The 57671-nt window shown below is 37.3% G+C and carries 64 protein-coding genes (2 of these 64 cut by a window edge); 61 read left to right on the top strand and 3 right to left on the bottom strand.

Features of this window, described 5'->3' with window-relative positions; all coding sequences use genetic code 11:
* The 40 genes from hprK to ACQV2X_RS01100 all read left to right on the top strand — a co-directional run.
* Positions 1-908, top strand: the 3' portion of a protein-coding gene (gene hprK / locus ACQV2X_RS01295; protein WP_428873183.1) for an HPr(Ser) kinase/phosphatase. 34 nt of this gene lie to the left of the window's left edge; the window shows 908 of its 942 coding nt (coding positions 35-942); the start codon falls outside the window, past its left edge; the stop codon is at positions 906-908.
* Entirely contained in the window at positions 901-1734 is an 834-nt protein-coding gene (lgt, locus tag ACQV2X_RS01290) for a prolipoprotein diacylglyceryl transferase (protein ID WP_428875177.1), read from the top strand. The genes hprK and lgt overlap by 8 nt, the downstream gene beginning before the upstream one ends.
* Positions 1735-1744: 10 nt before the next feature.
* A complete protein-coding gene (locus ACQV2X_RS01285; RefSeq protein ID WP_428873185.1) occupies positions 1745-2797 on the top strand; it encodes an NAD(P)H-dependent glycerol-3-phosphate dehydrogenase in 1053 nt (350 codons plus the stop codon).
* 1 nt (position 2798) lies between these two features.
* Positions 2799-3743 (top strand): thioredoxin-disulfide reductase, encoded by a 945-nt coding sequence (gene trxB, locus ACQV2X_RS01280; protein WP_428873186.1) that lies wholly within the window; start codon positions 2799-2801, stop codon positions 3741-3743.
* 141 nt (positions 3744-3884) lie between these two features.
* Positions 3885-5603, top strand: a complete 1719-nt coding sequence (locus tag ACQV2X_RS01275) for a phospho-sugar mutase (RefSeq protein WP_428873187.1) — start codon at positions 3885-3887, stop codon at positions 5601-5603.
* Between the two features lie 142 nt (positions 5604-5745).
* On the top strand, positions 5746-6672 hold the full coding sequence (gene rapZ, locus ACQV2X_RS01270) for an RNase adapter RapZ (protein WP_428873188.1): 927 nt from the start codon (positions 5746-5748) through the stop codon (positions 6670-6672).
* Positions 6644-7678 carry a gluconeogenesis factor YvcK family protein gene (locus ACQV2X_RS01265; protein ID WP_428873189.1) on the top strand — a complete coding sequence of 345 codons (1035 nt, stop codon included), beginning with the start codon at positions 6644-6646 and terminating at the stop codon, positions 7676-7678. Before rapZ ends, ACQV2X_RS01265 begins: the two co-directional genes overlap by 29 nt.
* 32 nt (positions 7679-7710) lie before the next feature.
* Positions 7711-8631 (top strand): DNA-binding protein WhiA, encoded by a 921-nt coding sequence (gene whiA / locus ACQV2X_RS01260; RefSeq protein WP_428873190.1) that lies wholly within the window; start codon positions 7711-7713, stop codon positions 8629-8631.
* Between the two features lie 72 nt (positions 8632-8703).
* On the top strand, positions 8704-9120 hold the full coding sequence (locus tag ACQV2X_RS01255; protein WP_428873191.1) for a single-stranded DNA-binding protein: 417 nt from the start codon (positions 8704-8706) through the stop codon (positions 9118-9120).
* 185 nt (positions 9121-9305) lie between these two features.
* The gene (locus tag ACQV2X_RS01250; protein ID WP_428873193.1) at positions 9306-10016 is read left to right on the top strand and encodes a response regulator transcription factor; all 711 of its coding nucleotides are present in this window, start codon (positions 9306-9308) and stop codon (positions 10014-10016) included.
* Positions 10017-10018: 2 nt separating this feature from the next.
* Positions 10019-11431 carry an ATP-binding protein gene (locus ACQV2X_RS01245; protein ID WP_428873194.1) on the top strand — a complete coding sequence of 471 codons (1413 nt, stop codon included), beginning with the start codon at positions 10019-10021 and terminating at the stop codon, positions 11429-11431.
* A 61-nt stretch (positions 11432-11492) separates the two neighbouring features.
* Entirely contained in the window at positions 11493-12581 is a 1089-nt protein-coding gene (locus tag ACQV2X_RS01240; RefSeq protein ID WP_428873195.1) for a hypothetical protein, read from the top strand.
* A 128-nt stretch (positions 12582-12709) separates the two neighbouring features.
* A complete protein-coding gene (locus tag ACQV2X_RS01235) occupies positions 12710-13396 on the top strand; it encodes an NAD(P)H-dependent oxidoreductase (protein WP_428873197.1) in 687 nt (228 codons plus the stop codon).
* A 10-nt stretch (positions 13397-13406) separates the two neighbouring features.
* Positions 13407-13586 (top strand): hypothetical protein, encoded by a 180-nt coding sequence (locus tag ACQV2X_RS01230; RefSeq protein ID WP_428873198.1) that lies wholly within the window; start codon positions 13407-13409, stop codon positions 13584-13586.
* Between the two features lie 65 nt (positions 13587-13651).
* Entirely contained in the window at positions 13652-14920 is a 1269-nt protein-coding gene (tyrS, locus tag ACQV2X_RS01225; protein WP_428873200.1) for a tyrosine--tRNA ligase, read from the top strand.
* Between the two features lie 194 nt (positions 14921-15114).
* Entirely contained in the window at positions 15115-16539 is a 1425-nt protein-coding gene (locus ACQV2X_RS01220) for an NlpC/P60 family protein (RefSeq protein WP_428873201.1), read from the top strand.
* A 119-nt stretch (positions 16540-16658) separates the two neighbouring features.
* On the top strand, positions 16659-18695 hold the full coding sequence (gene metG / locus ACQV2X_RS01215; protein WP_428873202.1) for a methionine--tRNA ligase: 2037 nt from the start codon (positions 16659-16661) through the stop codon (positions 18693-18695).
* 109 nt (positions 18696-18804) lie between these two features.
* Positions 18805-19590: a TatD family hydrolase gene (locus tag ACQV2X_RS01210; protein WP_428873203.1), complete on the top strand. Its 786-nt coding sequence runs from the start codon at positions 18805-18807 to the stop codon at positions 19588-19590.
* On the top strand, positions 19590-20165 hold the full coding sequence (gene rnmV / locus ACQV2X_RS01205; protein ID WP_428873205.1) for a ribonuclease M5: 576 nt from the start codon (positions 19590-19592) through the stop codon (positions 20163-20165). The genes ACQV2X_RS01210 and rnmV overlap by 1 nt, the downstream gene beginning before the upstream one ends.
* Positions 20166-20214: 49 nt before the next feature.
* A complete protein-coding gene (gene rsmA / locus ACQV2X_RS01200; protein ID WP_428873343.1) occupies positions 20215-21042 on the top strand; it encodes a 16S rRNA (adenine(1518)-N(6)/adenine(1519)-N(6))-dimethyltransferase RsmA in 828 nt (275 codons plus the stop codon).
* 126 nt (positions 21043-21168) lie between these two features.
* Positions 21169-21396: a Veg family protein gene (locus ACQV2X_RS01195; protein WP_428873206.1), complete on the top strand. Its 228-nt coding sequence runs from the start codon at positions 21169-21171 to the stop codon at positions 21394-21396.
* Positions 21397-21502: 106 nt separating this feature from the next.
* Positions 21503-22069: an aminoacyl-tRNA hydrolase gene (pth, locus tag ACQV2X_RS01190; RefSeq protein WP_428873208.1), complete on the top strand. Its 567-nt coding sequence runs from the start codon at positions 21503-21505 to the stop codon at positions 22067-22069.
* 60 nt (positions 22070-22129) lie between these two features.
* Positions 22130-25696 carry a transcription-repair coupling factor gene (mfd, locus tag ACQV2X_RS01185; RefSeq protein ID WP_428873209.1) on the top strand — a complete coding sequence of 1189 codons (3567 nt, stop codon included), beginning with the start codon at positions 22130-22132 and terminating at the stop codon, positions 25694-25696.
* A 16-nt stretch (positions 25697-25712) separates the two neighbouring features.
* A complete protein-coding gene (locus ACQV2X_RS01180; RefSeq protein ID WP_428873211.1) occupies positions 25713-25976 on the top strand; it encodes an RNA-binding S4 domain-containing protein in 264 nt (87 codons plus the stop codon).
* 62 nt (positions 25977-26038) lie between these two features.
* Entirely contained in the window at positions 26039-26422 is a 384-nt protein-coding gene (locus ACQV2X_RS01175) for an FtsB family cell division protein (protein ID WP_428873212.1), read from the top strand.
* Positions 26423-26458: 36 nt separating this feature from the next.
* Entirely contained in the window at positions 26459-26983 is a 525-nt protein-coding gene (locus tag ACQV2X_RS01170; RefSeq protein ID WP_428873213.1) for a S1 domain-containing RNA-binding protein, read from the top strand.
* Between the two features lie 82 nt (positions 26984-27065).
* On the top strand, positions 27066-28523 hold the full coding sequence (gene tilS, locus ACQV2X_RS01165; RefSeq protein WP_428873214.1) for a tRNA lysidine(34) synthetase TilS: 1458 nt from the start codon (positions 27066-27068) through the stop codon (positions 28521-28523).
* 69 nt (positions 28524-28592) lie between these two features.
* Positions 28593-29135, top strand: a complete 543-nt coding sequence (gene hpt, locus ACQV2X_RS01160) for a hypoxanthine phosphoribosyltransferase (RefSeq protein ID WP_428873216.1) — start codon at positions 28593-28595, stop codon at positions 29133-29135.
* An 82-nt stretch (positions 29136-29217) separates the two neighbouring features.
* The gene (gene ftsH / locus ACQV2X_RS01155; protein ID WP_428873218.1) at positions 29218-31272 is read left to right on the top strand and encodes an ATP-dependent zinc metalloprotease FtsH; all 2055 of its coding nucleotides are present in this window, start codon (positions 29218-29220) and stop codon (positions 31270-31272) included.
* A 64-nt stretch (positions 31273-31336) separates the two neighbouring features.
* Positions 31337-32212: an Hsp33 family molecular chaperone HslO gene (gene hslO / locus ACQV2X_RS01150; RefSeq protein ID WP_428873219.1), complete on the top strand. Its 876-nt coding sequence runs from the start codon at positions 31337-31339 to the stop codon at positions 32210-32212.
* A gap of 85 nt (positions 32213-32297) precedes the next feature.
* Entirely contained in the window at positions 32298-33809 is a 1512-nt protein-coding gene (gene lysS, locus ACQV2X_RS01145; protein ID WP_428873220.1) for a lysine--tRNA ligase, read from the top strand.
* A 111-nt stretch (positions 33810-33920) separates the two neighbouring features.
* On the top strand, positions 33921-34496 hold the full coding sequence (locus ACQV2X_RS01140) for a TMEM175 family protein (protein WP_428873222.1): 576 nt from the start codon (positions 33921-33923) through the stop codon (positions 34494-34496).
* A gap of 111 nt (positions 34497-34607) precedes the next feature.
* Positions 34608-34901 carry a GNAT family N-acetyltransferase gene (locus tag ACQV2X_RS01135; RefSeq protein ID WP_428873224.1) on the top strand — a complete coding sequence of 98 codons (294 nt, stop codon included), beginning with the start codon at positions 34608-34610 and terminating at the stop codon, positions 34899-34901.
* A gap of 199 nt (positions 34902-35100) precedes the next feature.
* Positions 35101-36192 carry a hypothetical protein gene (locus tag ACQV2X_RS01130; RefSeq protein ID WP_428894179.1) on the top strand — a complete coding sequence of 364 codons (1092 nt, stop codon included), beginning with the start codon at positions 35101-35103 and terminating at the stop codon, positions 36190-36192.
* A 356-nt stretch (positions 36193-36548) separates the two neighbouring features.
* Positions 36549-36929, top strand: coding sequence for a hypothetical protein (locus ACQV2X_RS01125; protein WP_428894178.1), 381 nt, complete (start codon positions 36549-36551; stop codon positions 36927-36929).
* A 391-nt stretch (positions 36930-37320) separates the two neighbouring features.
* The gene (rpsL, locus tag ACQV2X_RS01120; protein ID WP_258436774.1) at positions 37321-37734 is read left to right on the top strand and encodes a 30S ribosomal protein S12; all 414 of its coding nucleotides are present in this window, start codon (positions 37321-37323) and stop codon (positions 37732-37734) included.
* Positions 37735-37772: 38 nt separating this feature from the next.
* Positions 37773-38243: a 30S ribosomal protein S7 gene (rpsG, locus tag ACQV2X_RS01115; protein WP_090289529.1), complete on the top strand. Its 471-nt coding sequence runs from the start codon at positions 37773-37775 to the stop codon at positions 38241-38243.
* A 79-nt stretch (positions 38244-38322) separates the two neighbouring features.
* Positions 38323-40413: an elongation factor G gene (gene fusA, locus ACQV2X_RS01110; protein WP_428873229.1), complete on the top strand. Its 2091-nt coding sequence runs from the start codon at positions 38323-38325 to the stop codon at positions 40411-40413.
* 141 nt (positions 40414-40554) lie between these two features.
* Positions 40555-41742, top strand: coding sequence for an elongation factor Tu (gene tuf / locus ACQV2X_RS01105; RefSeq protein WP_428873231.1), 1188 nt, complete (start codon positions 40555-40557; stop codon positions 41740-41742).
* 122 nt (positions 41743-41864) lie between these two features.
* Positions 41865-43079, top strand: coding sequence for a mechanosensitive ion channel (locus ACQV2X_RS01100; protein WP_428875349.1), 1215 nt, complete (start codon positions 41865-41867; stop codon positions 43077-43079).
* A 70-nt stretch (positions 43080-43149) separates the two neighbouring features.
* On the opposite strand, the gene ACQV2X_RS01095 is transcribed toward ACQV2X_RS01100, so the two are convergent.
* From ACQV2X_RS01095 to ppdK, 3 genes are read right to left on the bottom strand one after another with little or no spacing between them, the layout of a single operon-like run.
* Positions 43150-43971, bottom strand: coding sequence for a pyruvate, water dikinase regulatory protein (locus tag ACQV2X_RS01095; RefSeq protein WP_428875347.1), 822 nt, complete (start codon positions 43969-43971; stop codon positions 43150-43152).
* A gap of 1 nt (position 43972) precedes the next feature.
* Positions 43973-44587: a helix-turn-helix transcriptional regulator gene (locus ACQV2X_RS01090; protein WP_258436781.1), complete on the bottom strand. Its 615-nt coding sequence runs from the start codon at positions 44585-44587 to the stop codon at positions 43973-43975.
* 22 nt (positions 44588-44609) lie between these two features.
* On the bottom strand, positions 44610-47228 hold the full coding sequence (gene ppdK, locus ACQV2X_RS01085) for a pyruvate, phosphate dikinase (protein WP_428894177.1): 2619 nt from the start codon (positions 47226-47228) through the stop codon (positions 44610-44612).
* Between the two features lie 262 nt (positions 47229-47490).
* On the opposite strand from ppdK, the gene nox reads away from it, so the two are divergent.
* From nox to rpmD, 21 genes are all read left to right on the top strand, one after another.
* A complete protein-coding gene (gene nox, locus ACQV2X_RS01080; RefSeq protein ID WP_428894176.1) occupies positions 47491-48834 on the top strand; it encodes a H2O-forming NADH oxidase in 1344 nt (447 codons plus the stop codon).
* Positions 48835-49174: 340 nt separating this feature from the next.
* Positions 49175-49483 carry a 30S ribosomal protein S10 gene (gene rpsJ, locus ACQV2X_RS01075; protein WP_428873238.1) on the top strand — a complete coding sequence of 103 codons (309 nt, stop codon included), beginning with the start codon at positions 49175-49177 and terminating at the stop codon, positions 49481-49483.
* A gap of 25 nt (positions 49484-49508) precedes the next feature.
* Entirely contained in the window at positions 49509-50144 is a 636-nt protein-coding gene (gene rplC, locus ACQV2X_RS01070; RefSeq protein ID WP_428873239.1) for a 50S ribosomal protein L3, read from the top strand.
* A gap of 25 nt (positions 50145-50169) precedes the next feature.
* Entirely contained in the window at positions 50170-50793 is a 624-nt protein-coding gene (gene rplD, locus ACQV2X_RS01065) for a 50S ribosomal protein L4 (RefSeq protein ID WP_428875087.1), read from the top strand.
* Positions 50793-51089 (top strand): 50S ribosomal protein L23, encoded by a 297-nt coding sequence (locus tag ACQV2X_RS01060; RefSeq protein ID WP_090289517.1) that lies wholly within the window; start codon positions 50793-50795, stop codon positions 51087-51089. Before rplD ends, ACQV2X_RS01060 begins: the two co-directional genes overlap by 1 nt.
* A gap of 33 nt (positions 51090-51122) precedes the next feature.
* Positions 51123-51953, top strand: coding sequence for a 50S ribosomal protein L2 (gene rplB / locus ACQV2X_RS01055; protein WP_428873242.1), 831 nt, complete (start codon positions 51123-51125; stop codon positions 51951-51953).
* Positions 51954-51984: 31 nt separating this feature from the next.
* The gene (gene rpsS, locus ACQV2X_RS01050) at positions 51985-52266 is read left to right on the top strand and encodes a 30S ribosomal protein S19 (RefSeq protein ID WP_090289515.1); all 282 of its coding nucleotides are present in this window, start codon (positions 51985-51987) and stop codon (positions 52264-52266) included.
* 18 nt (positions 52267-52284) lie between these two features.
* A complete protein-coding gene (rplV, locus tag ACQV2X_RS01045) occupies positions 52285-52641 on the top strand; it encodes a 50S ribosomal protein L22 (protein WP_428873243.1) in 357 nt (118 codons plus the stop codon).
* Positions 52642-52644: 3 nt separating this feature from the next.
* Positions 52645-53301, top strand: coding sequence for a 30S ribosomal protein S3 (gene rpsC, locus ACQV2X_RS01040; RefSeq protein WP_428875089.1), 657 nt, complete (start codon positions 52645-52647; stop codon positions 53299-53301).
* 2 nt (positions 53302-53303) lie between these two features.
* On the top strand, positions 53304-53738 hold the full coding sequence (rplP, locus tag ACQV2X_RS01035; RefSeq protein ID WP_258436790.1) for a 50S ribosomal protein L16: 435 nt from the start codon (positions 53304-53306) through the stop codon (positions 53736-53738).
* Positions 53728-53922 (top strand): 50S ribosomal protein L29, encoded by a 195-nt coding sequence (gene rpmC / locus ACQV2X_RS01030; RefSeq protein WP_090289511.1) that lies wholly within the window; start codon positions 53728-53730, stop codon positions 53920-53922. The genes rplP and rpmC overlap by 11 nt, the downstream gene beginning before the upstream one ends.
* Before the next feature lie 25 nt (positions 53923-53947).
* The gene (rpsQ, locus tag ACQV2X_RS01025; protein ID WP_428873246.1) at positions 53948-54211 is read left to right on the top strand and encodes a 30S ribosomal protein S17; all 264 of its coding nucleotides are present in this window, start codon (positions 53948-53950) and stop codon (positions 54209-54211) included.
* A 31-nt stretch (positions 54212-54242) separates the two neighbouring features.
* Entirely contained in the window at positions 54243-54611 is a 369-nt protein-coding gene (rplN, locus tag ACQV2X_RS01020; RefSeq protein ID WP_090289509.1) for a 50S ribosomal protein L14, read from the top strand.
* A gap of 26 nt (positions 54612-54637) precedes the next feature.
* Positions 54638-54943: a 50S ribosomal protein L24 gene (rplX, locus tag ACQV2X_RS01015; RefSeq protein WP_428873248.1), complete on the top strand. Its 306-nt coding sequence runs from the start codon at positions 54638-54640 to the stop codon at positions 54941-54943.
* A 20-nt stretch (positions 54944-54963) separates the two neighbouring features.
* Positions 54964-55506: a 50S ribosomal protein L5 gene (rplE, locus tag ACQV2X_RS01010; protein WP_428873250.1), complete on the top strand. Its 543-nt coding sequence runs from the start codon at positions 54964-54966 to the stop codon at positions 55504-55506.
* A 14-nt stretch (positions 55507-55520) separates the two neighbouring features.
* The gene (locus ACQV2X_RS01005) at positions 55521-55706 is read left to right on the top strand and encodes a type Z 30S ribosomal protein S14 (RefSeq protein ID WP_428873252.1); all 186 of its coding nucleotides are present in this window, start codon (positions 55521-55523) and stop codon (positions 55704-55706) included.
* 34 nt (positions 55707-55740) lie between these two features.
* A complete protein-coding gene (gene rpsH / locus ACQV2X_RS01000; RefSeq protein WP_428873254.1) occupies positions 55741-56139 on the top strand; it encodes a 30S ribosomal protein S8 in 399 nt (132 codons plus the stop codon).
* Positions 56140-56170: 31 nt separating this feature from the next.
* Positions 56171-56707, top strand: a complete 537-nt coding sequence (gene rplF, locus ACQV2X_RS00995; protein ID WP_428875090.1) for a 50S ribosomal protein L6 — start codon at positions 56171-56173, stop codon at positions 56705-56707.
* A gap of 51 nt (positions 56708-56758) precedes the next feature.
* Positions 56759-57115 carry a 50S ribosomal protein L18 gene (rplR, locus tag ACQV2X_RS00990; RefSeq protein ID WP_428873258.1) on the top strand — a complete coding sequence of 119 codons (357 nt, stop codon included), beginning with the start codon at positions 56759-56761 and terminating at the stop codon, positions 57113-57115.
* A gap of 20 nt (positions 57116-57135) precedes the next feature.
* On the top strand, positions 57136-57639 hold the full coding sequence (gene rpsE, locus ACQV2X_RS00985) for a 30S ribosomal protein S5 (protein WP_428873259.1): 504 nt from the start codon (positions 57136-57138) through the stop codon (positions 57637-57639).
* A gap of 11 nt (positions 57640-57650) precedes the next feature.
* Positions 57651-57671, top strand: the start of a protein-coding gene (gene rpmD, locus ACQV2X_RS00980; RefSeq protein ID WP_428873260.1) for a 50S ribosomal protein L30. The gene runs 159 nt beyond the window's last position; the window shows 21 of its 180 coding nt (coding positions 1-21); the start codon lies at positions 57651-57653; the stop codon falls past the right edge of the window.

Below are 57671 nucleotides of genomic sequence, written 5' to 3'. Positions count from 1 at the left end.
AAACTTTAGATGTGGAGATTGTCTATGGTCATGAACATGTCGATAAGAAAATTGTTTCCAGTGAAGTTTCAAGACCAGGACTTATTCTGGCAGACTTCAAAGAATTCTATCCGAGTGATCGGATTCAATTAATCGGTCGAACAGAAACAGCTTATTTAGATACCTTGACTAGCCAAGAACGTATTGAGAAATTCCGCTCTATCTGTCGTGAAGATACGCCTGCTATTGTAGTCGCTCGAAAAATATCTATACCTTCAGAACTTATTTTAATAGCTAAAGAACGTCAGGTGCCACTACTTTCAGCTCGTTCTCGTACTAGCCGGGTCTTGGCAAATCTAACCAATTATTTAGAAGGACAATTAGCAGAGCGTTTTTCAAAGCATGGAGTCTTTCTTGAAGTATTTGGGATGGGAGTCTTGTTAACAGGCACCTCTGGAGTCGGCAAATCAGAAACCGCTTTAGAGTTGATTCAAAGGGGTCACCGTCTAGTAGCCGATGACCGAGTAGAATTTTTTATGGTGGATGAGCTAACCCTAATTGGTGAAGCGCCGGAAATTCTACAAAACTTATTAGAAATTCGTGGCTTGGGAATTGTTGATGTAATGAGTCTTTATGGAGTCTCGGCCATTGTACGTTCTAAAAAGTTAGAATTAATTATCGAGATGGTATTAGATGATGGACAAATTGAATATGATCGTTTAGGGTCTGGTCAACAATACGACCGGATTTTTGATGTTCAAATCCCAAGAACGAGAATACCGGTAAAAACAGGACGGAACTTAGCAGCTATTATTGAAGCAGCCGCTATGAATTTCAGAGCCAACAGTATGGGCTTTGATGCTACAGATGCCTTTAATGCTAAATTAGATGCTTTGATCATGTCTAATCGTGAGGTGACTAATGATTAATTCTTTCGGCTCAATTTTTATGAAGATAGATCGCATCGCCTTTCATATTGGAAGTTGGCCTGTCTATTGGTATGGGCTAATCATTGGTTTCGGAATGTTATTGGCCTATTTCTTATATATAAGGGAAGTTAAACGTAAAGGGGCCGATCCAGATAAGGCCTTTGATCGCCTTTTTTGGGCAATTATCATCGGTTTTATAGGGGCTAGAATTTATTATGTAGCCTTTTCTTGGCAGTCCTATCAAGATAATTTGTTGAGTGTTTTTGCTATTTGGAACGGTGGTATTGCAATCTATGGCGGAATTATTGCGGGCTTTCTAACCTTAATATATTTTATTCGTAAAGATAATTTAAATGCAGCATTAGAAATGGATATGGCAGCACCTGCCTTGATGTTGGCACAAATTGTTGGGCGGTGGGGTAATTTTATTAACCAGGAGGCTTACGGAGGGATTGTGAGTCGCTCCTATTTAGAAAATTTAAGATTACCTACTTTTATCATTGATCAAATGGAAGTCCAAGGGCAATATCGTCAACCCACCTTCTTATTTGAGTCTTTATGGAACTTTATCGGTCTTGTTTTAATTATGACGATAAGAAGGAAGCGTTTCTTAAAAGAAGGAGAAGTCGCAAGCTTTTATGCAGTTTGGTACGGTATAGGTAGAGCTTGGATTGAAGGTTTACGAACAGATAGTCTTTATTGGGGACCTTTTAGAGTCTCACAAGTTTTTTCGTTAATTATCGTTGTAAGTGCTATTTCAATTATGATTTATCGAAGAGTCCACTTGACACTTCCCTTCTATAAGGAATCAGATATTGCAAGATAAGGAGAAAAAAATGAACATTACAATTCTAGGATCAGGTTCGTGGGGGTCTGCTCTAGCAAAAGTCTTATCAGACAATCAACATAGTGTTACTATTTGGAGCATTGATCCTCAGGTGGTTGATGAGATTAATCAACAACATACCAACTCGCATTTTCTTAAAGAATTTGAGCTGAATGAGACTGTTAAAGCAACGCTTGATTTAGTACAAGCCTTAAAGAAAGCAGAAGTCTTGCTTTTTGCAGTACCCACCCAAGCAATTCGTAAGGTTTCTAAAGAAGTAAATAAACTTTTAGTCAAAATGGAGCGACCTCCTTTAATTATTCATGTGTCTAAAGGACTTGAACAAAAAAGTCACTTGCGTATTTCTCAAGTGCTTCAAGAAGAGCTGACCACAGATCTTTACAGAGCTTTAGTCGTCTTATCCGGTCCTAGCCATGCGGAAGAGGTCGCACGCGAAGATCTTACATCCGTTACCGCGGCCAGTGAATCGCTAGAAGCTGCTGAAACTGTTCAAGAGCTCTTTATGAATAATTATTTCCGTGTATACACTAACACGGATGTGATAGGGGTTGAATTAGGCGCTGCCTTGAAAAACATTATTGCTTTAGGCGCAGGAATTCTTAATGGTTTAAACTACGGGGACAATGCTAAGGCCGGTTTAATTACACGGGGCTTGGCTGAAATATCGCGTTTGGGTATACGCTTAGGGGCAGACCCGCTAACTTTTCTTGGTTTAAGTGGAGTTGGAGACCTCATTGTAACTTGTACCAGCATTCATTCACGTAATTGGCAAGCTGGTAATTTGTTGGCTAAAGGCTTAACCGTTGAAGAAGTGACAGAAGAAGTCCAGATGGTGGTTGAGGGTATTTTTACTTGCCTGGCAGCTTATGAGTTGGCACAAGAATATCAAGTCGATATGCCAATTACTAATGGCCTCTATCAAGTTCTTTATCAAGGAGCGGATGTTAAAGAAGTGGTTAGTCAATTAATGAATCGCTCTGGCAAACAAGAAGCCTCTTTAGCCCAACACAATGAAGTGATCACCTCAGAGAAAGGAAGATAAGATGGAAGATACGATTGAAAAGACAATGATTAATGTCGATGTTGTGATAGTAGGCGCTGGCCCTGGAGGAATGACGGCAGCCCTATACGCTTCACGTGCCAATTTAAAAACAATTATTCTTGAGAAGGGTCTACCAGGAGGAGAAGTTAATAATACGGCTGATGTAGAGAACTATCCAGGTTTTTCTAAAATAGCCGGTCCAGAATTAGCTCATAAATTTTTTGAATCTGCTATGGAGTTTGGCGCGCAGCATTCAATGGAAACGGTGGTTGGAATTGACTTACATGACCAAGTAAAACATGTCATTACCAGCAAGAACATCTATGTAGCACCTGTTGTCATTATTGCTACTGGATCTCAGCATAGAAAGTTAGATATTCCAGGGGAAAATCTTTTAAGTGGTAAAGGAGTTTCTTATTGTGCTGTTTGTGATGGCTTCTTTTTCCGTAACCGCCACTTAGTGGTTGTAGGAGGGGGAGATTCGGCTGTCGAAGAAGGAATTTACCTCACTCAGTTTGCTGATAAAGTAACCATTGTTCACCGTCGAGACAGTCTTAGAGCTCAACAGATATTACAAGAGCGTGCTTTCAAAAATGATAAAATTGACTTCATTTGGGATACGACTGTTGAAGAAGTTATAGGTGATCAATCCGTAGAAGGCGTGTTCTTACGAAATAGAAAAACCGGCGAACGCTACACATATCCTTGTGAGGGAGTCTTTATCTACATTGGCTTAGTGCCGAACTCTTCGTTGGTTAGCCATCTAGATATTACGGATGAAGAAGGATGGATTATCACCAACGAAAAAATGGAAACGCGGATTCCGGGCATTTTTGCTGTAGGAGATGTTCGCCAAACACATTTACGTCAAATTGCCACGTCTGTTGGCGACGGGAGTCATGCAGGCCATATGGCTTACCAATATATTCAAACCTTAGCAGACTAATTTTTATAATTAATCAGACTTAGCTATTTTTAAAGGTAAGTCTTTTTAAGAAATAACTAAAAACGTGGGAGATTAGTCAAATTTCTACTATTTTATCCCAATCATGATATAATAAATAACAATGAGAAAGGTGGCGAGAATATGCCTTGGCGTGAATTATATAAAAAATGGAAAAACAAAGAAAATCTTGACCAAGCGGTCAAGAAATCTCTAGAAGAACAAGCTGGCGATGAAACAAAAGATGCTTTTAATAATGTTTTAAGCTTTGGTACGGCAGGGATGCGCGGTATTATAGGAGCGGGCCCGAACCGAATGAATATTTATACAGTTAGACAAGCAACAGAAGGTTTAGCCATGTTAATCAATGAAGCAGGTCAAGAAGCAAAAGAGCGTGGTGTTGTTATTGCCTATGATTCGAGACACTATTCCCCCGAGTTTTCAATGGAAGCCGCTTTAGTCTTAGGTAAGCACGGAATTAAGGTTTATTTATATGAAAGCCTACGTCCAACACCTACCTTGTCCTTCGCTGTGCGTTATTTACATGCTTATGCGGGTATCATGGTAACGGCTAGTCACAATCCGGCAGAATATAATGGTTATAAGGTCTATGGTGAAGATGGCGGTCAAATGCCACCAGAAGATGCGGATAAGTTAACTCGGTTTGTACGGTCCATTGAAGATCCACTAGTCATTGAAGTAGGAAATAAGACGGAATTGTTAGGGTCAGGTAAAGTTGAAATTATTGGTGATCGTGTGGATCAAGCTTATCTAGCTGAGATTGCTAAAGTAACGATTGATTCTAATCTAATTGCTGAGATGGCAGAAGAAGTAAAAATTGTTTTTACTCCACTACACGGTACGGGAATGTATCTAGGGATGCAGGCTTTAGAACAAGCAGGGTTTTCTAACATCCATGTTGTTGAAGAGCAAGCAGAACCAGATGGAGGTTTTCCAACTCTTAAATCCCCTAATCCTGAATCGCCTGAATCATTTGACTTGGCTGAACAAATTGGGCGAAATATTGAAGCTGATATTCTTTTAGCAACAGATCCGGATGCTGATCGTTTAGGTGCGATGATTCGTACTCAAGAAGGAAATTATCAATTGCTATCAGGAAACCAAATCGCCTGCTTAATGTTGAACTATATGTTAAAAGCATACCAAGCCAAAGATCAATTACCTGAAAATGGTGTAATCATAAAATCGATTGTTTCAACAGATCTAGCAGAAGAAATTGCTAAAGCCTATAAGGTTGAGACGGTAGATGTTTTAACAGGTTTTAAATTTATTGCAGAAAAAATTAAACAGTACGAAGAATCAAAAGCGCACACCTTCATTATGGGCTTTGAGGAAAGTTTTGGCTATTTATTGAAGAGCTTTACACGTGATAAAGATGCTATTCAAGCCTTAGTAATGTTGGCTGAAATTACAGCCTTTTATAAAAAACAAAACAAAACCCTCGCACAAGCGCTAATGTCAATTTATGAAGAATATGGTTATTATAAAGAAAAAACTTTATCCATCTCTTTTACATCACTTGATGGAAAGCAAGAAATGGAAGCGTTAATGAATGAAACGCGGGCTAATCGCTTGACGGAGGTAGCTGGTATTCCTGTTGCCGAAGCCTACGATTATTTAAATAGTAATTTGATTTATGCAGATGGTAAACAATCCAGTCTTTCATATCCTAAATCCAATGTTTTAAAATATAAATTGAAAGACGGATCATGGATTGCCTTAAGACCAAGTGGCACAGAGCCAAAAATAAAATTATATATGGGCGCTAAAGCTAAAAGTGAACAGGCTGCAAATGACAAAATAGTGAGTTTAGAGGCCTTTTTGAATCAATTGATTAAGTAAGTTAAATCTCTGCTGAAATCTTTTTCTTTTTAAGAAAGTGGATTTCAGCAGCTTTTTTAGCTAAAAGATTCATAGATAGAGTAGAAATTAATTTGTGATATAATAGAGAGTAATAAATATTCACCAAGAAAAGAGGGAGACCATGTCAAATTTGGAATTAGTCATTATCACTGGGATGAGTGGTGCAGGCAAAACCGTTGCTGTTCAAAGTTTTGAAGACCTTGGATATTACTGCATCGATAATATGCCGCCAAGTCTTTTGCCAACCTTTTGGCAATTGATGCGAGAATCAGGTAAAATCACTAAAATCGCTATGGTAATTGATTTAAGAACACGGGAGTTTTTTGATGAGTTATCGGATATAATCGGTACGATGGATAATAATCAAGATGTTACTTCAAGAATTCTCTTTTTAGAAGCCAATGACCAAGAATTGGTTTCTCGTTATAAGGAGTCACGTAGACATCATCCATTATCACAAGCAAATGAAGTCTCAACATTGAGTGCGATTGCTAAAGAAAAAGAGTTATTACGCGATTTAAGAACGCGTGCTCAAATGATTGTAGACACTTCTGAAATGAAACCCAGACAACTAAGAGCTTATATTATGGAACATTTTGCTGAAAAGGAGCAAGTTACCTTTAGAATAGATGTAGTCTCTTTTGGTTTTAAGTATGGTCTTCCAATAGATGCAGATGTTGTCATGGATGTGCGTTTTTTACCTAACCCTTATTATATTCAAGATTTAAGAGGATTAACTGGAGTGGATAATGCGGTTTATGATTATGTTATGAGTCAACCGGAAAGTCAAATTTTTTATAATAAGCTAATCGACTTATTAAATTATTGTGTTCCTGGCTATAAACGCGAAGGCAAAAGTAGGGCTGTGATAGCGATTGGTTGTACAGGGGGGCAACACCGTTCAGTGGCCCTAGCTGAAAGAATTGGCGAACATTTTACTCGCATGAATTATTGTACAAATGTTAATCACCGTGATATGGCAAAAAACCAAAACCAAGTATTAAAGAAGGTTGCTAGAAATGAATCAGATGCGTCAAGCTCGTTATAAAGTTGCGGTAATCGGTGGGGGAACCGGCTTGCCTGTAATTTTAAGAGGGCTAAAGAAATTAGATGCCAACATTACAGCAATCGTTACTGTTGCCGACGACGGAGGGTCATCTGGCGTTATTCGTGATTATATTAACGTTGTTCCACCGGGAGATATCCGTAACTGTATGTCAGCTCTTTCCGAAGCAGACCCAGTCTTACTTGAACTCTTTCAATATCGCTTTAACACGGATGATGATTTTTTAGCAGGCCATGCCATTGGAAATCTTTTGATTGCCGCTTTAAAGGAAATGAAAGGCTCACTGTCGGAAGCCATTGATATCTTATCGCAATTTATGAATATTAATGGTCAAATCCTACCAGCAGCTCCTGAACCATTAATTTTGCAAGCTTTATTTGAAGACGGAACGATTGCTGTTGGCGAGTCGAAAATAGCTCACCATCGTAAACGCATTCAAGAAGTTAATGTAATGACTATTGAAGGAAAACCTGCCGTTAAGGCTTCTTCAAGGGTTGTGGAAGCAATCATGGAAGCAGACTTAATTGTATTAGGTCCAGGCAGTTTGTATACTTCTATTTTGCCCAATTTAATGATTGATGAGATTGGACAAGCGATATCAAAAACCAATGCTCAGGTAGTTTATATTTGTAATATTATGACTCAATTAGGAGAAACAGAAAACTTTACGGATGCAGATCATATTGAAGTATTACATAATCATTTGGGAGTTCGATTTGTCGATACCGTTTTGGTTAATACTACAGAAGTTCCCAAAGAATATATTATCAATCAACCAAACAAAGAGTATCTGCTTCAAGTAAAACACGATTTCAATGGTTTGCGTCGTTTAGGATGTCGGGTTATATCTAGTGAGTTTTTAAGTATGAAAGAAGGCGGCGCTTATCATGATACGGATAAGGTTGTTGAAGAATTAGGGCACTTATTGAATAGTGTGCGTTTGCTTGATAAAAATAGTTCTGATTCAAATAAGCACTCAGTTTTATAAATGGACTAAATGTTGGTTAAGGAGAGAGTAGGATGACATTTGCAGCAGAAGTAAAAAAAGAATGTACATTATTAGAAGTTCACAAAGAGCATGCCAAAGCAGAATTAGCGGCATTGATCCGCATGAATGGTGCGGTTTCTATTTATCAACAAAAGCTAATTTTAAATGTACAAAGTGAAAATGCTGCAATCGCAAGAAGGTTATATACCTTACTCAAGGACTACTTTGATGCTGAAAGCGAACTGATTGTTCGGCGCAAAATGAAATTAAAAAAGAACAATGTCTATATTGTGCGCTGTCGTTATCATGTACAAGAAATTTTAGAAGATTTAGAAATTTTTGATCAATTAAGCCTCATCTCAAGAGTGGCTCCCGAAATAATGCAAAACGACCCAAAGAAGCGCTCTTATTTGCGAGGAGCCTTTTTAGCGGGAGGCTCGGTGAATAATCCGGAGTCAAACTCTTATCATTTAGAAATATACTCGAGTTATGAGGATCATAATGAAGATCTTTGTAAAATGATGAATGATTTTCATTTAAATGCAAAAACAATTGCTCGTAGAAACGGATATATCACCTACTTAAAAGAGGCAGAGAAAATCGCTGACTTTTTAGTAATTATTGGAGCCAATCGAGCAGTCTTAAAATTTGAAGATGTGCGGATTGTTAGGGATATGAGGAATTCAGTTAATCGCTTAGTTAATTGTGAAAACGCTAATCTTAATAAAGTAATTGATGCTTCGCAAAAACAAATTGCAGCTATTAAACGAATTGAAGCCAAAAAAGGATTGTCCTCTTTACCGGAAAAATTAGAAGAAATGGCACGTTTTCGTATTGAAAATCCAGATATGAGCTTAAGAGAGTTGGGAGAGCAAATTCCTAACGGACCTATTTCGAAATCGGGAGTTAATCATCGGTTGAGAAAAATTGTTGAATTGGCCGAAAAAATCTAAATAATATATTTGCTTAGCACTTTTAAACTTCTTTTTTGGTATTTAATATTAACACCATTAAGGAGGAATTATATGAATCAAGTAACTTTTGTTGGTAGATTATGTCGAGACATACAGTTAAAAGAGGTTGGCGATTCAGCGGCTGTTACTAATAATGTCATTGCAATCAAACGTCCTTTTCGCGATCGTAATGGTGAATCAGTGACTGACTTTATTCCTTTCGTCGCTTGGAACGGTTTGGCAAAATTGATTCACAAGTATGCATGCAAGGGGCAACGCATTGCTTTATCAGGAATGATGCAAAGTCGCAGCTATCTCAACGCTGAAAAAGAAGAAATTTATGTTATTGAATGTAATGCCAGCGAAATTACTCTCTTGGATAAGCCGAAATCTAAGGCGGTTTCTAATCAAGAGATGGAGATGAAGGCGGAAGATATGCAGGTGTCCCAAGAAACGATTCAGCAAGTGTTAAATGATATTTCAAATTGATTAGCTGTTTTAAAAAAGTTGCCGAGCAAATACTTGCTCGGTTTTTTGTTTTTATAAAATAATAAGCCCAAAAACTATAATTGTTATATACTACCTTGGACTGAGTGGAGAAGACCTAGTGTCTCTTATAATAAGATTTGTGTATAATAGAAAAAACAGTAGGTTCTTAAAAAGGGGGAAGCCAAATGAAAATATTAATGATTGAGGATAATGAATCCGTTTGTGAAATGATGGGGATGTTCTTTGAAAAAGAAAATTTTGAAGCAAGCTTTCATGGTGATGGAAAAGAAGGATTTGAAGCCTATCGGACGCAACCTAACATTTGGGACATTGTTATTCTGGATTTAAATCTACCTTCTATGGATGGAATGACCATTTGTCGCAAAATTAGACAGATTTCTAAAGAGACGCCTATTATTATGCTAACTGCTCAAGATTCTGAAAGCGACCAAGTGATTGGTTTAGAAATGGGCGCGGATGATTATGTAACCAAACCCTTCAGTCCCTTGACGTTATTAGCGAGGATGAAAGCTCTGCATCGAAGAGCACAAGTAGTTTCAGCTGATGCAGCTGTTAAAGAAGAAAATGAGTTTGATATTGAAACAAAAACTGTCAAAATCAATACTTCTACACGTGAAGCTTACTATCACGATAAAAAAATAGAGAGTTTAACACCTAAGGAATTTGATTTATTTGTAATGTTTGCTCAGCATCCTAAGCGAGTGTTTACCAGAGAGCAATTACTCAAGAGTATTTGGGAAGATCCCTTTTTTGGTGATGAAAGAACAGTAGATGCACACATAAAAAAATTAAGACAAAAAATAGAGCGTTATGGTTCCCAGTTGATTCAAACAGTTTGGGGAGTTGGTTATAAATTTGAAGAACTAGGTGATTAATTATGAAGTTCTTATGGCAGCAAATAATTGTTTTCTTAATAGTATTATTGACTGCCCTAACGGTTTCTGCATACCGTATTTCCGATTATATGGAAAAGAAGATCTATGAGGATCGTGAATTGCAGCTCTTGCGTTATGGTGAAAATATAGTTGATAATTATTTTTCGAGAGAAGATTTGGTTCGTGCATCCCAGTTACTGTCAAGTGAAAAAATAATTATCCAAGTGAATTTGTCCGATGGACGAATAATTTATCCTACTTATGATCAGCGCTTTGGTTCGAAGTTGAGTAAAGAAGATCTGGAACAGATTGCTAAGGGTGGAAATGTTGGTTTACGCTACTCACAAAGATACGTAGACCCAGACACGCAGTTACAAATGGCAACGGTCTACATTCCTTTGAAAGAAAATCAAGTAGCAGGTTTTCCTCCAGGTTTTATTAGTTTAGGGGCACCACTAGAAGATTTAGAAGAAAAAGTGACGGCCATGCAAGAAAAAGTATTATTTGCTTATTTATTAGCAGGTATTGCAGGCTTAGGGATGAGTGTTCTCTTTTCAATCTATCAGACTAATAAGTTAAAACAGCTGCGAAAAGCCAGTCAAGAAATTGCCTCTGGAAATTATGAAATTAAGGTGAATACCAAAGGTCAGGATGAATTTGCTGATTTATCTAAAGATTTTCAAAAGATGGCAGATTCTCTTGTTCAATATGAGTCGGAAGTTGAAAGACAAGAGACATTAAGGAAACAATTCATGATGGATGTGGCTCACGAAATGCGAACCCCTCTAACAACCATGAGTGGATTATTAGAAGGTTTACGTTACGATATGATTCCTGAAAATCAAGTGGATCGCAGTTTGGAACTCATCCACTCTGAAACGCAGCGCTTGACACGTTTAGTTAATGAAAATTTAGATTATGAACGAATACGTAACAAACAAATCAGCCTAAATAAAGTTTCTATCAATACCGAAGTTTTATTTGAAAATATAAAAACCCAATTACAAGTAAAAGCTAAAGAAAAGAATGATCAATTAGTTAGTCAAATTGCACCAGATTTCACTTTATGGGCAGACTATGATCGTATTACTCAAGTTTTGATTAATTTAGTAACCAATGCCATTCAATTTTCGCAAGATAGTGAGATTGTTTTAGAAGCTAAAATGGTAGACGCAGGTTCTCAAATAAAAGTGATCGATCATGGTATTGGGATTGACACCGATCAGATTCGTTCCATATGGGAAAGGTTTTATAAAGTTGATGTTTCAAGAAAAAACACAAAGTTTGGGGAATCTGGCATCGGTTTGGCTGTTGTCAAATCCTTGGTTGAAGCTCATAATGGGAAAATAGAAGTTGAGAGCGAACTCAATAAAGGGTCAGTTTTTATAATAACGTTGCCACGTCAAAACAAATAAGCTATAATGTACCCTTGTTAATGATAACTAACAAAACTGACATGATAAGGAGGACTATCGAGTGGGGAAAACTTTAAAAGGCATAATATCTATTGCTCTTATTTTAGGTTTAGTAGGAGTCATTACTTTGAACGCTTACGTAAATTCAAATTCAAAAGCTAATCTTGTTCAAAAGCCTAACCAAGAATTCACCAACATTTTGGACGATATTCAATCTCAAATTGATGAGCTATATTATGATGAAAACCAAGATTTCTTAAAAGAATCATTCCAAGTGGAAATGATAGACCCAATTAAAAAGAATATTAATAAGTTGAATGAATCAACGACTGTTAAGAATCAATATCTTGATCAGTTGAAAGAAATTGAAAAACGTTTCCAAGCACAAAATGAGGTCAATGACTTCTTTGCAGGAACCAAAGATGCTATCCGTGGAAATGAAGTGAATGAAGATTTAATGATCCGCGAAGGGCTCACTAAAGAAAAAGTGCTCAAGGTAAAAGAAGAATATTACTATGAAGAAATTGGAATTGATGAGCAGACTTCGGATTCAAATCAAGAAGTAGAATTAGATGCTTTTCAAAAGGCGATTAATCTTCTGATTGATCAAGTGGAAGAAAGTGTTGTTGAAGGTGATGAACTTTTAGAACTTTTCAAAGATGTAGAAAAAATTGATATCGTTGATGGTAATATTGGTAAAATAGCACAAGCTATGCGCAAATTCGATCAGCGATTATTAGAAGTCAAAAATTCACTTCCTTCTCTATATAAAACAATGAATAAAAAAGCGGATACTTATACCCATAAAGTGATTAAGGAAGTGGCAAAAATAGCTAAAGATGTGCCACAATACTATCAACTCTTAGTTAGCTCTTTGGAACCATCTGAGCGTTTAAGTCAAGCTCTTGGAGATAATAAGGAACTTTTCGAAGGATCAGAGGAAACAACGGTTGAAGTAGTTGAAACAACTCAAAAGATAGCTGAAACTGTTGAGACTTCTAACGATTATTATTACGAGGAACCAGAAAACTCATGGACTAATCCAGAGCCAACACCTCCAAGTACAACTGTTCGACCAGGAACATCTGAACCAGTTGAATCGACACAAGTAATCGAGACATCTGAAGTTAATGACGATAATTATTACTAATATGCCTTTGATTTTTAATTAAGAAAAGCACTTCACCTTCAATTCATGCCTTTTATTAAAAGGTTATTTATTGGAAGTTGGAGTGCTTTTGTTAAAATAATTGGATATAAGAAATAAGGAGGAAAGATATGGATGTTTTATGCTTTATCGCCCATGATCAGCTAGCAAATTCTTCTAGCCAGCAATTTTTATTAGCTAGTGGCCAAGCGCTCACCCAAACAGACTACGTTGATTTAACGGCTGAGTGGCAAGACAAAGGTTTTTTTGATTCCAAACAAGAGCTTTTAAGAATGGCTGATTATGAGCGTATTTTATTTCAATTTCCTCTGTATTGGTATCAAGCACCGGCTATCTTAAAGGTTTGGATGGACCAAGTGTTTAATGATCAATTAAACTTTAAACAGACAGTGAAAATTTTACAAGATAAAGAATTTGGAATTGTATTAACGGTAGGTTCTAGACTCGAAAGTTTTCAACCAGGTGAACGAGCGGGAGTTAGTTTAGCGGACTTAATGTCACCTTATTATGCTTGGGCAAACGATTTTGCTATGAAGTATCGTCCACCTTTTATTATTTCACAATTTCATTATTTAACAGAAGAAGAAAAATATCATTTAATGATTGATTACGTGACTTATTTAAAAACAGGTCGACTTTATTTACTAGAAGATAAGGTGAATGTTTTGTTAGAAGAACTTGATCGACTAAAATTAAATTTAGACCCGCTTGATCAGCATATATATGACCAATTTATTCAGAAATTAATTGACCAAGCAGACGAGCTAAAAGAATTAGAACTTTTTGATGAGGAGTAGTAAAGATAATATGAAAAAAGCAAAGATGTTCCAAGTTCCTATTGAAAAATGGGTAGAAAGTTGCAAAGATTATCCAAGTCGTGCTGTTTTAAAGGTAGCTTTAGCTGTTTTGAAAGAGCAAGAGAAGAGAATTGAACAAAATAGAGACCAATTAGATGCTAATGCATGGAGTCCCAAAGCTTGGTCTTAGATAGGCTTGCAAGATAGTAGAATAGACTTTATACTAAAACGAAAGAACGAGTGGGAGTGAATGTGATGTCAATAATTGAAGATTTAAAGTGGCGAGGCGCTATCAATCAACAAACAGATGCAGAGGGTTTAGAGAAGCTATTATCTAAAAAAACGATTGCCTTATACTGCGGAGTAGATCCAACGGGGGATTCTATGCATATTGGGCATTTAATTCCTTTTATGGTTTTAAAGCGGTTTCAATTAGCCGGTCACCAACCGATTGTCTTGATTGGAGGGGCAACAGGATCGATTGGCGATCCTTCAGGTCGAACCAGTGAAAGAAGCTTACAAACAATGGAAGTAGTCCAAAAAAATGCTCAGAAGCTGACACAACAAATGGAAAAACTGTTCTTAAAAGGGGATTCGGCTGATAATACTTTCAAAATAATGAATAATTATGATTGGTTAAGTAAACTCTCTTTATTAGAATTTCTGAGAGATTATGGTAAACACTTTAATGTTAATACGATGTTGGCTAAGGATGTTGTAGCCAGTCGACTTGAGAATGGAATTTCATTTACTGAATTTTCCTACCAAATTCTTCAATCCGTTGATTTTCATTACCTCTTCCAAACACAAAATGTTCAATTACAAGTCGGTGGTGGTGACCAGTGGGGAAATATTACAGCAGGTTTAGATTTTATCCGTCGTATGGAAGGAACAGAAGCAGAGGCCTATGGTTTAACTATTCCTTTAATGCTTAAGTCAGACGGTACTAAATTTGGCAAATCAGCAGGAGGAGAAACTGTTTGGTTAGATCCAGAAAAGACGACTCCTTATGAATTTTATCAATTCTGGCTTAATCAAGCAGATGATGATGTTGTTAAATATTTAAAATATTTCACTTTCCTCGAGCAATCAGAAATTGAAGCTTTAGAAAAAGAAGTGGCTGAACAACCGCATTTAAGAAAGGGACAACGTCGTTTAGCTGAGGAAATCACACGGTTTGTGCATGGTCAAGAAGCATTAGAAGAAGCCGAAAAAATTACTCACGCTCTGTTTACCGGTAATGTGGGTAATCTAACTACTCAACAAATTGAAGCAGGATTTAAAAATATGCCGCATGCACTAGCGAATAAAGAAGCAATGAATATTGTAATCTGGCTAGTGGAGACAGGGATCGTTCAGTCCAGAAGACAAGCCAGAGAATTTGTTAGCAACGGTGCTATATTAATTAATGGCACAAAAGTAACTGATTTGGATTATGAAATCAGTCAAAAAGATGCCATTGGAGACCTTTATATTATTGTCAGACGCGGGAAAAAACACTATACACTGGTCACTTTAAAATAGCGGTTGGTTCAAAACATCCTTAGAAAATTTCTAAGGATGTTTTTATCTGTTCAAATGTTTCAATAAGGTTACAAGTCTTATACGATTCAACGAAAACGCCCTTTTTTGATGTTTAATGTGTTAATATCATTCTTGTTAAGAGAAAAGTATCAATAGATATATTTAAATAAAAGTTCAAAGAGGAGCTAATAAGAATGAAAATCAAATTTTCTAAGAAGCTATTAACGACATTATTAACTTCATCAATTATACTTTCATCAGTTAGTAGTTTACCAATCTATGCTCAAGATATTGAGGGTATTAATGCAAACATTGATTATCAAGTAAATAATTTAAATGCTGAACAAACTCAGCTATATGCTCAGTTAGTAAATTCATACAATCAAATTGAAACAATTAAAGAAGAGGCTGAGCAACTTCAAAATTCGATTTCAGACGATAACCAAACAATTGAATTATTAAACCAAGAAATTGAAGAACTACAAGAAATGATTGACAAGCGTCAAGAGTTAATTGCTGAACAAGCGGTTGCTATTCAAGAAAAAGGTGGAACTACCAACTACCTAAATATTTTAGCATCTTCAGAATCACTTTCTGATTTCGTTGGACGAATGGATGTAATTATCAAGCTGGTTTCTTCTAATAAGGATTTATTAAATAGTCAAAAAGAAGACATGGCAAGTGTTGAAGCTAAAAAAGTAGCGACTGAAAAAGCTAAAGCAACAAAAGTTGATAAAATGATCAGCTTAGAAGCATTAAAAGGTGATTTAGAAGTTGAAACAGCTTCAGCAGAATTAGCTTACGCAGAATTAACTAGACAAGCAGAATTAGCTGAAGAAAACCGTCTAGCTCTAGAAGCAGAAGCAGCGGCCTTTGAAGCGGCAACTCAAGTAGCAATTATTGAGAACACACAAGCAGTTGAAGAAGCAGTTGTTGAATCTAGTGAAGATGTTGTAACTTCAGAAGTAGCACCATTAGAAACAATTGAAACATCTCAAGAGACTACACAAACAGCAGAAGTTTCATATGAAGTAGTTGCTTCACTAGAGACAATTGAAAGTGAAGAAGCAGTTGTTACAACTCAAGCAGTAGAAACAAGTTTAGAGCCTATTGAGACAACACAAGCTATCGAAACCACTGTTGCGCCAGTTGAAACAACACAAGTTGTTGAAACGAGTCTTGAGCCATTAGAAACAACAGCGGTTGAAGTGATTGCAACCACTGCAGAAGTAATTGAAGAAGTCCAAGCGCCAGACTTGTCTTATAATACTGGATCATTAATCGGAAATGCTGAAAAATATATTGGTATCCCTTATGTATGGGGAGGTAAATCTCCAGCAGGATTTGACTGTTCAGGGTTTGTTCAATATGTTTTCAAAGAGACCTATGGTATGGAAATTGGTGGATGGACTGGTGCTCAAGAAAATGCGGGCACTAGAATTTCAATAGACCAAGCACAAGCAGGTGACTTATACTTCTGGGGTAGTCCTGGAGGAACTTACCACGTTGCTTTAGCAACTGGTGGAGGAAATTATATTCATGCTTCTCAACCAGGCACACCTTTAGGTTACTCAAACATTTCAACATTTACCCCATCGTTTGCGGTAAGAGTCTTATAAAAATTAATGAGAGTCAGGAAACTGACTCTTTTTTTATACAATCATTTAATTAAGCAAAAGACTGCTTCTAATCTATGATATAATATGAGAGATAATTTATTTGAAAGGGGCACTCATCCGTGACCGAACAAAAAACTTTTTATATTTCAACACCGATTTATTATCCCAGTGGTAAATTGCATATAGGAAATGCTTATTCCACTCTTGCTGCTGATACTATGTCACGCTATAAGCGTTTAATGGGTTACGATGTTTTCTTTGTAACTGGAACTGATGAGCATGGTCAAAAGATTGAACAAAAAGCTGAGGAATTAAATTTAGAGCCCAAAGCATATGTTGATGAAATGGCTGAAGAAATTCAAAAGCTTTGGCAAAAACTAGAAATAACTAATGATCATTTTATTCGTACTACTGACGACTATCATGTTCAAGCGGTTCAAAAGATTTTTGACCAATTATTAGAACAAGGCGATATTTATTTGGGTGAATATTCAGGTTGGTATTCAGTCAGTGATGAGGAGTATTTTACCGAAACGCAGCTAGCGGAAGTCTTTAAAGATGAAAAGGGTAATGTCGTGGGAGGAATTGCTCCTTCCGGCCATGAAGTAGAGCTAGTAAAAGAAGAATCTTATTTCTTTAAATTAGCCAAATATACGGATCGGTTAATTGAATATTACGAATCCGATGATCAAGTGATTTTACCTGAATTTCGAAAAAATGAAATGATTAATAACTTTATCAAACCTGGTTTAGAAGACTTAGCAGTATCAAGGACCTCCTTCAGTTGGGGAATCCCAGTGAAGACAAATCCTAAACATGTTGTTTATGTATGGATTGATGCACTATCTAATTATATCACCTCTTTAGGTTATGGTAGCGATAATGATGAAGCTTTTAAAAAGTTTTGGCCTGCGGATATTCACGTCTTAGGCAAAGATATTTCGCGCTTCCATATGATTTATTGGCCCGCCTTATTAATGGCTTTAGATCTTCCTTTACCGAAACGTATTTATGCCCATGGTTGGATTGTCATGAAAGATGGCAAGATGTCTAAATCCAAAGGGAATGTGATTTACCCAGAGATTTTGATTGAACGATATGGTCTTGATGCGACTCGTTACTATCTTTTAAGAGGGATGAGTTTGGGGAGTGATTCTGTATTTACACCAGAAGACTTCGTTAAAAGCATCAATACTGAATTAGCCAATGACTTAGGAAACTTGCTCAACCGTACTGTTGCGATGATTAATAAATACTTCCAAGGTGCCGTACCTAACAAGCAAGTTTTGCAGTCACAAAATGATTTGGATAAAGAGTTCACTAATTATTTAACAGATCATTTAGAAGCATACCATGAAAAAATGGAATTAATGGCTTTTGATAAAGCGATTGACGCCTTAATGGCGATTGTTTCTAGATCTAACAAGTATATTGATCAAACTGAACCTTGGAATTTAGCAAAAGACTCACAATTAACAGATCGTTTAGCCATTGTAATGTTCCATTTGGCAGAAAGCTTACGCATCATCGGTCATTTATTAAGACCTTTTATGACACAGGCTCCATTGGAAATCTTCCAACAATTGGGTGTTGAGGAAGAAATAAACGCTAATTTAAGCGATCTAGTTTTTGGTCAATTTGCAGAAAATGCGCAGGTAATTAAAAAAGGTGTTCCTATCTTTCCTCGTTTGGAAGTGGAAGAAGAGATTACTTATTTACAAGAAGCCATGTCTCTTGAAAGTCAAAAGGATATTTCTTCAGCTAATTTAACAGTATCTGATCCTGACTGGGACCCGGAAGCAACTCAGTTAAGCTATGCTGAAACGGCAGAAGTAGCATTTGATGATTTTATTCAAACTGAAATTAAAGTAGCAGAAGTTATTGATGTCGACGAAGTAGAAGGCTCCAATAAGTTGTTACGCTTTAGACTGGATGCAGGTGACCAAGGTCATCGTCAAATCTTATCGGGTATTAAAAAATACTATCCGGATTTCAAAGAGTTAATTGGCAGAAAAGTCTTGGTTGTGGCAAATCTTAAACCGAGAAAGATGATGGGTCATATTAGTCAAGGTATGATTTTATCTGCTGAAAGTGGCAAAGATTTACATTTAGTTTTTGCCCCAGATCAAGCCAAAAATGGTTCACTGATTGGGTAAAAAGAATAAAAAGGACAAGTATTCGCACTTGTCCTTTTTATGTTTAATGAGCCTATCTGTTTGAAAAGAACGAGTTATGTTAAAATAACAAAAGATTGGAGAGGAAAAAATGAAATTATTTGATACACACACTCATCTAAATGTCTCCCAATTTCATGGGAAAGAAGAAGAATATTTACAAAGAGCTAAAGAAGCAGGCGTCGGTTTTTTAGCAGTTGTTGGTTTTGATCGTCCTACCATCGAGCGCAGTCTAACGCTTAGCCAAGAGCATAAGCATTTGATTAGTGTGGTAGGTTGTCATCCCACCGAAACCATTTATTATGATCAAGCTTTTGAAGACGATTTACATAAGTGGTTAGAATTAGATCGTGTCAAAATGTTAGGTGAAATAGGTTTGGATTATCATTGGGATACCTCTCCCAAAGATATTCAAGCTAAAGTCTTTAGAAGGCAAATAGCCATTGCCAAGGAACATAATCTACCAATTACTATTCATAATCGCGAAGCAACCAAAGATTGCTACCGAATTCTTAAGGAAGAAGGGCTTCCAGCAGCTGGGGGAATTATGCACTCTTTTGGAGAAGGACCTGAGGAGGCGAAGCGCTTTTTAGATTTAGGTATGCACTTATCTTTTAGTGGGGTGGTCACTTTTAAAAAGACGGAAGATGTCCGTCAAGCTGCGGCCATTACACCACTAGATAAACTATTGATCGAAACAGATGCTCCTTACTTAGCCCCTGTTCCAATGAGAGGAAAGCAAAATGAACCAGCTTTCGTTAAGTATGTAGCGGAAAAGTTGGCTGAAGTTAGAAACCTTTCCGTCGAAGAAGTTGCCCGGATAACAAGTGAAAACGCCTTTAAGCTATTTAATTGGCAACCAGAAGAGGAAGCTTAATGAAAGAAATAGAAGTGCCCACCGAAGTGGTGGTAGTAGAAGGTCGATCTGATACCCAACGTCTTAATCAGATTTTTGGCCCAAGTATTAAAGTGATTGAAACCAATGGGTCGGCCATTGATCAAGAAATCCTCAGCCGAATTGAAGAAGCTAATAAGCAATTTGGCGTAATAGTCTTTACTGATCCTGATTATCCTGGCGAGCGCATTCGCAGAATTATTCGTACTCAAATTCCAAGCGTTAAAGAAGCTTTTTTAAGTCAAGAAGCTGCAAATTCACATCGTAAAAAAGATTCTTTGGGAATTGAACATGCCAGTGCAGCCGATATTCAAGCAGCCTTAAGTAAAGTAACAAAGATGTCGCCTCAAAAAGAATTAAAACCGATACCCATGGCAGAACTGGTGGCTATGGGTCTAGCTGGAACAGAGCAAGCCAATGTTTTAAGGCAGACAGTAGCTAATCATTTTAATTTAGGACACGTTAACGCTAAGCAGTTACAAAAGCAATTGGCTAAGTACCAAGTAAGTCGTCAAGAGATACTAGCTTATTTAAAAAGGAGGGAAGAAAGTGAATAAAGATATTGATCATAAACTAATAGCAACACCCAGTCGTACAAGTTCGATTATGAAGCAGTATGATATAAAAATGAAGAAAAGTTTAGGGCAAAACTTTTTAGTAGAGCCTCAAATTCTACAAAGGTTAGTAGAAGTAGCAGAGATTGATTCAGAAACAACCGTTATCGAAATAGGTCCAGGAATAGGTGCTCTGACAGAGTTTTTGGCCTTATCTGCTAAGAAAGTGTTGGCATTTGAAATAGATCAACGTTTTGTAAATATTCTTCAAGATACCCTATCTCCCTATGAAAACGTTGAAGTTATTCATCGAGACATTTTAAAAGTTGATTTTAGTCAATCAGATTATGCTTACTTACACCAAAGTAAACGCTTAGTGGTGGTCGCTAATTTACCTTATTATATTACGACGCCTATCATTATGCATTTACTAGCTAGCCAGTTGTCCTTTGATTCTTTAGTCATGATGATGCAAAAGGAAGTAGCTGAGCGCATGACTGCGCAAGTAGGAACCAAAGCTTATAATTCACTAACAGTGGCTATTCAGCTTCAAATGAAAGCGGAATTAGCATTTATTGTCCCTCCCACTGTTTTTATGCCCAGACCCAATGTCGATTCTGCTGTGTTAAAATTAACGAGCTTAGAAAATCCATCTCACAACTTTAAAAACAGTAGGTCATTTCAACAGTTTGTTCAAGCTTGCTTTAAACAACGTAGAAAAACCTTGTGGAATAATTTAAAAGTTTATTATCCCAATCAAGAAGCAACTTACTTAGAAAGTTGCTTTGCTAAGGCGGATATTTTACCTAGCCGTCGCGCTGAAACATTAAATTTGGATGAGTTTATTAAGCTTTTTAACATTTTAAGTGAAAGAAATTGATAGAATAATTGTTAGACGATAATGTTAGACGATAATGTTAGACGATAATACATTGCAAGTTATTCTTACTTATGTTATATTGTAAAATTTAAGAATTTGTGATATAATATGGTATGAGGTGATAAGATGCCAAAAGACCTGATTGAAATCAAGTCAATGCTTGATGGAAGAGTTGGAGAAGAGATTGTTGTAACTGTTCAAATGGGGCGTAAGAAGAAACGAGAGCGTCGTGGAACACTTGCTGAAACTTATCGGTCAATTTTTATTGTTGACTTAGATGAGGAAGACAATGTGGATCGTGTATCATTTTCTTATCGAGACATATTAACTAATGCGGTTGAAATCGAATTTTAAACTTTCAAGTTTTAAAGAGGCTTACTTGTTATTGAGTAAGGCTCTTTCTTATTTTGTGATGCAAGCTATGGTATAATTAATTGTATATCTTATGGAGGTGTCGCTCTTGAAAATGATTGTTGGTCTCGGTAACCCAGGTGAACGTTATGCCAATACGCGACATAACGCTGGCTTTGAAGCAATCGATCGTTTAGTAGATAAAGAAGGCTTAAACTTTACTGATCAAAAATTTGATGCAGATTTTACCATTTGGCGGAATCAATCAGATAAGATTTTATTAGTTAAACCCTTTACCTATATGAATAATTCGGGACAAGCTGTTTTACCCTTAATGTCTTATTATGGTATTGCGGTAGAGGATTTAATAGTAGTCTATGACGATTTAGATCTCGAACCAGGTCGTATTCGCCTTCGTGAAAAAGGTTCTGCCGGTGGGCATAATGGCATGAAATCGATTATTCATATGCTTGGAACGAATGACTTTAAGCGAATAAGAGTTGGGATTGGCCGTCCACAAGCAGGTTGGAAGGTCATTGATCATGTTTTAGCTCCTTTTGATAAGGACAGCTTACCACTTGTTACTCAAGCAATTGATCATGCAGCGAATGCTTTAACAGACTGGGTTGGTGGAAAACCTTACAGTGAAGTAATGAATTTTTATAATAGAAAATAATCATGGAGTAAGGATATCCCTGCTTCATGTTTTTGTGTTGGATGTATAAGGAGAGATTTGATGTTAGATAAGTTGCAAACGGCAGCCTTTGATCAAAGTATAAATACTATAAATAAAGCAAATAATTCTAATCTTCCTCATTTAGTGACGGGTCTAGATGGTAGTGGGAAAGCAATATATATCGCTAAACTATATCAAGAGGCTCCGAGTCAAATGATTATACTGGAAAGCAATCCGAATCACTTAATCCAAATGTTTGAAGATCTTTCCAGCTTGCTACCTAATGTCGCTATATATTCTTTTCCTGCGGAAGAGAGTTTGGCGCTAGAATATTCTACAGCTTCTCTAGAAGGTCGGGCGCAAAGAGTAGAATGTTTACAAGCCTTATTGAGTAAAGAGCCTGTTATTGCTTTAACCAATGTGTCTGGTATTCGTAAGCGACTTTCGCCAGTTGAAGATTGGTTAGCCAACCAATTGGAATTGACGATTGGTTATGAGATTGAAAGAGAAGACTTAGAAAATATTTTATTTGAACTAGGTTATCAAAAAGTAGCAATGGTTATGACCCCCGGGGAGTTCTCTGTAAGGGGGAGTATCATTGACTTTTATCCTCTAACCGCTCCCTCTCCTATTCGCTTAGATTTCTTTGATGTGGAACTCGATTCTATCCGTTACTTTGATGCAGAAAGCCAAGTTTCAAAGAAAAACCTTCAAACGATAAAGATTGAACCTGCTACTGATGTGCTATTTACTAAAAAACAACAAGAAAGTATTAAAGAGCAATTGGATGAAGCAATTAAGAAGGCGAGTAAAAAAATCAAAGATGAAGAGATGAAACAAAAGCTAAAGCAATTTATGGGTGAGCAGCTTGAAGGTTTAGACCATAATCAAACACTTGATAAGAGCCAAGCTTTTTTATCTTTTTACGATCCTAAGGGGCATTCCCTTTTGGATTATATGCATGTTTCAGGGCGTTTAGTAGTCAATGAGTTCTCAAAAATTCATCAAGAAGAAATCCAATTAATTGAGCATGATCAATTTTGGTTGGAACAGGAAACCTTAAAGGGTCATCTATTTCCCAATCAACCATTAAAGTTATCAGCATTCGATCAAATTAATCAAAGTAAGCATGCAGTCATCTTCTTTGATTTGATTCAAAAGAGTATGGGCAAGCAGGCATTAGCTAGTATTCATCATTTTTCTTACCGGACAATGAATGCCTTTTATCATCAGATGCCATTAATAAAAGCAGAGATAGATCATTGGTTGAATCAAAATCAAAATATTCAAATTATTGTTGAATCAAAAAAGCGGGCCGAAAAGGTGCGGCAACTATTTGCTGAATATCAAATTGATCCGATACATATCCAAGAACAAGATGATTTTCTGCCAGGCCAGGTAAACCTGCTCATTGGAAACCTAAGCCATGGCTTCGAGTTACCAAATGATAAATGGGTTTTACTGACAGAAAAAGAATTGTTTAATCGTATGAAGAAGAAAGTGATTAAACAACAAAAACTTTCTAATGCTGAGCGAATAAAATCTTATAATGAACTGGAAACTGGCGATTACGTGGTCCATATTAATCATGGGATTGGCCGCTATACTGGAATGGAAACCATGGAAATTGCTGGTTCCCATCGTGATTTACTAGTTATTGAATACCAAAATAACGCCAAAGTGATGGTGCCCATTGACCAATTGCATCTTATTCAAAAATATGTTGCCTCTGGTGAAGCTAAAACACCTAAAATTCATCGTTTAGGTGGTACAGAATGGACGAAAACTAAGCAAAAAGTTTCAAGTAAAATTGAAGATATTGCGGATGAGTTGATTGAACTCTATGCTAAACGTGAAAAAAACAAGGGCTTTGCCTTTAGTGAAGATAGTCCTGAACAGCAAGAGTTCGAAAATGCTTTTCCTTATGTAGAAACGCCTGACCAGCTACAATCAGCTTCAGAAATAAAGAAAGATATGGAAAAAGAAAGACCGATGGATCGTTTATTAATTGGGGATGTTGGTTATGGAAAAACTGAGGTAGCCATGCGAGCCATTTTTAAGGCGGTGATGGATGGTAAGCAAGTAGCCTTCTTGGTGCCAACAACTATATTGGCTCAACAACATTACAATTCATTGATTGAACGATTCGCTGATTATCCATTCAATATCAGGATGCTTAGTCGTTTTGTGACCAAGACTAATCAAAAAGAGACAATCAAAGACTTAAAGGTAGGCGCTTGTCAAATTGTAGTGGGAACTCACCGGATTTTATCGAAAGATATTGAATTTTTAGATTTAGGCTTATTAGTCGTCGATGAGGAACAGCGTTTTGGTGTGAAACATAAAGAGCGATTGAAGCAATTAAGATCGCAAGTGGATGTTTTAACATTAACAGCTACTCCAATACCTCGAACTCTTCATATGTCGATGATTGGAGTGAGAGATTTATCTGTGATTGAAACACCGCCGAGTAATCGTTATCCTGTCCAGACCTATGTAATGGAACGGAATGAAGGGGCCATTAAATCTGCCTTGGAACGTGAGATTGCTCGCGGAGGACAGGCCTTTTATCTTTATAATCGTGTAGCTACTATCTATCATCGTGCAGAAGAACTCGCTCAATTAGTTCCTGAGGCACGTGTTGCGGTTGCTCACGGTCAAATGAGTGAAATTGAATTAGAAAATGTTCTATATGACTTTGTTCAAGGAGACTATGACTTATTAGTGACGACTACTATTATTGAAACGGGAGTCGATATTCCTAATGCCAACACTTTATTTATTGACCATGCAGATAAAATGGGCTTATCCACTCTTTACCAATTAAGAGGAAGAGTGGGGCGAACCAATCGACTCGCTTATGCTTATTTAATGTATGATCCTATGAAGCAATTAAGTGAAGTCAGTGAAAAACGACTGAATGCCATTCGTGAATTCACCGAATTGGGATCTGGTTTTAAAATTGCTATGCGCGACCTTTCAATTCGTGGAGCAGGCAATCTTTTAGGGGCACAACAATCTGGCTTTATCGATTCCATCGGGTTTGATTTATATTCTCAATTATTGAAAGAAGCGGTCGACAAAAAGCAAGGTAAAGAAAACCAGCAGGCAGTATTCAATCAAAGTGATACTGAAATTGACTTAGCCATTGATGCCTATCTACCTGCTAGTTATATTGAAGATGAACGCCAAAAAATTGCAGCTTATAAAGCTATCCAACGAATTGATTCCTTTGATTCTTATCGCGAGGTTCAAGATCAATTAATTGATCGCTACGGTGAATACCCTGACCAAGTAGCTGACTTATTAGATATCGCTTTACTCCGGTATTTAGCTAGTCAAACGGGCATGCTTACTATTAAAAGGCAGCACCAATATGTCGTTTTGACTTTCAGCGAAGAAGCCACACAATTTTTCTATGGCCCTAATATTTATCAAGCCCTGCAGGATGTTCAAGCGAGAGAAACAGTCACTAAACCTAAAGATCGAATGCTGGTTAAATTGACCATTCAAGGAAAAGAGAGTTATGAAATTTTAAGTCTCTTAAAGAAATTATTAGAGCAAGCCTATCAAATTAAGCAAAATTATCAACAGCGTCAAAAAGATTTAAATCATGCACTAAAGTAAAAAGGAGTATTAAAGTATGCGTTTAGATAAATTTTTAAAAATATCGCGAATTATTAAGAGAAGAACCGTAGCTAAAGAAGTAGCAGACCAAGGAAGAGTTCAGATTAATAGTCAAGTTGCTAAATCAAGTTCGACTGTCAAAGTAGATGATGAAATAACCATTACTTTTGGTAACCGTGTAATGACAATAAAGGTAAAAGAATTACAAGAGTCAACTAAAAAAGAAGACGCAGCGAAGATGTATGAATTAATTAGTGAAGAATTCACTAAAATTAATTAAAAACCAAATATTATAGGGTGCATTCTTATTAAATTACTGCTATACTCAAAAATGAGAGAGTGGTGAAAAAATTGAATGAAAAAAATAATCAGTCAGCCAATCGTAAAATCATCCCCTTTGATCAAAGCGCAGGTCATATAAGCCCTTCAAAAAGCAAACAGGAGTCTTTATTAAAGTATATAGCGTTTTCAGTAGGGGTCTTTTTGACTTGTTTATCGCTTTTCTCGCTTCTTCAAGCGCTTCATAAGCAAAGTGAAGTCAACAGTCAATTGGTTCAAGCGGAAGAGAGATTGAATAAGGTTAAAGCGGAAAACAAGCAGGCAGAAAAAGAGTATATTTTATCAAAAGACAAAGATTATATTGCCAAATTGGCCCGCAAAGATTACTTTTTTTCAAAAGATAACGAAATAATCTTCGATCTAAACGAAGAGTCAAGTGAACAGTAAAAAAATTAAAGTATTAATAGGAGGAAAAAGAATTATATGGCGGTAGAAGTAGGACAAAAAGTTACAGGTAAGGTTACAGGAATCAAAAATTTTGGAGCCTTTGTTGCCTTAGATAATAATCAATCAGGATTAGTCCATATAAGTGAAATCTCAGATGGGTTTGTTAATGACATCAACGAAGTATTATCATTGGGAGATGAAGTCACCGTGAAGGTGGTTTCGGTAGCTGATGATGGAAAGATCGGCTTATCAATACGCCAAGCAGTTGATAAACCAGCCAACTCTTATCAAGATAAAAAGAATAATGATGGGTCTACTGCCAAGTATCGTAAACCAAAAGAAGCTGCTCGTCGCAATTTCCATCAAGAATATCCAAAAGTTCCGCAAGGCAAGGGTAACTCTTATCCTAACCAAAATGTTTCTGGTAAATATGCTCAAAAAAACAATGATGATTTCGATCAATTAATGAGTAATTTCTTGAAAGATAGTGAAGATCGTTTAATTTCACTGAAACGTAATACTGAAGGAAAACGAGGCGGACGTGGTGGACGCCGTAGTTAATTGATAAAATATTGCCGACTGCAATAGACCTTAGCCAGTCTATTTGCAGTCTTTATTTTGAACGAGGCAGAGGTGGTAAGCTATGGAAGCAACCTTTCGACAATTTAAGAATAAAGTAGAATCTTGGCCCGGTTGGGAAGAATGCAAAACGATTGTTTTAGCTATTTCTGGAGGTGTTGATTCGATGGTTCTCCTCCATTTAATGATAGAGTTGGTTCAATTAAATGAATATAGGGATCGGCAATTAGTAGTGGCTCATTTTAACCATCGACTAAGATCCCCCGAAACTCATGATAAAGAACAGACCCTAGTTGTAAACACGGCTAAGAGTCATCAATTGGTTTACTTTGTATCTAAGTGGGAGAGTCCAAGCAAGTCAAATATTGAAGCAAATGCTAGACAAGCACGTTATCAATTTCTAGCTGATGTTTTAGATGCTAGTAAAGGGGACTGTTTAATGACCGCCCATCATCTAGACGATGCTGTTGAAACTATGTTTATGCGAATGATTCGAGGGACTTCGTTAAAAGGATTGACGGGAATACGTGATAATTATCAAAGAGTCATGAAAGCTAGTAATAATGAAATTACTGTGACAGCCTTGATGCGTCCTTTAATTAATTTTAGAAAAGCAGAGCTCTATCAATACGCTGAGAACCACCAGATTGTTTACTATGAAGATGAAAGCAATCATGAAACAGAATATTTAAGAAATCGTATTCGCAAGCAGTACTTACCTAAAATTGAACTTGAAAATCCGCAATTTTATCATAATTTATTTGCGATGCAACAACAGCTGACCTCTTCCTACCAAGCACATTATGAGACTTATATGTGTCAAGAACCATTATTATTAGCTAAACTTGAAGACAAGCGTTGGGCCTTTGATGTTAAAAAATGGCGTGAATTGTCTGATGATTTTAGAGAAGTCTTTTTGACCATTTTTTTCGAAGAGCGCTTTATAGAAGTGGCTGGTCAATATGATAAAGAGGCTATCAGTCACTTGCTGGATCAAATTTTAAATACTGAAACACCAAATTACCGCTTTAATTTAGCTCCAGGATGGGTGTCGCGTCGAGAATATGATTACATCTTTATCGAGCCGGAAGAAAGAAAAGCACCAGCTCTTTCTGATTATCGAGTGGACTTATCTACCAATAATAAGTGGTTTAGCCTAGGGAATGGGTTATGGATTGGTCTTTTCAACCGCTCTTTTGTTAATAATCAAATGCGTAAGGCAGTAGATGATTTCTTGGCACTTGACCTATCAGAAGAAGAGAATCCCCCCGCCTTTCATATTCGTCATCGTCAAGACGGGGATTTGATTGAGTTGAAGTCAAGCAAAGGAGCTTATCACAAGAAAATTTCTAGAATCTTAATTGATGAAAAAATCCCTTCATCCGTAAGAGATAAAATTTGGTTAATTGTTAATGACACTAACGAAGTGATTTGGATGATTGGTCATCAGAGTTCCTCTAAGTACCAACCACAAAAACCAGAAAATATTACACATTACCTTTTGATTCAAAAGATGTACTAAAAAGGTGCAAGAAAATAAAGAGTTATGTTAAAATACATTAATACACTTTGAGAAAGAAAAGGAGTCAATATGTTAGAACAAGATGTTTTAAAAGTACTTGTAACAGAAGAAGAATTACGAGCTACTGTCCAACGACTAGGTAAAGAAATTACAGCGAATTACCAAGGGAAAGAAGTGCTGGTAGTAGGTATCTTACGTGGAGCCGCTCTTTTTATGGCAGATTTAATCCGTCAGATGGATTGCTATGTAGAAATTGACTTTATGGATGTTTCAAGTTATGGATCAGCTACAGAGTCTTCTGGTGAAGTCAAAATAATAAAAGACTTGAATAGCAGTGTAGAAGGCAAGGACATCTTAATAGTCGAAGATATTATTGATACTGGAAGAACTTTAAAGTATATCATGGATCTACTAAACTTTCGTAAAGCCAATTCTATCAAAATATGCAGTCTACTAGATAAGGCAGAGCGTCGTATAGAAGCAGATGTCAAAGTAGACTATGTCGGAGTTGAAGTTCCTAATGAGTTTGTAGTAGGATATGGACTAGATTATGATCAAAAATATCGTAATCTACCTTATATTGGGGTCTTAAAAGCTGAAATCTATTCTTAAAATAGTCAGTGAGACTAATTATTTTTATCAAAAGATTAAGTATATTTTTAATCAATAATCGAAGTTAAGGAGAAAGAAACGAATGCAAAAACCTAATCCAAATCGAAATCCCTTTCGAAATCCCTTTCGAAACACCCTCGTTTATATTTTAATCGGTTTGGCTATTTTAGGCGGCTTTAGTTTAATGACAGATGGTGGATCGTTTTTAAATTCTACTAAAAAGATCACGATATCTGAATTTGTTCAACAACTTGAAGCCGATAAAATTGCTGAATTTGAGATGCAACCGGGAGCAGGAGTTTATCATGTGAAAGGTAAGTATCAACCGATAGAAGCTGAAAACAAAACGAGTGATAAAGCGGTTGAAGTCATCAAAGGTGATAGTAAAACTCAATTGTTTGAGACAGATATCTTACCAAATGATTCGACCATTAGCCAAGTGACTGAATTAGCCAAAGAGAAAAATGTAAAATTTAAATCAATGCCGGAGTCTTCAGCAGGTATTTGGTTAAATTTTTTACCTATCCTACTATTACTGATTCCTAGCTTTTTCTTGATGTATACCATGATGCAAGCTAGTGGTGGTGGCGGAAAGGGTGTCATGAACTTTGGTAAGTCTAAGTCTAAAGATGTCTCAAAACAAAAAGTCAAAGTTAGATTCTCTGACGTTGCCGGTGCCGATGAAGAAAAACAAGAGCTAGTTGAAATTGTTGAGTTTTTAAAAGAGCCTAAGAAGTTTACAGCTCTAGGTGCAAGAATACCAGCTGGAGTGCTTTTAGAAGGACCTCCAGGTACAGGTAAAACCTTACTTGCAAAAGCCGTTGCTGGTGAAGCAGGTGTGCCTTTCTTCTCAATCTCAGGTTCTGAGTTCGTCGAAATGTTTGTTGGGGTGGGAGCTTCACGTGTCCGTGATTTATTTGAAAATGCAAAAAAAGAAGCACCAGCTATTATTTTTATTGACGAGATCGATGCTGTAGGCCGACAAAGAGGAGCAGGTATGGGTGGGGGCCACGATGAACGTGAGCAAACACTTAACCAACTGCTTGTTGAAATGGACGGCTTTGAAGGAAATGAAGGTGTCATTGTTATGGCTGCGACTAACCGTTCAGATGTCTTGGACCCGGCTCTTTTACGTCCTGGGCGCTTTGACCGTCAAATACTAGTAGGTAATCCAGATGTTAAAGGCAGAGAAGCCGTGTTGAAAGTTCACTCTCGTAATAAAAAGTTAGCTTCTGATATTGACTTGAAAGTGATTGCTCAACAAACACCCGGTTTTTCAGGAGCCGATTTAGAAAATCTTTTAAACGAAGCAGCTTTAATTGCAGCCCGCTTTGACCGTAAAGAAATTACAGCGCCTGATTTAGACGAAGCACATGATCGTGTGATTGCAGGACCTGCTAAAAAAGATGCTGTCGTTTCGGAGCGTCAAAGAAAAACGGTTGCTTACCACGAAGCAGGACATACTGTAATTGGTATGGTTTTAAGTGAAGCCCGTACAGTCCATAAGGTGACTATCGTTCCACGTGGTCGTGCAGGTGGCTATGCTATTATGCTTCCTAAAGAAGATCAATACATTGTTACCTATAAAGAATTATTTGAGCAAGTTGTAGGTCTTTTAGGAGGTCGTGCGGCGGAAGAAATTGTCTTTAACCATCAGTCAACAGGAGCCAGTGATGACTTCCGTCAAGCGACAGCTATAGTACGTAGTATGGTGACTCGTTACGGGATGTCTGAAACAATTGGAACCGTTCAATATGAGAGTGATAGCCAACCATTTGCAGGACGTCGCTATGGTACAGAAGACCATACCTCTTATTCTGAGCAAGTGGCTTATGAAATCGATAAGGAAATTCACCGAATTATGAAGGAAGCTTTAATGGAAGCTTATCGTATTATTAATGAGCACCGAGAACAGTTAAATCTGATCGCAGAAAAGCTCTTAGAAGTTGAAACCTTAGATGCTCGCCAAATTAAAGCTCTTTTTGAAACAGGTGAAATGCCTAAATTAGATGAAACGGAAGCAGCAGAAGTTGTGGAAGATCCATCTGACTTTGAAGAGTCTAAACAAAAATCTTTGGAAGATGACCCTAAAGAAAATTCTAACGAAGATTTGGATTCAAAGGACGAAGTCAAATAGTTAAGTTAAAAGACAGGCCCTCGCCTGTCTTTTATCATCGAATGAAATAGAAAGAAGGGAAAAAATGAAAGGGCAGTTAATCAAAGCATTAGCTTTTGATGATCAAATACGCGTATTTGTAGTAGATGCGACGGACTTAGTTAAGCGAGCACAAGAAAAACATCAAACGTGGCATACGGCTACAGCTGCATTGGGGCGAAGCTTGGTTGCTACAGCACTCTTGTCAGCCAATCTAAAAGGGGATGACCGCCTGCTTGTTCAGATTAAAGGTAATGGTCCTTTAGGATTAATCTCTTGTGATGGCGATACCCAAGGTCGAATTAGAGGGTATGTATCAAATCCGAACGTGGCTTTAGAGTTAAATAGTAAAGGCAAGTTGGATGTAGCGAGAGCGGTTGGGCTTCCTGGTAGTTTGAAGGTCAGTAAATACCTTGCGGATTCAGAAGCTTTTACTGGCCAAGTTGAGCTTATTTCAGGTGAACTGGGCGAAGATTTTACTTACTATATGGCAGTATCGGAACAAACTCCCTCTTCTATTGGCTTGAGTGTGCTTGTCAATCCAGATGAATCAGTTCAATCAGCTGGGGGCTTTATGATTCAAGTTTTACCTGGGACATCTGACGAAGTGATTGATCAACTGGAAACAAGGATTAAGTCGCTTGGTTCGCTGTCAGAGTTAATCGACGGATCAGAAGCGATTACAGATCTTTTGGATTCATTAGTTGGATTGAATAATAGCCGAGTTATTTCGCAGCAACCAGTTGAATTTTATTGTCCATGTAGTAAAGAGCGCTTTCGTAAGTCACTTGCAGTTTTGGATTCTAATATGTTACAGCAAATGATTGACGAGGATAAGGGAGCAGAGGTTATTTGCCAATATTGTAGTGCGACTTATCAATTTAGTGAAGAAGAATTAAAAGCGATCTTAGCTAATCAATAAGATCGCTCTATTATCACCATGACAAACTGAACGACTTCATGTAAAATGAAAGGGACAGTATAAAGAAATAGTGGGAGGAAAGCCAATGTCTGATGTAAAAGATAATCCAGAATTTGAAGAATTAAATGACCAGTTAGTAGTCAGAAGACAAAAGATGCAAGAAATGTCTGAAGCAGGAGTCAATCCTTTTGCTGCAGGATTTGAACGCAGTGACTATTCAAAGGCTTTAATTGAAAAGTATGATCACTTATCCAAAGAAGACTTGCAAGAAAAAGAAGCGATTGAAGTTTCTATTGCTGGCCGTATCGTTTCTAAGCGCGGAAAAGGAAAAGCAGGTTTTGCTCACCTGTTAGACATGAAAGGTAAGTTGCAGATTTATGTTCGCCAGGATCAAGTGGGTGAAGCTGCCTTTACTTGGTGGAACGCTGCCGATTTAGGAGATATTGTGGGGGTTCGCGGCAACTTGTTTAAGACAAAAACAGGGGAACTTTCAGTTAAAGCAAAGGAGTTTATTCCTTTAACAAAAGCTTTAAGACCACTACCTGATAAATTCCATGGTTTGACAAACGTTGAACAGAAATATCGCCAACGTTATTTAGACCTAATTGCCAACGAAGAAAGTTTTGATCGCTTTGTCAACCGTTCAAAGATTATTCGCGAAGTGAGACATTATTTAGACGATTTAGATTATCTAGAGGTTGAAACTCCTGTCTTACATAATCTAGCAGGTGGAGCGTCAGCTAGACCTTTCATTACACATCATAATGCATTAGACATGGAACTATACTTACGGATTGCTTTAGAATTACATTTGAAGCGTTTAGTAATAGGCGGTATGGAAAAAGTATACGAAATCAGTCGTGTCTTCCGTAATGAAGGAATTGATACTACCCATAACCCTGAATTCACTATGATTGAAGTGTATACAGCTTATACAGTTTATACGGATATTATGGACTTAACAGAAGGGTTGATTCGCCATGTTGCCAAGAAAGTCTTAGGGACTGCTATGATTGATTATGATGGTAAAAAGGTAGATTTGGAAACGCCTTGGGCACGTCGCCATATGGTTGATTTAATTAAAGAAGAAACCGGTGTCGATTTCTGGCAAGAGATGACTCTAGAAGAAGCTAAAGCTTTAGCTAAAGAACATCAAGTCCCAGTTGAAGACCACGATTTGTCAGTAGGACATATTATTAATAACTTCTTTGAAGAAAAGGTAGAAGATACATTAGTTCAGCCTACTTTTGTTTATGGACATCCGGTTGAAATTTCACCATTGGCTCGAAAAAACGAAGAGGATCCACGTTTTACCGACCGCTTTGAATTGTTTATTGTTGGTAAAGAATATGCGAATGCCTTTACAGAGTTAACGGATCCAATTGATCAAAGAGAACGTTTTGAAGCTCAAATGGCAGAAAAAGATGCTGGAAATGACGAAGCGCATCCAGTTGACGAAGATTTCTTAGAAGCATTAGAGCACGGAATGCCTCCAACTGGAGGTTTAGGAATTGGTATTGACCGTTTAGTAATGTTATTAACGGATTCACAATCCATTCGTGATGTCCTCTTATTCCCAACATTAAGAAATAATTAAGAATTGAATTGATTAAGAAATTACCACAAACTGGATAGAGATTTGTTTGTGGTGTTTCTTTTGAAATAGTTAAAAATCTAAACCTCTCAACATTAAATAAAGGAGAATACTATGAATACAAGTAGAGCAGAAGCGTTTAGCGATGGAGTTTTAGCAATTGTTATTACTATCATGGTTTTAAAATTACAACCCCCAGCTAGTTTAGACCTAGCTGGATTGAAAGAAATATATCCGACTCTATTAGCCTATATACTAAGTTATGCATATGTGGGGATATACTGGGCCAATCATCATCACTTATTAGCCGTTTTAAAAACAGTCAATGGTAAAATTTTATGGCGTAACTTATTTTGGCTCTTTTTTATGTCTTTGATACCAACTTTCACGGAATGGATGGGCTTAAACCCTTCTGTTAAACTACCAGCCTTTTTTTATGGATTCATCTTACTAATGTGTGCTGTTTCTTATAATATTTTACAAACAGAAATTATTCGGGTGAATGGCAAGGATTCAGATTTAGCTAAAAAGATTGGCAAGGATTTCAAAGGGAAAGGTTCGATTGTTTTTTATATTCTTGCTTTGATTTTTGCTTTTTATCAGCCTCTAATTTCTTATCTAATATATGTGGCGATAGCTTTATTATGGATTATTCCAGATAAGCGACTAGAAAGCACCTTTTATAAATAGTCTTTCATTTATTTCTACGAATTTTTAAATATTGATATGGCAAATCATATTTTTTTAATTTTTGCGATTAATAGGTTATTATAGAATTAACACAATTAAGGAGGGCTAGTAATGGAATTTTTAAGAGAAGATCATGCCATTGTTTTACGTAATGAAGAAAACGAGATGATTGCCGAGATAACTTATCGAGATACTGATGATGAAAAGTTAGTGGTGGCTAACCATACCTTTACTTCAGATAGTCTTAGAGGTCAAGGAATTGCTGGTAAGCTTTTAGATGAGTTAGTAGCAGATATGCAACAGCAAGGTAAAAAAATATATCCCAGTTGTCCATATGTCATTAGAAAATTTGATGAGGAAGCAGAAAAATATAGGCATATAGATGCTCGTAAACACCCAGCTTAACAGTTGCTAATCATATAACCAAAAGTAGTTTCATCTACTTTTGGTTTTTTTAAGGTCTTTAATTAGACAATGAAGCGCTTCCGTGATAACCTTTTAATTAGTAGGTCTATTTCAAATATTTTAATAGTAAGTTGGAAAATACAGTGCTTACGACCTAAGTATTGATTTTATTTACAAAATATAGAAAGGAAGGATCAAGATGAGTTACAGTTTTATTGCAAATTTAAGAGAGTTACAAAGTCAAAAAGATTTGATGCGCCTTTCCCTTTATATGCCTACTAATCGTGGAGGTTTAAATAGGCAAGAAGACCTGATTCAATTTAAAAATCTAATTCAGCAAGTTAAATCTAAGCTGGAAGAAGTTGATAAAGATGAAGCAAATAAGATTTTAAAAGAAATTGAAAGAATTCGAAACGATAAAAATTTTTGGGATCAAACTAAAGAAGGTCTAGCCCTTTTTATCAGTCCTAAAGATGTTGAAGTTGCCTATTTACGTAATGAATTTAAACCTTCGATTCATCTAGGAAATGAATTTTATCTTTTACCTTTATTGGCTTATTATGAGGAACTTCATGAAGTAATCATTGCAGATATATCTAAAGATTCGGTGGACTTTTTTGATGCCAACCAGTTTAATGCCGAAGCCCTTACTCTAGACCCTGCGATTGAAGTGAAAGACTTTTCAGAGATTTATGATGATTTAGACGCTGACTCTCAACTCAATGTACACTCTTATGGCGGACGTCAAGAGCCTGGTATGCATCATGGACACCGAGCTACTCCAGAAGAAAAAGATCTAGATCGCGCAAAATATTTCAATTACTTGCATAAAAAAATGCAAGAAGTAGCTAAACATTATCACCGGCCAATTTTATTAGCAGGAACAGTTGAGAACATAGGCCATTACAAAAAAGTTAATGAAAAGAGCGCTATTTATTATGATTCAACAATCGACAAACCCTTCCAATCCCTGGATGCTAAAGCGAAAACCAAACTTTTAAAAGAGACCCTTAGTCAAAATCAGCAAGAATTCGCAAAAGAAAAGATTGATCAAATTGAAAAAGCTCGTAATCAAGGGAAAGTCATTCATGATTTTGAAGAGATTAAAGGGCTGATCCATGAAGGGCGTATCGAAGAATGGGTGATTCAATACTTTACAGACAACTTATTAGATGGAGAGGCTTTAAATCATTGGGTGATCAAAGCCATGGATCAAGGGGTTAAAATTTCTCTCGTTTTGGAAAAAGTTGAAGGGATTAAACAACAGTTTTCTGCTCTTTTAAGGTACTAAAAAAGAGATGAATTTATCCCTTTATAGCAAAAGATTACCAAACATTTTGGGCCATGTAATAGAATGAAAGCGATGCATGATTCCATAGTTATGCATCGCTTTTTAATTGTTTAAATAGATAGAGGAGTGTTTCTATTTGAATCGAAAGACATTGACGATAGCTTTTGCCTATGTGGGAGTAGTAACAGGGACGAGACTGACTTCAGGCCAAGAGCTACTGCAATGTTTTATTAGGTTTGGTTCTGTTGGCCTATTCGGCCTATTCTTGGTAGGGCTCATGCATGCCTTAATGGGTGCTATTGTCCGGAGCTAGTTTGCAGCAGCAATTTAATTTAAATAGCATTTGGGGTAGCGCCTTGTATGTTCTATTAGTTTTGATTATTGCATCCTTTGAGTTTGAAAAATCCAACAAATTATTGGTTTTTTACGCCGGTCTTAATTATTTTATTATCCTAGTTTTTATCGATACTTTATTTAACTATCGGTTTGATTTTGAAAAGATTGAAGTGATGAGTCAAGAACTCAATCAGCTTTTCCCTTCGATAATTTTGTCTAGCTTAAACTATTTTTCAATGTGTTTTATAACGGGTTTTTCCATAGCAGTTGTTATCAGTGGTGATGCCCTGCGCCCTCAGTTTACTTTCGCTTGTGCGCGTCGCCTATCTAGTAAGCAACCCGACAAGTTTTATACCTACTATGTAGCAGTTACTTTAGCGAGGTTTGCTCTAAGTTTTTAGGATTTAAAGAATTAGTTGCTAGCATGTATCCTATTTTAGGCTTTATTTCTGTCAAGGATCGCTCCGCTTTCCTCTTTGACAAAAGTAAAGAATTTGAGGGCTAGACGCTAAGACATAAGCATGCCCATTTAGAAGCACCTTGTGTAACATATGTTTGACAACTCTAGAAAAGTTTTTAAAATATATGCGAAATTTAATTGACGAGGAAAAAACTACATGGTAAGATAATAAAGGTGTTTTTATTGACAGATACCTGAAACTCAGTCGTGCTGACTGCTATAGATTCACCCTGAAGCGCAGTTTTGAAAATTTCAAGCCTGCGGAAAATTTATATTTATAAATGACACACTTGGATGTGTGGACTAAGAAAATAATGGAAGGAGGACTTTTGATGCCAACAATTAATCAATTGGTTAATAAACCTCGTAAATCAAAAGTAAGTAAATCAAATTCACCCGCATTAAACGTAGGTTACAACAGCTTCAAACGTTCTAACACAAAAACAATGTCTCCGCAAAAACGTGGGGTATGTACACGTGTAGGGACTATGACTCCTAAGAAACCGAACTCTGCTTTACGTAAGTATGCCCGTGTTCGTTTATCTAACCTTATGGAAGTAACAGCTTATATTCCAGGTGAAGGCCATAACTTGCAAGAGCACAGTGTGGTACTAATCCGTGGCGGACGTGTGAAAGACTTACCAGGGGTACGTTACCATATCGTTCGTGGAGCGCTGGATACTGCCGGTGTTAATGACCGTAAGCAAAGCCGTTCTAAATACGGTACTAAGAAACCTAAATCATAATTATAACAATCACCGATTTTTCGAAAGGAGGAGTTTAAATGACTCGTAAAGGGAATATTCCTAAACGTGAAGTGTTACCAGATCCAATTTATAATTCTAAAGTAGTAACTCGCACAATCAACCGTTTAATGGTTGACGGTAAGCGAGGTAAAGCATCATCTATTTTATATAGTGCATTTGATGTAATCCGTGAACAAACAGGCCAAGATCCAATGGAGGTTTTCGAACAAGCCATTGAAAACATCATGCCATTATTAGAAGTTAAAGCTCGTCGTGTTGGGGGTTCTAACTATCAAGTACCAGTTGAAGTAAGACCTGAGCGTCGTTATACTTTAGCGATTCGTTGGTTAGTGACATATTCTCGTTTACGTGGTGAAAAAACCATGGAACAACGTCTAGCACGTGAAATTATGGATGCAGCAAACAATACAGGTGCTTCTGTACGTAAGCGTGAAGATATGCATAAAATGGCAGAAGCTAACAAAGCCTTTGCGCATTATCGCTGGTAAGATTTATAATGGTATTGTTAACTTAGTGATTCTTTGTTAACAGATAATGATTCAAAAAAGGAAAGAGGGGTAAATATACATGGGAAAAAGAGCATTTTCTCTTGAGAAAACTCGTAACATTGGAATTATGGCCCATATAGATGCTGGTAAGACAACGACTACTGAACGTATCTTGTATTATACCGGTAAGATCCATAAGATCGGTGAGACCCACGATGGTGGAGCTCAAATGGACTGGATGGAGCAAGAGCAAGAACGTGGTATTACCATTACTTCTGCTGCAACAACAGCTCAATGGAAAGAACACCGTGTAAATATCATCGATACACCAGGACACGTGGATTTTACGGTTGAGGTTGAACGTTCATTACGTGTATTGGATGGAGCGGTTGCCTTATTAGATGCTCAATCAGGTGTAGAACCTCAAACTGAAACAGTTTGGCGTCAAGCTACTACCTATGGAGTACCTCGTATTGTATTTGTTAATAAAATGGACAAAATGGGAGCTGACTTTGAATATTCACTAAGAACCCTTCATGAGCGCTTAGACGCAAATGCAGTAGCTATGCAAGTTCCAATCGGATCTGAAGATGAATTCAAAGGAATCGTCGATATTGTTCATAAAAAAGCATATATTTATAATAACGATTTGGGGACAGAAATAGAAGAAACAGATATCCCAGAAGAATATCAAGAAAAAGCTGCTGAATATTATACAACTTTAGTTGAAGCAGTAGCTGATACTGATGAAGAAATTATGATGGCTTATCTTGAAGGGGAAGAAATTCCTGAAGATGTTTTGAAAAAAGCTATCCGTAAAGCAACAGTTAATGTTGACTTATACCCAGTCTTCTGTGGTACAGCCTTCAAAAACAAAGGGGTTCAATTATTACTAGATGGTGTTATTGATTACTTACCAAGTCCACTAGATGTTCCACCAATTATTGGTTTCGAACCAGGAAGTGAAAAGGAAATTGAACACCATGCGGATGACAGTGAGTCATTTGCAGCTTTAGCCTTCAAAGTTATGACAGACCCATTCGTTGGTCGTTTAACTTTCTTCCGCGTTTACTCAGGAACATTGGCATCTGGTTCATATGTTCAAAACGCAACTAAAGATTCGCGTGAGCGTGTAGGTCGTATCTTACAAATGCACGCTAACTCTCGTGAGGAAATTGCTGAAGTATTCTCGGGAGATATTGCTGCAGCTGTTGGTCTTAAGAATACAGGAACTGGAGATACTTTATGTGACCCAGATAACTTAGTTATTCTTGAATCAATGGAATTCCCTGATCCAGTTATTGAGGTAGCGATTGAACCTGATTCAAAAGCTGACCAAGATAAGATGGGCTTAGCCTTAGCTAAGTTAGCTGAAGAAGATCCAACCTTCCGTGCTTCAACTGACCATGAGACTGGTCAGACAATTATTGCCGGAATGGGAGAATTACACTTAGATATCATCGTTGACCGCTTAAAACGTGAATTTAAAGTTTCAGCTACGGTTGGTGCACCACAAGTTTCTTACCGTGAGACCTTCCGTGCCGCGACACAAGCTGAAGGTAAATTCGTTCGTCAATCAGGTGGTAAAGGTCAGTATGGTCACGTTTGGATCGAATTTGAACCAAATGAAGAAGGCGCTGGCTTTGAGTTTGAGAATGCGATTGTTGGTGGGGTTGTTCCTCGTGAATACATTCCAGCAGTAGAAGCAGGATTGAAAGATGCGATGGAAAATGGTGTCCTAGCAGGATTCCCATTAGTAGATATCAAAGCTAAGCTTTACGATGGATCTTATCACGATGTTGACTCTTCTGAAACAGCTTATAAGGTTGCGGCTTCAATGGCACTTAAGGCTGCTGCTAAGAAAGCACAACCTTCAATCCTTGAACCAATGATGGCTGTTGAAGTAACAGTTCCTGAAGAATATTTAGGAGATGTTATGGGACACGTGAACTCTCGCCGTGGACGTATTGAAGGTACTTCAACACGTGGAAACGCACAAATTGTTAAATCATTCATTCCTTTATCAGAAATGTTTGGCTATGCAACGACTTTACGTTCTTCAACTCAAGGTCGTGGTACATTTACAATGCAATTCGACCACTACGAAGATGTTCCAAAATCAATCGCTGAAGAAATCATCAAAAAATACGGTGGATCTTCAGAAAATTAATCATAAGCAATAAAGGCTTATTAAGAAGAAAGACCAAGGTTAAGGGAAATATCCGTTGAATTCACTTCAATATCTTTGGTATAATAATTTTGATAGATTACATAATCTATAAACACTTTAAAATTAGGGGGATTTACTCAAATGGCAAAAGAAAAATACGAACGTACGAAACCGCATGTTAACATTGGTACTTTAGGACACGTTGACCACGGAAAAACAACTTTATCAGCTGCAATCGCGACTGTATTAGCTAAAAACGGATTCGGTGAAGCTAAGGACTATGCTTCAATCGATAACGCTCCAGAAGAAAAAGAACGTGGAATCACAATCAACACTTCTCATATCGAGTATGAAACTGCTAACCGTCACTATGCACATATTGACGCTCCAGGACACGCGGACTACGTTAAGAACATGATCACTGGTGCTGCTCAAATGGACGGTGCGATCTTGGTTGTATCTGCAGCTGATGGCCCAATGCCACAAACTCGTGAGCACATCTTATTATCGCGTCAAGTAGGAGTTCCTTACTTCGTAGTCTTCTTAAACAAAGTAGACATGGTTGACGATGAAGAATTATTAGAATTAGTTGAAATGGAAGTTCGTGACATGTTATCAGAATACGACTATCCAGGAGATGACATTCCAGTAATCGCAGGTTCTGCTCTTAAAGCTTTAGAAGGCGACGAAGCTTATGAAGCTAAAGTATTAGAGCTAATGGAAGAAGTAGATGCATATATTCCAGAACCAGAGCGTGACACTGACAAGCCATTCATGATGCCAGTCGAAGACGTATTCTCTATTACTGGTCGTGGTACAGTTGCTACAGGACGTGTTGAACGTGGACAAGTTCGTGTAGGTGACGAAGTTGAAATTGTAGGTATCGCTGAAGATACTATGAAGTCTACAGTAACTGGTGTAGAAATGTTCCGTAAGATGTTAGACTATGCTGAAGCAGGGGACAACATTGGTGCATTATTACGTGGAGTTACACGTGATGATATTGAGCGTGGACAGGTATTAGCAGCTCCAGGAACTATTACTCCACATACTAAGTTCGAAGCGGAAGTATATGTACTTTCTAAAGAAGAGGGTGGACGTCATACACCATTCTTTACTAACTATCGTCCTCAATTCTACTTCCGTACAACTGACGTAACAGGTGTTGTAGAATTACCAGAAGGAACTGAAATGGTTATGCCTGGTGACAACGTATCTATGACAGTAGAATTAATTCACCCAATCGCTATCGAAGACGGAACTCGTTTCTCAATTCGTGAAGGTGGACGTACTGTAGGTGCAGGTACTGTTACTAAAATTAATGCTTAATTAAATATTAAGAACAAAAGCCAAGTATTTTACTTGGCTTTTTTATTTTAGATTAATGTTTGTTGTATCAAGCTTAATCATGCTATACTAAAAGTAAATAAAATTTAGAAAGGGGAATGACGATGGATTTTAACAGTGTTGTTAGCTCTATTCCTGGAATAATAGGCTCATTACTTTTATTAATAGCAGCATTGATTTTGGCGCATTTTGCGAGAAAATATGCGATTAAGGCTATGGAGAGTATCGACTTTGACTTGAAATTACAAAAATGGGGGTTAGCTAGAACCGATGAGGAATCTAATGCCTTCTTAGAAACAATAGGCACTTTATTATATTTTATTATTGTACTTTTCTTTGTACCTTTCATTTTAAATGGATTAGGATTGGCAGGGGTTGTTGATCCAATATCTAATATGTTTGCGAAGTTTTTTGCTTACATTCCAAACATTATTGCAGCCGTTTTAATTATATTCATTGGCAACTTATTCTGTAAGTTTGTTAAACAGTTAACGCAAAACTTACTAGAAGGTTTCAATTTAGATAAGTGGTATAGTAAGATGACGGGGCAGGAAGAAAAAGAAAGAGTCAATGATACACATCTAGCTGAAGTGTTTTCGACCGTTGTTTATGTCTTAATATTTATTCCGATTTTAACAGTGGCCCTTGAAACACTAGGTATTCAGACTATTTCAGCACCGATTGTCGGTGTATTAAACTCTGTAATGTCAGCAATTCCAAATATAATTGTGGCAGTTATTCTTGTTTTTGTCGGTGGCTTCATTGCAAAATTGTTAGGTGATTTATTAGAAAGTCTATTAAAGACATCTGGTATCGACCAATATTCAAAATATTTAAATTTTAAAGGTGAAAGCCATATCCAAATTTCAAGCGTGATTGCTCAAGTGGCTAAATCACTATTACTTATTTTCTTTATTGTCGAAGCTATTTCAGTTCTTAACTTAGAAGTATTAAATGCGATAGGCACTTCTATTATTGCCTACATCCCTGATGTAATAGCTGCAGCGTTAATCTTAGCGGTAGGAGTAATTGGTGGTAATATTCTTGCAAGCTTTTTGAAAGAAGTTTCTGGTAGTAAAGTATTTGGAGAATTTGTTCGTTATGCTATTATTGTATTGGCGATTTTCATGACATTGAACCAATTAAAGTTTGCTCCAACAATTGTTAACGCGGCCTTTATTATTATTCTTAGTGCGGTAGCTGTTGCCTTCGCTCTTGCAGTTGGAATAGGTGGTAAGGATTTTGCTGCACGTCAACTAGAAAATATTGAAAAAAGCATTGAACACGAAGAAAAAGAAGAAGAACAGCAAAGATTCTAAAACTAATCAAAACAAAAAGCTCGCTATTCTTAATTGAATGAGCGAGCTTTTTTGTGATTGTAATTACGATTTATTGAATCAGTCGATTATAGTGACCAATGATTTGTTCAGATAACTCTTCAATCGATTGATTCTCTACATTAATCACGGTGGCACCTAGTTGATGATATAAATCATCTGCGAACATCAATTCTTGCTTTACTCTCTCAAGTGAAGAGTAAGTAGCTTTTTCACCTAACCCCATCATTTCGACTCGTTTTTTACGAATGTTTTGGATATATAGAGGAGAGGCAATCAAACCATATATTCTTCGTGAATCAGCCTGATAGATTTCATCAGGAATGTGAACTTCTGGAAAAATTGGTAAGTTGGCTACCTTATATGATTTATTAGCTAGGTACATACTTAAAGGTGTTTTGGAAGAGCGTGAAACTCCTAGCAATACAATGTCAGCTAATTCGAATCCTTTACGATTTTTACCATCATCGTACTTCACTGCAAATTCAATGGCTTGAATACGATCGAAGTAGTGATCATCGAGTCGATGTAGGGTTCCTGATTTTTCAGTAGCTGTCATATTTGTTTTTTGTGAAATAAGGTCTAGAATGGGGTGGATTACATTATGATAATCTAATCCGTTTTTCTTTGAGAACTCACTGGCGTAATTTTCTAGACCTTCATCAACTAAAGTAGTGATTAAAATCGCATTCACTTTAGCAGCCTCTTCAAGTATGGGTTTTAATTCATCCCGGGTGTTAATAAATGGAAATCTTTTTAAACTGATGTTGGTTAACTTTGGGAATTGGGCTAAAGCGGCGTTGGTAGCGCGTAGGGCTGTTTCACCGACAGAGTCGGAAATGACATAGAATTTGTAAGAATTGGTTACTGACATATTATTCCTCCGATTGGCTTAATTCAACCAAAAGATTCACGATATGAGTTTTTGATACTTTGCCAAGTATTTCATAGTCAGCGGTTACGATTGGCAGTGAATCAATCTGGTGTTCAGATATTAGGCGTGCCGCATCAAGCACCGTTTGATCGGGTTGAGCGACAATAATATTTGGCATTCTGGTCATTATAATGGTTAAGGGGGTATCCATTAACTGACCAATCGCTGAGCGGAGTAAATCCTTACGCGACACGATACCTGCTAGCTTGTGGTCTTCTTCATCAATTACATAGATAGAACCAGCATCATACATAAATAAGTGAGTAATTGCGTTTTGGACTGTAGTATCAGGTGTAACTGTGATAGCCTGGACCATAATATCTTTAACAAGATACTCTGAAAATGCTTCATATAATAAGGATTTTTCAGTTAATCCAGAATAAATATAGCCTACTTTTTGACGAGCATCGAGGATGCCCGTCATGGTTAAGACAGCGAAATCACTACGCAATGTTGATTTTGTTAAACCAAGCTTACTAGCAATTTCGTCGCCGGTGATTGGTTCATTTTCTTTAACGATTGAGATGATTTCTTCTTGTCGGGGTGAAAGTTTCATAGTTCCCCTCCTAGTTAATTAATTATACGTTTTTAATAGCGCTTTGTGCAGCGGCTAATTGTGCAATTGGTACACGGTAAGGTGAGCAAGATACATATGAAAGCCCTATTTGGTGGAAGTGTTCAATGGAACGAGGGTCTCCTCCTAGTTCTCCACAAACACCAATTTTCAAGTTTTCTTTCACGGATCGTCCTCGTTCTACAGCTATCTCAACAAGTTCTTTAACAGCAAAAGTATCAATAGTTTGGAAAGGATCATCTTTTAAAATGCCTTGGTCAAGGTATTGATTTAAGAATTTACCAGCGTCATCTCGTGAGTAGCCAAAGGTTAGTTGAGTCAAGTCATTGGTTCCGAACGAGAAGAATTCAGCGTCATTTGCTAATTGATCGGCAATTAAGCATGCACGAGGTGTTTCAACCATTACTCCAACTGTAAATTCCATACTTACCTTTTCTTGCTTTAGAACATTTTCTAAGTGTTCTTTTATTTTTGCTTTCAAGTGAATTAATTCAGCTTGACTACTCACTAAAGGAATCATGATTTCTGGTTTAACTTTAACACCGTCTTTTGCTACTTTCATAGCTGATCGGATAACTGCTTCTGCTTGCATGATATATAAGTCAGGGTAGGACATTCCCATACGACAACCACGGTGGCCCATCATAGGGTTAACTTCCTTCATAGATTGCACCCGGTCACTCAATTCAGAAGCATCAATTTGAAGTTGTTTAGCAACTTGTTTGATTTCATTTTGACCATGCGGTAAAAACTCATGTAAAGGAGCATCTAACAAACGTACTACCACTGGTTTTTCTTGCATTAACTCAAAGATATGTGAAAAATCTTCGGTTTGGAAATTACGGATAGCATCTAAAGATGTTTGACGATCAGCAGGGTTTTTGGCAAGTAAGAATTTGCGGATGGCTATTAGACGGTCTTCTTGGAAGAACATATGTTCAGTTCTAACTAGTCCAATACCAACTGCTCCAAAACGTAAACCGTTTTCAATGTCTGAAGCTGTTTCGGCATTCATACGAATAGCTAATTGAGCATGCTGACGAGACCATTCTAAGACCTTATCTAAGTCTTCATTTGCTCCGCCTGCAACTGTTGGGATTTCACCGATGTAAAGACATCCTGTCGTACCGTCTACAGAAATGATATCTCCTTCATTTAGTTGACCACCAGGATAAGATAAAGTCTTCTTATCTTCATTGATGTCCAATTCACTACAACCAGCTACACAACATTTACCCATTCCGCGAGCAACAACCGCTGCATGAGAAGTCATTCCTCCTTGACTGGTTACAATGCCATTAGCAGAGTTCATACCCACAATATCTTCTGGTGAAGTTTCATGACGCACTAAAATAACTGATTTGCCAGCATCTGCCCACTCTTTTGCAGTGACTGCATCAAAAACGATTTGTCCAGTTGCAGCACCAGGACTGGCTGGCAAGCCCAACTTAGAAACTAATTCAGCTTGATTTAGAGCATTCGGATCAAAGGCAGGGTGTAGCAATGTATGGAGGGATTCTGGATTAATAGTTAGAAGGGCTTGGTCGGGTGATAAGATGCCTTCATTTACAAAGTCCACCGCAATTTTGACAGCTGCTTGAGCAGTCCGCTTGCCATTTCTTGTTTGCAGAATATACAATTTTTTATCCTCAATCGTAAACTCAATATCCTGCATATCCGAATAGTGCTTTTCAAGTTTCTCAGTTAATTCTATGATTTGTTGATAGATGTTAGGGAATTGGTCACGTAGACGATTAATTGAAACAGGGGTACGTATACCAGCAACTACGTCTTCTCCTTGTGCATTAGTTAAGTACTCACCGTATAATTCGTGCTTACCGTTTGCGGGATTACGTGTGAAGAGAACACCTGTACCAGAAGTTTCGCCACTATTACCAAAGACCATTTCTTGGATGTTAACAGCAGTACCTAAGTCATCTGGAATATTGTTTAAGCGACGGTAAACAATAGCCCGTTGATTATTCCAAGATTTGAAGACAGCTTCAACCGCTGCGTAAATCTGTTGGTAAACATCTTGAGGGAATGGATGGTTCAATTCTTCTTGATAGATAGCTTGATAATCTTTAACAATTCCTTTAAGGTGTTCAGCTGTCAATTCGTAATCATAGTGCAAATGATTGTCTAATTTAACTTGCTTAAGAATTTTTTCAAACTTAGCCATATCGATTTCATAAACGACGTTCCCATACATTTGTAGAAGACGACGATAACAGTCGTATGCGAAACGTTCATTGTTGGTGATTTGAGCTAATTTTAAGACATTTTCATCGTTAAGCCCTAAGTTTAATATAGTATCCATCATACCTGGCATAGAGATTTTTGCTCCAGAGCGAACGGAAACTAATAATAATTTTTCTGGATCATTAAAGGTCTTGCCTGAGATTTCTTCAAGATGGCTCACGGCTTCGGCAATTTCATCTTTAAGCTCAGTTTTTAACCCCTTAGCTTCCTCTAAGTATTCCAAACATGCTTGAGTCGAAATAGTAAATCCTTGGGGAACAGGGAAGCCTAGACTAGTCATTTCAGCCAAGTTGGCTCCTTTACCGCCTAATAGATCCTTCATTTTGGCATTTCCTTCACCAAATGCATAAACACGTTTCATCAACAAACCTCCTAAAAATTTAAGTAGTGCAACTTATCGTATTATATAATGCACACTATTACTTGTCAATCTAAAATAAGCCACAAAAATTATTGTTTTTAACGCTATGTAAGTTTAATAGTGTTGCTTATTTAAACGCTAAAATGTTTAATGAAAGCACATGATAAAAAGAAGGGTAAAAATTGACTTATTTTCGAGAGAATGGTAAAATATAGGCGTACAATTAGCTTGTGAAAAAAACAATTTGGAGGCAGAAATATTTATGAAAGTGATCATCATTGGAACAAACCATGCTGGAATAGCAGCGGCAAATACTTTGTTAGAAAATTATCCAGAGCACGAAATTGTGATGTTGGAACGTAATTCAAATCTTTCTTATCTTGGCTGCGGAACAGCTTTATGGGTAGGTCGTCAAATTGATGATTATAAGGGTCTTTTCTATACAAACGAGGAGGCTTTCGCTAAAAAAGGAGCCCGAATTTATACTGAAACTGAGGTTTCTAACATCGATTTTTCGAATAAAAAGGTATACGCTCTGAAAAAAGATGGCGAAAAACTTGAGGAAAGCTATGATAAATTAATCTTAGCTACAGGATCATTGCCAATCACTCCTAAATTTCCGGGTTATGATTTGGAAGGATTACACTTCTTAAAATTATTCCAAGAAGGACAAGCGGTTGATAAAGCCTTAGCAGATAAAGGGGCAAAAAATGTTTGTGTAATTGGTGCAGGTTATATCGGTGTCGAAATTGCTGAAGCTGCTAAGAGACGTAGAAAAAACGTTCGCATTTTTGATGCTGAAAAAACTTCACTAGCTAGTTACTATGATCCTGAATTCGCTAAGATGATGGACCAAAACTTAGAGCGTAATGGCATATCAACACATTTTGGTGAATTAGTTCAAGAATATATCGGTGAAAACGGTAAAGTTAAGGCTGTGAGAACAGATAAGGGCACTTATGAAGCAGATGTGGTAATTAATTCAATCGGCTTCCAAGCGAATACCGAGTTAGGTAAAGACCATCTCGACTTATTTGAAGGTGGAGCATATCTTGTAGACCGCCATTTTAAAACATCAGATGATGATGTCTATGCGATTGGAGACTGTGCCAGCAATTACTCCAATGCCATTCAGGATACAACATACATTGCCTTAGCTTCTAATGCGGTTCGATCAGGTATTGTTGCAGCTCATAACCTTGCAGGTACTGAGTTGGAAGGAGCTGGTGTACAGGGATCAAACGGAATTAATATTTTCAACTTAAAATTAGTCTCAACTGGTTTGACGTTAAAGGCAGCTGAACTAGCAGGTGTTGATGTAGACTATGTAGAACATGAAGATACACAATTTCCCGGATTTATGCCTGAAAATCATCAAGTCAAAATAAGAATTGTCTATGAAAAGACAAGTCGTCGGATAGTAGGGGCTCAGCTAGCTTCAGATTACGATGTATCTTTATTAATCCATATGTTTTCACTAGCTATTCAAGAAGAAGTTACGATTGATAAGTTAGCCTTATTAGATACCTTCTTCCTACCTCACTTTAACCAACCGTATAATTACATTACTGTGGCTGCTTTAAAAGCTAAAAAACAATTAAAGTAAGATAATTTAAAATCCTCTATATAATAAGGTAGCAATTATGTTTTTCTAGGAAAATTGATATTAGTTTTCCTGCAGCTAAAAAAACATAAAAGCTATCTTTTTTTATAAATACTCAAGAAAGCTTTGATTATCGCTTGCATTAGCAATCTATCTTCGGTATAATATCGGTTGTGTCAATTGGAGGGTTCTGCCCCGAAATGGGCACAATCCCTCGAGAAGAGGGAGATATGCAGTGAAACGAGAGGTTGTGACACGCCAGGACAAGTTGCCAAGGGCTGGTTTGTTAGAAATTCTTGTGGAGCAAGTCACATATTTTATATTGACGAAGGAGGAAATAAAAATGGCAAATCAAAAAATTCGTATTCGCTTAAAAGCTTATGAGCACCGTGCTCTTGATGTTTCTGCAGCGAAAATAGTTGAATCTGCTCAAAGAACAGGGGCTAAGACATCGGGTCCAATCCCTTTACCAACAGACCGTTCTGTTTATACAGTTATTCGTGCAACACACAAGTATAAAGATTCTCGTGAGCAGTTCGAAATGCGTACACACAAACGTTTGATCGACATCGTTAACCCTACTGCTAAAACAGTAGACGCTTTAATGAAGTTAGACTTACCAAGCGGTGTGGACGTAGAAATCAAATTATAAAAAATAAAATAATGGAGGTGTACTCATGACCAAAGGAATCTTAGGAACTAAAGTCGGAATGACTCAATACTTTACTGAAAATGGTGAATTAATTCCTGTTACTGTTATCCAAGCTCCTGCAAACGTTGTTTTACAAGTTAAAACAGTTGAAACAGATGGCTATGAAGCAGTTCAAGTAGGATACCAAGATTTACGTGAAGTATTGACTAACAAACCACATAAGGGTCATGTAGCAAAAGCTAATGCTACTCCTAAGCGCTTCGTTCGCGAATTTCGTGATGTTGAGCTAGGAGAATATGAAGTAGGGCAAGAAATCACAGTTGAAACATTCGCAGTTGGTGACATCGTCGATGTGACGGGTACATCCAAAGGTAAAGGTTTCCAAGGAGCTATTAAGCGCCACGGACAATCTCGTGGACCTATGGCTCACGGTTCTCGTTACCACCGTCGTCCTGGATCAATGGGTATGGCGTCAGACGCTTCTAAAGTGTTTAAAGGTAAAAAATTACCTGGACAAACTGGTGGCGAACGTATCACTATTCAAAACTTGGAAATCGTATCAATAGATAGCGAAAACAATGTGATTCTTATTAAAGGAAACGTTCCAGGTGCTAAGAAGTCACTCGTTGAAATTAAACAAGCAATTAAAACAGTTAAATAATATCTAAGAGGGGAGGAACGAGCAAATGCCAAAAGTTACATTATTTAAACAAGATGGAACACAAGCAGGAGAAGTTGAATTAAACGAAGCAATCTTCGGAATTGAACCTAATGAAGCGGTAGTTTTCGAAGCAGTCGTAATGCAAAGAGCTTCACTACGTCAAGGGACTCACGCGGTTAAAAATCGCTCAGCCGTTAGCGGTGGAGGACGTAAACCGTGGAGACAAAAAGGAACTGGACGTGCGCGTCAAGGTTCTACTAGATCACCACAGTGGGTAGGCGGTGGAATTGTCTTTGGACCAACACCTCGTTCATACAGTTACAAATTACCTAAGAAAATGCGTCGTTTAGCCTTAAACTCTGTACTATCTCAAAAAGTTATGGATGAGAAGTTAACAGTTGTTGATGAATTAGTCTTTGACGCACCAAAATCAAAAGAATTCAAAGCGGTATTAAACAACTTAAATATTGATAGCAAAACATTATTAATCTTAGAAGGTGCAAATGAAACAGCGTACTTATCTGCACGTAACATTCCAAATGTAAAAGTGATTGATGATTTGAATGTGAATGTTTTAGATGTAATTAATGCGGATCGTATCTTAATTACAAGAGCTGCGCTTTCAACAGTAGAGGAGGCTTTAGCATAATGCAATTATCAGAAGTTTTATTACGTCCAGTAATTACCGAACAATCAATGCTAGCCATTGATGATAATAAATATACTTTCGAAGTTGACCGTCGTGCTAATAAGACTCACATCAAGCAAGCTGTTGAAGCAATGTTTGAAGGTGTTAAAGTAGCGAAAGTTAATACTATTAATGTAGATGGAAAAGCAAAGAGAATGGGACGTTATCAAGGTTTCACTCGTAAGTACAAAAAAGCAGTGGTTACCTTAACAGAAGATTCAAACCGGATCGAATTGTTTGGCGAAGACGCTGAGTAATTCTGGAAAATATTAAAATAGGAGGGTAACGCAGTGGCAATTAAACATTATAAAGCGACGACTAATGGACGTCGTAACATGACTGGATATGATTTTTCAGAGATCACTACAAAAACACCTGAAAAAAGCTTGTTAGAGTCAAAAAAACAACGTGCAGGTCGTAATGGTCAAGGAAAAATAACCGTACGTCACCACGGTGGTGGAAATAAACGTGCTTACCGTGTGATTGATTTTAAACGTAATAAAGATGGAGTAGTCGGAACAATTAAAACAATTGAATACGATCCAAATCGTACTGCTAACATTGCTCTAGTGCATTATGAAGACGGTGTTAAAACATATATTCTAGCACCTAAAGGCCTTAAAGTAGGCCAAAAAATTGAGTCTGGTGACAATGCGGATATCCAAATAGGAAACGCTTTAGCACTATCTAATATTCCGGTTGGTACAGTTATTCACAACGTGGAATTAAAACCAGGAAAAGGTGGACAATTAATTCGTTCAGCTGGTACAAGTGCTCAAGTTTTAGGACAAGAAGGCAAATACACTCTAGTTCGTCTGAACTCAGGTGAAGTTCGCATGATCTTATCAACTTGCCGTGCAACGATCGGAACAGTTGGTAACGAACAACACGAATTGATTAATATTGGTAAAGCAGGACGTTCTCGTTGGTTATCAAAACGTCCAACTGTTCGTGGATCTGTAATGAACCCTAACGATCACCCACACGGTGGTGGTGAAGGTCGTACTCCAATCGGTCGTCCATCACCAATGACACCATGGGGTAAAAAAGCTATGGGTGTTAAAACTCGTAACGCTAAGAAGAAATCTAGCAAATTAATTATTCGTGGACGTAAGAAATAATAACCAATAAATTCTGAAGGGAGGCTACATTGTGACTCGTAGTTTGAAAAAAGGACCTTTTATAGATGAACATTTAATGAAAAAGGTAGAGGCTCAACAAGATGCCCAAAAAAAACAAGTGATTAAGACATGGTCTCGTCGTTCAACAATTTTCCCTAATTTTATTGGGATGACAATTGCTGTATATGATGGCCGTAAGCACGTGCCTGTATTTATCCAAGAAGATATGGTCGGTCATAAGTTAGGAGAGTTCGTTCCTACACGTACATATAGAGGCCACGTTGACCAAGATAAGAAAACTAAGAAACGCTAATAAGAGGAGGTATATAAGATGTCTGAACAAATTACATCTGCTAAGGCAATGGCAAAAACAGTTCGAATTGCTCCTCGTAAAGCTCGCTTAGTAATGGATCTTATCAGGGGCAAGCAAGTTGGAGAAGCAATGGCTATTTTGAAGTTCACTCCAAAAGCTGGTTCACCAATTATAGAAAAAGTATTAATGTCAGCTATTGCAAATGCTGAACATAATTATGACTTAGATTTAGAAACGTTGTATGTAAGTGAAGCATACGTTAACGAAGGACCAACCATGAAACGTTTCCGTCCTCGTGCTAAAGGGTCAGCTTCACCGATCTTAAAACGTACAAGCCACATTACAATTGTGGTATCAGAAAAAGAGGAGGCTTAATTAATGGGTCAAAAAGTACATCCGATTGGAATGCGAGTTGGCATCATCCGCGATTGGGATACTAAATGGTACGCAGACAAGCAATATGCAGACTATTTACACGAAGATATCAAGATTCGTGAGTATCTCTACAAGAAATTAGCTGATGCCTCTGTATCCGTTATTCAAATTGAACGTGCAGCAAACCGCGTTGTAGTTTCTGTTAACACAGCTAAGCCAGGTATGGTAATTGGTAAAGGTGGATCAGAAGTCGACGTATTACGTGCTGAACTAAATAAATTAACCGGCAAACAAGTTCAATTAAACATTGTTGAAATTAAAGAACCAGCATTAGATGCTAAATTAGTTGCAGAAGATATCGCTCAACAATTAGAAAACCGTGTGGCATTTCGTCGGGCTCAAAAGCAAGCCATCCAACGTGTGATGAGAGCTGGTGCTAAAGGAGTCAAAACGATGGTTTCTGGCCGTTTAAATGGTGCGGATATGGCAAGAACTGAGCACTATACTGAAGGAACAGTTCCATTACATACGCTACGTTCTGATATTGATTATGCTTGGGAAGAAGCAGACACTCAATATGGAAAACTTGGAGTGAAAGTATGGATTTGTCGTGGTGAAATCTTACCAACTAAAAATAACTCTCAGAGAGGAGGAAATTAATCATGTTAGTACCTAAACGTGTAAAACACCGTCGTGAATTCCGTGGTAAAATGCGCGGAGAAGCAAAAGGTGGAAAGCAAGTTGACTTTGGATCATACGGTCTAAGAGCTACAGAAACAGGTTGGATTACCAACCGTCAAATCGAAGCTGCCCGTATCGCTATGACACGTTATATGAAACGTGGTGGGAAAGTATGGATTAAGATCTTCCCTCATAAATCATATACAAGTAAAGCTATTGGTGTTCGTATGGGTAAAGGTAAAGGGGCACCCGAAGGATGGGTAGCACCTACAAAACGTGGAAAAGTTCTATTTGAAATTGACGGTGTGAGCGAAGAGATCGCTAGAGAAGCCTTCCGTTTAGCTTCCCATAAATTGCCAATCAAGACAAAATTTGTAAAACGTGAAGAATATGGTGGTGAATCGAATGAAAATTAATGAAATAAGAGAATTATCCACTGCTGAAATGGTTGAAAAAGAAAAAGAATTTAAGCAAGAATTGTTTAACCTTCGATTCCAATTAGCAACAGGACAATTAGAAAACACTGCCCGTTTACGTCAAGTACGTAAATCTATTGCTCGCATAAAAACAGTCTTGCGTGAGCAAGAATTGTCTAAGTAAAAACGACAAAGGAGGCACATATTAAATGACTGAACGTAACCAACGTAAAGTTTACCAAGGACGTGTAGTGTCAGATAAAATGGACAAAACCATTACTGTGCAAGTAGACACACGTAAAATTCATCCTAAATACGGTAAACGTGTAAAATATTCTAAGAAATATAAAGCTCATGATGAGTTAAATCAAGCTAAAGAAGGCGACATCGTACGTATCATGGAAACTCGTCCATTATCTGCTACGAAACGCTTCCGTTTATTAGAAATTGTCGAAGAAGCAGTAATTATCTAATAATTGCGAAAATCGGAAGGAGGATAACGAAATGATTCAACAGGAAAGTCGATTAAAAGTTGCTGATAATTCAGGAGCTCGTGAAGTGTTGACAATTAAAGTGTTAGGCGGATCAGGGCGCAAAACAGCTAATATAGGCGACGTCATCGTTGCAACGGTTAAACACGCAACGCCAGGTGGAGTTGTCAAAAAAGGTGATGTTGTTAAAGCGGTAATCGTTCGAACTAAATCAGGAGCTCGCCGTAAGGATGGTTCTTATATTAAGTTTGACGAAAATGCATGTGTAATTATTCGAGACGATAAGAGCCCACGTGGGACACGTATCTTTGGACCAGTTGCACGTGAATTGCGTGATAACAACTTCATGAAGATTGTTTCATTAGCTCCAGAAGTTCTGTAATTTTAAGAAAAAGGAGGAAACAGTTCATGCGTATTAAAACAGGAGATAAAGTCCTTGTGATTTCTGGTAAAGATAAAGGGAAACAAGGTACGGTTATTAAAAGTATTCCAAGTGAAGATAGAGTTGTTGTAGAAGGAATTAACATTGCGAAGAAACATCGTAAGCCAAGTCAAACACAAACTGGTGGAATTGAAGAATTCCCAGCAGCGATTCATGTATCAAATGTTCAATTAGTGGATCCAGAAACTGGCGAAGCAAGTCGTGTAGGTTACCGCTTTGAAGATGGCAAAAAAGTTCGTTTTGCTAAAAAATCAGATAAAACTATCAATTAATTAGAAGGGAGGAACTTTAAATGACAAATCGTTTAAAAGAAAAATATCTTAATGAAGTTGCCCCAAAATTGGTAGAGCAATTTAATTATTCTTCAATTATGCAAGTCCCAAAAGTTGAGAAAATCGTAGTCAACATGGGTGTGGGTGACGCAACTGGAAATGCTAAAAACTTAGAAAAAGCAGTGGATGAATTAACTTTACTTTCTGGGCAAAAACCAATCATTACTAAAGCTAAGAAATCAATCGCTGGTTTCCGTTTACGTGAAGGCATGCCAATTGGTGCAAAAGTAACTTTACGTGGCGAAAGAATGTATGATTTCTTAGATAAATTAATCTCGGTCGCACTACCACGAGTAAGAGACTTCCAAGGGATTTCAAGCCGTGCATTCGACGGTCGTGGTAACTACACACTAGGTGTTAAAGAACAATTAATCTTCCCGGAAATTAGTTACGATAATGTAGATAAAGTACGTGGAATGGACATTGTTGTTGTAACTACTGCAAACACTGATGAAGAATCACATGCCCTTCTAAAAGAATTAGGCATGCCATTCAAGAAATAAAGGAGGCATTATCTTTGGCTAAAACATCAATGAGAATTAAAAACCAACGCAAACCAAAGTTCAAGGTTCAAGAGTATTCTCGCTGCGAACGTTGTGGTCGTCCGCACTCTGTGTACCGTAAGTTCAAGCTTTGCCGTATTTGCTTCCGCGAACTTGCTTATAAAGGACAAATTCCAGGCGTTAAAAAAGCAAGCTGGTAAGAAATATATAATTAATCAAAGGAGGTAAATCCACATGGCAATGACAGATCCAATTGCAGATTTTCTAACAAGAATTCGTAATGCAAACAGTGTAGGACATAAAATAGTATCTGCACCTTCTTCAAATGCTAAAGTTGCGATTGCTGAAATCTTAAAAAGAGAAGGTTTCATCAAAAACTTTGAAATCACTGAAGATAACAAACAAAATGAAATCACTATCTTCTTGAAGTATGGCCGTAATGATGAAAAGGTTATTACTGGTATCAAGCGTATTTCTAAACCAGGATTACGTATTTATGCTAAGTCAGAAGATATTCCTAAAGTACTAAATGGTTTAGGGATTGCAATTATCTCAACATCAAATGGTGTGATAACAGATAAAGAAGCTCGTCAACAAGGTATTGGTGGCGAAGTGTTAGCTTATATTTGGTAAAACTTATAAAATTAAAGGAGGTGCAGCCCCTGTGAGTCGTATAGGAAATAATCCCGTAACAATTCCAGCTGGCGTAACCGTTTCAATGGATGGTCATACAGTGACTGTCAAAGGACCAAAAGGTGAATTAACTAGAGAAGTTAGTCCAAACATCAAGATTGAAATTAATGAATCAGAGATTACATTTAGCCGTCCAAACGATTCAAAAGTAAATCGCTCATTACATGGAACAACCCGTTCTTTAATTAATAATATGGTTGTTGGTGTTTCTGAAGGCTTTAAAAAAGAACTTCAATTAATTGGTGTTGGATATCGTGCTCAATTACAAGGTACTAAGTTAGTTCTAAACGTAGGTCTTTCACACCCGGTTGAGTTTGAAGCTTCAGAAGGTGTATCATTTGAAGTTCCTTCAAACACACAAATCATTGTTAACGGTTATAATAAAGAAAAAGTTGGCGAATTAGCAGCTAATATTCGTGGCATTCGACCACCTGAACCATATAAAGGCAAAGGAATTCGTTATGTTGATGAATATGTTATTCGCAAAGAAGGTAAAACTGGTAAATAATCGAATTATTTATCAAATTAAATTCAAAATTAAATTAAAGAGGTGACCATTGTGATTACTAAACCAGATAAAAATAAGTCGCGTAAAAAACGCCATAATCGTATTCGTAATAAGATTTCTGGTACTGCTGAGTGCCCACGCTTAAACGTATTTCGTTCAAATACAAACATCTACGCTCAATTAATTGATGACGTAGCGGGTGTGACGCTAGCAAGTGCCTCTAGTAAAGATGAGTCAGTAGCTAAGGCAAGTAAAACAGAACAAGCTTCTGCTGTTGGAAAATTAATTGCTGAACGCGCTGCTGAAAAAGGAATTAAAGTCGTAGTATTTGACCGTGGCGGATATATCTATCACGGACGTGTTAAAGCCTTAGCTGAAGCTGCACGTGAAAATGGACTCGAATTTTAAGAAAAGGAGGAAACCGATCGATGGTTAATATTAAACCAGAAAATTTAGGTGAAATTGAAGAACGTGTAGTAGCGATTAACCGAGTAACTAAAGTTGTAAAAGGTGGACGTCGTTTACGTTTCTCAGCACTTGTAGTTGTTGGAGATAAAGAAGGACACGTTGGTTTTGGAACCGGTAAAGCTCAAGAAGTTCCAGAAGCAATTCGTAAGGCAATCGAAGCGGCTAAGAAAAACCTAGTAACTGTCCCAATGGCAGGAACAACGATTCCTCATGAAGTTATCGGTGAATTCTGTGGTGGACGCGTTCTGCTTAAACCAGCACAAGCCGGTTCTGGAGTGGCTGCAGGAGGGCCTGTTCGTGCCGTTATGGAATTAGCAGGTGTTGCTGATGTAACTTCTAAATCATTAGGTTCTAATACACCTATTAATATGATTCGCGCGACTGTTGAAGCTTTGAAGCAACTAAAAGTGGTTGAAGAAGTGGCTCAATTGCGTGGTAAAACAGTAGAAGAATTATTAAGTTAGGAGGAAAGTCCATGGCAAACTTAGAAATCACT

The organism is Facklamia sp. P12945 (assembly GCF_050409485.1).
GTDB lineage: Bacteria > Bacillota > Bacilli > Lactobacillales > Aerococcaceae > Facklamia.
This window is presented reverse-complemented; position numbering and strand designations above follow the sequence as displayed.

Excerpts from the sequence above, each read along its gene's own strand:
- rpsJ (WP_428873238.1), top strand. The coding sequence starts at position 49,175 with ATGGCAAATCAAAAAATTCGTATTCGCTTAAAAGCTTATGAGCACCGT.
- ACQV2X_RS01210 (WP_428873203.1), top strand. The coding sequence starts at position 18,805 with ATGAAATTATTTGATACACACACTCATCTAAATGTCTCCCAATTTCAT.
- ACQV2X_RS01275 (WP_428873187.1), top strand. The coding sequence starts at position 3,885 with ATGCCTTGGCGTGAATTATATAAAAAATGGAAAAACAAAGAAAATCTT.
- ACQV2X_RS01230 (WP_428873198.1), top strand. The coding sequence starts at position 13,407 with ATGAAAAAAGCAAAGATGTTCCAAGTTCCTATTGAAAAATGGGTAGAA.
- ACQV2X_RS01140 (WP_428873222.1), top strand. The coding sequence starts at position 33,921 with ATGAATACAAGTAGAGCAGAAGCGTTTAGCGATGGAGTTTTAGCAATT.
- rapZ (WP_428873188.1), top strand. The coding sequence starts at position 5,746 with ATGTCAAATTTGGAATTAGTCATTATCACTGGGATGAGTGGTGCAGGC.
- tilS (WP_428873214.1), top strand. The coding sequence starts at position 27,066 with ATGGAAGCAACCTTTCGACAATTTAAGAATAAAGTAGAATCTTGGCCC.
- whiA (WP_428873190.1), top strand. The coding sequence starts at position 7,711 with ATGACATTTGCAGCAGAAGTAAAAAAAGAATGTACATTATTAGAAGTT.
- rplE (WP_428873250.1), top strand. The coding sequence starts at position 54,964 with ATGACAAATCGTTTAAAAGAAAAATATCTTAATGAAGTTGCCCCAAAA.
- rpmC (WP_090289511.1), top strand. The coding sequence starts at position 53,728 with ATGAAAATTAATGAAATAAGAGAATTATCCACTGCTGAAATGGTTGAA.
- hslO (WP_428873219.1), top strand. The coding sequence starts at position 31,337 with ATGAAAGGGCAGTTAATCAAAGCATTAGCTTTTGATGATCAAATACGC.
- ACQV2X_RS01245 (WP_428873194.1), top strand. The coding sequence starts at position 10,019 with ATGAAGTTCTTATGGCAGCAAATAATTGTTTTCTTAATAGTATTATTG.
- lgt (WP_428875177.1), top strand. The coding sequence starts at position 901 with ATGATTAATTCTTTCGGCTCAATTTTTATGAAGATAGATCGCATCGCC.
- rpsE (WP_428873259.1), top strand. The coding sequence starts at position 57,136 with ATGGTTAATATTAAACCAGAAAATTTAGGTGAAATTGAAGAACGTGTA.
- ACQV2X_RS01130 (WP_428894179.1), top strand. The coding sequence starts at position 35,101 with ATGAGTTACAGTTTTATTGCAAATTTAAGAGAGTTACAAAGTCAAAAA.
- rplD (WP_428875087.1), top strand. The coding sequence starts at position 50,170 with ATGCCAAAAGTTACATTATTTAAACAAGATGGAACACAAGCAGGAGAA.
- ACQV2X_RS01195 (WP_428873206.1), top strand. The coding sequence starts at position 21,169 with ATGCCAAAAGACCTGATTGAAATCAAGTCAATGCTTGATGGAAGAGTT.
- rpsL (WP_258436774.1), top strand. The coding sequence starts at position 37,321 with ATGCCAACAATTAATCAATTGGTTAATAAACCTCGTAAATCAAAAGTA.
- rplV (WP_428873243.1), top strand. The coding sequence starts at position 52,285 with ATGTCTGAACAAATTACATCTGCTAAGGCAATGGCAAAAACAGTTCGA.
- rnmV (WP_428873205.1), top strand. The coding sequence starts at position 19,590 with ATGAAAGAAATAGAAGTGCCCACCGAAGTGGTGGTAGTAGAAGGTCGA.
- rplN (WP_090289509.1), top strand. The coding sequence starts at position 54,243 with ATGATTCAACAGGAAAGTCGATTAAAAGTTGCTGATAATTCAGGAGCT.
- trxB (WP_428873186.1), top strand. The coding sequence starts at position 2,799 with ATGGAAGATACGATTGAAAAGACAATGATTAATGTCGATGTTGTGATA.
- ACQV2X_RS01135 (WP_428873224.1), top strand. The coding sequence starts at position 34,608 with ATGGAATTTTTAAGAGAAGATCATGCCATTGTTTTACGTAATGAAGAA.
- ACQV2X_RS01255 (WP_428873191.1), top strand. The coding sequence starts at position 8,704 with ATGAATCAAGTAACTTTTGTTGGTAGATTATGTCGAGACATACAGTTA.
- tyrS (WP_428873200.1), top strand. The coding sequence starts at position 13,652 with ATGTCAATAATTGAAGATTTAAAGTGGCGAGGCGCTATCAATCAACAA.
- rplX (WP_428873248.1), top strand. The coding sequence starts at position 54,638 with ATGCGTATTAAAACAGGAGATAAAGTCCTTGTGATTTCTGGTAAAGAT.
- ACQV2X_RS01250 (WP_428873193.1), top strand. The coding sequence starts at position 9,306 with ATGAAAATATTAATGATTGAGGATAATGAATCCGTTTGTGAAATGATG.
- ppdK (WP_428894177.1), bottom strand. The coding sequence starts at position 47,228 with ATGAAACGTGTTTATGCATTTGGTGAAGGAAATGCCAAAATGAAGGAT.
- rplP (WP_258436790.1), top strand. The coding sequence starts at position 53,304 with ATGTTAGTACCTAAACGTGTAAAACACCGTCGTGAATTCCGTGGTAAA.
- ACQV2X_RS01235 (WP_428873197.1), top strand. The coding sequence starts at position 12,710 with ATGGATGTTTTATGCTTTATCGCCCATGATCAGCTAGCAAATTCTTCT.
- ACQV2X_RS01090 (WP_258436781.1), bottom strand. The coding sequence starts at position 44,587 with ATGAAACTTTCACCCCGACAAGAAGAAATCATCTCAATCGTTAAAGAA.
- ftsH (WP_428873218.1), top strand. The coding sequence starts at position 29,218 with ATGCAAAAACCTAATCCAAATCGAAATCCCTTTCGAAATCCCTTTCGA.
- ACQV2X_RS01095 (WP_428875347.1), bottom strand. The coding sequence starts at position 43,971 with ATGTCAGTAACCAATTCTTACAAATTCTATGTCATTTCCGACTCTGTC.
- ACQV2X_RS01100 (WP_428875349.1), top strand. The coding sequence starts at position 41,865 with ATGGATTTTAACAGTGTTGTTAGCTCTATTCCTGGAATAATAGGCTCA.
- rpsH (WP_428873254.1), top strand. The coding sequence starts at position 55,741 with ATGGCAATGACAGATCCAATTGCAGATTTTCTAACAAGAATTCGTAAT.
- nox (WP_428894176.1), top strand. The coding sequence starts at position 47,491 with ATGAAAGTGATCATCATTGGAACAAACCATGCTGGAATAGCAGCGGCA.
- rsmA (WP_428873343.1), top strand. The coding sequence starts at position 20,215 with ATGAAGCAGTATGATATAAAAATGAAGAAAAGTTTAGGGCAAAACTTT.
- ACQV2X_RS01220 (WP_428873201.1), top strand. The coding sequence starts at position 15,115 with ATGAAAATCAAATTTTCTAAGAAGCTATTAACGACATTATTAACTTCA.
- tuf (WP_428873231.1), top strand. The coding sequence starts at position 40,555 with ATGGCAAAAGAAAAATACGAACGTACGAAACCGCATGTTAACATTGGT.
- ACQV2X_RS01170 (WP_428873213.1), top strand. The coding sequence starts at position 26,459 with ATGGCGGTAGAAGTAGGACAAAAAGTTACAGGTAAGGTTACAGGAATC.
- fusA (WP_428873229.1), top strand. The coding sequence starts at position 38,323 with ATGGGAAAAAGAGCATTTTCTCTTGAGAAAACTCGTAACATTGGAATT.
- hpt (WP_428873216.1), top strand. The coding sequence starts at position 28,593 with ATGTTAGAACAAGATGTTTTAAAAGTACTTGTAACAGAAGAAGAATTA.
- lysS (WP_428873220.1), top strand. The coding sequence starts at position 32,298 with ATGTCTGATGTAAAAGATAATCCAGAATTTGAAGAATTAAATGACCAG.
- rpsC (WP_428875089.1), top strand. The coding sequence starts at position 52,645 with ATGGGTCAAAAAGTACATCCGATTGGAATGCGAGTTGGCATCATCCGC.
- ACQV2X_RS01265 (WP_428873189.1), top strand. The coding sequence starts at position 6,644 with ATGAATCAGATGCGTCAAGCTCGTTATAAAGTTGCGGTAATCGGTGGG.
- ACQV2X_RS01180 (WP_428873211.1), top strand. The coding sequence starts at position 25,713 with ATGCGTTTAGATAAATTTTTAAAAATATCGCGAATTATTAAGAGAAGA.
- ACQV2X_RS01060 (WP_090289517.1), top strand. The coding sequence starts at position 50,793 with ATGCAATTATCAGAAGTTTTATTACGTCCAGTAATTACCGAACAATCA.
- rpsQ (WP_428873246.1), top strand. The coding sequence starts at position 53,948 with ATGACTGAACGTAACCAACGTAAAGTTTACCAAGGACGTGTAGTGTCA.
- rpsG (WP_090289529.1), top strand. The coding sequence starts at position 37,773 with ATGACTCGTAAAGGGAATATTCCTAAACGTGAAGTGTTACCAGATCCA.
- mfd (WP_428873209.1), top strand. The coding sequence starts at position 22,130 with ATGTTAGATAAGTTGCAAACGGCAGCCTTTGATCAAAGTATAAATACT.
- ACQV2X_RS01285 (WP_428873185.1), top strand. The coding sequence starts at position 1,745 with ATGAACATTACAATTCTAGGATCAGGTTCGTGGGGGTCTGCTCTAGCA.
- rplC (WP_428873239.1), top strand. The coding sequence starts at position 49,509 with ATGACCAAAGGAATCTTAGGAACTAAAGTCGGAATGACTCAATACTTT.